Origin of the sequence: Tahibacter aquaticus (assembly GCF_004363655.1) — a bacterium.
GTDB classification, from domain to species: Bacteria; Pseudomonadota; Gammaproteobacteria; order Xanthomonadales; family Rhodanobacteraceae; genus Tahibacter; species Tahibacter aquaticus.
This window is the reverse complement of record NZ_SNZH01000019.1, coordinates 1-57,671: the sequence shown is the minus strand read 5'-3', so window position 1 is coordinate 57,671 and position 57,671 is coordinate 1. Positions and strand designations below refer to the sequence as shown.

The window sequence follows — 57,671 nt, the reverse complement described above, 5'->3', positions numbered from 1 at the left end:
CGCAGATCACCGCCAGCGAGGTCGCCGGCGAGCCGATACTGCAGGTGCTGGACCGGGCGCCGGGCAATGCCGCAGGTATCGGCGGCATCAAGGTGGTCTGCGCCAGCGGCTGGTTTGCGGCGCGGCCGTCGGGCACCGAGGCGATCTACAAGATCTATGCGGAAAGCTTCCGCGGCGAAGCGCATCTGCGCCAGATCCTGGGCGAAGCCCAGGCCGTGGTCGACGCCACGCTGGCAACGGGCTGACAGCACACGCATCCGCCGTCCGGTATACAAGACGGCGGATGCGTGTTTGTTGCATTGTTCTGCGTTTGGGTCGCAGCGTTTCGCCTGTGCAGGCTGCGATGAACGACGCGAACTGCGCCGTCGCGGTGTTCAGCGTGAGGTCCGGCCGAACTTGCGGCGGCGCAATTCGCTGTGCTCATCGCTCCCTGCGGGGTGCTGCCTCGCCTGTCGGGACTACATCAGGGCAGGGCGATCGCGGCCTGGTAGGCCAGCCACGCGTCGAGGCGGCCATGGCCGACCATATGGTTCGGCCGCGTACCCGAGGTGGTTCCACCGCAGGTCTGGCTGAACGGTACGGTGGCACTGACTACCGACTGGCGCAGCAGCTGGGCGACCAGGGCCGGATTGCCCTTCAGCGACGGCTTGGCCGACATCATCAATGCGACCACGCCAGCGACATGCGGCGTAGCCATGCTGGTGCCGCTCATGCTGCCGTAGCCGCTGTTGCGTATCGACGAACGAACGCTCACGCCTGGCGCGCTGACGTCGGGCTTGATCGCCGAATTGCCCGGTACCGGGCCGCGGCTGGAAAAGCTGGCCAGGCTGTCGCTGGTGGTGCCGGTGGCACCGACGACGAAGGCCGAGGCATACGTTGCCGGTGGATCGCCGATGGTCGAGCAGGACGAACCGTCGTTGCCCGCTGCGGCAATCACCATCACGCCACCGGCGACCAGATTGTCCACTGCCGTCTTGATTTCATTGCCGCCGCTGCAGCCTTCGCCGGCGGTACAGCCCCAGGAGTTGCTGGTCACGTCGGGTGCCAGGTCCGGATTCGGGCTGGCGTTGGCGAGGTTGGTCGGCGCGAGCATCCACTGCAGGCATTCGATATAGCGTGCCGGCGTACCTGCGCCCGCCGCCATATTGCGGCAGCCCACCCACTTCGCGCCCGGCGCCACGCCGATCTGGTTGCTGCCGCCGTCGTCGCCGGCAAAGGTGCCGGCGGTATGCGTGCCATGGCCGTTGTCGTCACAGGGCGCGGCAGCGTTGTTGCCGCAGGTATTGCCCGACGAGTTGTGGATGGCGTCGTGCCAGTTGTAGTTGTGATTGGCCGTGGTGCCATTCCAGCCGCGGTACTTGCCTTTCAGCGCCGGATGATTCCATTGGTAGCCCGTATCCATGCCACCGATCACCACGCCCTGGCCGCGGAAACCCGCCGACCAGACCGAAGGAGCGCGGATGCGCGTCACGCCGGGTGTGACCGCCGTGATGGCCTCGGTACTGGTGACTTCCTGCTGCGGCAGTTTCTGCACGAACGTCGCATTGCGTTCGACCCTTGCCACCGCGCCGAGGCGCGAACCGCGCTCGGCCGAGGCGAGTTCGCGCAGGGCAGCGGGGGTCAGCTGCGCCTGGATCACGTTGGCAATCCAGTACGGCTGATAGGCGATGCCTTTTTCGTCCAGCCAGGCACGCACGTCGGCCTGCTGCTCCTCGGCGCGGGCGATCAGGTTGGCCACCAGCACGCGGCGGCGCAGCAGATAGTCGGCGTCTTCGGCCAGTGGCGTGGTCAGCGGCGTGGCCTGGTCTTCCAGCACGATCAGCACGTCTTGCAGCTGGCGGCTGTTGTTGGCCTGCAGTGCCGGATCGATCTGCGCGGCGCCCACACCAGCCGAAGCTGCCAGCAAAGCCAGACACAACAGGCGGCGCGCCGGTAAATGGCCGGCAATCAACGAATTGCGATGCATCGGTATACCCTCCCAGGTACGTTCAAACCAGGTGCCACGATTGGCCCTGGCTACAAACGCCACAGTCCCCGCGACCGCGGCAAAAACCGACGAATGCCATCACATGCCGTCAGGCACATGCCCTGGTAGGCGATTCGAAAAAGCAACTCTGCCATCCTTATACAGATTCCCCTGTCTTGTCGATGGCATGAACGTAGCGCGCAAGCAGGCTGTGATGGACTTGCCGGAATGGCGTGACGGTGGCGGATGGGGCGGTTCGCGGGCGTGCGGCGTTGGCTCAGGGATAAGCGAGTGCAGCGACTGGCTGGCGAGTACCGGGTCGGCAAATCGGTGATATGTGCAGGTGTGGAATCGACATGCCTTCGCCGCAGAGCCCTCGTACGGAAACATTGCAATGTCGGGATTCGCCGGCGGCTGGCCGGGAGGCTTTTTTTCCCGACTATGCAAGCGCGCAGCGCCAGGGAGCTGGCTTACCGAAATTCTCGAAGCAGCGATTTCACCGGGGATATTTTGTCACTGCCAGCACAATGTCACGTACAGGACGGCGGAAACGCAAGTTGCGAGCCGCCGCATAAACGCCGTGTCACAAGCGTTATCGTCGCCATTGCCATTGCCATTGCCTGTGTGCGTTGGCCGTGGCTGTTGCTTCTGCGCGCAGGAAGCGCGCCTATCCGCGGCATCCGGGGGGGCTCTTTGGGTACTTTCTCTCCACAAAGAGAAGTAACGAGCGCGCCGCAGGCGCGCGATACGCTCCTGCTTTCGACGCAATCACGGGAACCGAAACCCATCCCCCACGGCGCAATTCGCTGCGCTCATCGCGCCCTACGAACGACACCATCACAAACCCCTATCCCCCAATAAAGCGCAACCCAACCCCCGCCTCCGTAGCGATATACCGCGGACTAACCGCCTCATCCCCCAATTTACCGCGCAACTTCCCCACCAGAACCCGCAAATAGTGCGTATCGCCCTGATGCGTAGGCCCCCACAATTCGCGCAGCAGCTGCGGCTGCGTCACCACGCGCCCCGCATGCTGCAGCAGCAGGGCCAGCAAGGCGTACTCCTTTCGCGCCAGGGCCACCGGCACGCCGGCCAGGCTGACTTCGCGGCGGGCCAGGTCGATGCGCAGGTTGCCGTCGTCGAACAGGGGCAGGGCAGTTTCGCTGCTTGCGCGCGAACGCAGCAGCACGCGGATGCGCGCCATCAGTTCCTGCAGGCCGAACGGCTTGGTCACGTAGTCGTCGGCGCCAGCGTCCAGCACCTGTACTTTTTCCGCTTCGGCCGAACGCACGCTGAGGATCAGCACGGGTACGCTGGACCAGGCGCGCAGTTGCAGCAGTACTTCGCGTCCGTCGAGATCGGGAAGGCCCAGGTCGAGGATGACCAGGTCGGCGCCGCGGCTGGCCAGGGCGGCCAGGCCAGTGTTGCCGTCGGCGGCCAGTTCGACGGCATAACCCTGGGCGCGCAAGCCAATATCGAGGAATTTGCGGATCTGCGGCTCGTCGTCGATGACCAGGATGCGGGCGGCGGCGTCGCTCATACGGCAGGGGCGTCGGTAGTGGGCAGGGACGAGTCGGTCATGGTAGCGCGAACCATGGCGCCGACGATGGCGGCGGAGGCGCTCTCGCTGGCCGCGCCGGTGGTGATGGCACGGGCGCAGTTGGCATGTACCCACATGGCCTGCATGCGCGGCGGCAATTGCTCGACCAGGAATTCGGCCAGCGCGCGTACCGCGGGCAGCTGGTGGCGGCGCGACAGGTAGACCAGGTGCAGCACGGACTCGCTGGCCTGCCAGTCGGGCAATACCTGTTCCAGCCGGCCTGCCTGGATGGCCGGGCCGCAGACGGCTTCGGGCAGGCCGGCAATGCCGTGGCCGGCCAGGGTTGCCTGCAGCAACACGTTGAACTCGCCGCACAGCAGGCGCGGTTCCACTTCCACGCGCACGCTGCCTTCCTCGCCCTGCTGCGGATGCGGATAGAAAGTCCAGGTTTGCACAGTTTCCATTTCCACCAGGCTGATGGTGTCGTGGCCGGAGAGATCCTGCGGTGCAGCGGGGCGGCCGCGCGCGTCCAGATAGGCGGGCGTGGCGACCATGAGCTTGCGTGTAGGCCCTAGCGGACGGGTGATCAGTTCCGCGTCCATTTCCGGCCGCGGGCGGACGCGCAGGGCCATGTCGATGTTTTCGTTGAACAGGTCGAAACGGCGGTTGGATACCAGCAGCTGCACGCGTACCCGCGGATAGCGCTGCATGAATTCCGGCAGGCAGGCGGCAATCATGTTCTGCGCCACTTCCACCGGCGCGCTGATGCGCACCAGCCCGCGTGGTTCGGCGCGCTGGCTGGCAATGGTTTCTTCGGCGGCGCTGGCTTCGGCGAGCATGGCGCGGCAGTGGGAAAGGAATTGCCGGCCCAGTTCGGTGACGGCGAACTGGCGTGTGGAGCGCTGGATAAGGCGCACGCCGAGTTCGTCTTCGAGCTGGGCCAGGCGCCGGCTCAGGCGCGATTTGGGAATGCCCAGGGCGCGTCCCGCAGGGGCAAAACCGCCGTGCTCGGCGACGGCGGCAAAGAAGGCGAGGTCGTTGAGATCACGCATATGTCGTTCTGTTGGTGGGACGATGCGTCCGATTCTAGATGACTACTGCTCGATTGGTGCTATCCATAGTATCTCTGGCGCCGGCAAATCGCCGTTTGAAGGAGATTTCCATGAAACTGCTGCAGCTCGATTCCAGCCCGCTAGGTGCTTATTCGGTGACCCGCGAACTCGGTGCAGCCGTCGTGGCGCAGTGGCGCCAGGCCGTGCCCGGGTTGGACGTGAAGTACCGCGACCTGGCCAGCGAGGCGCTGCCGCACTGGACGCCGCTACCGCGCGAGGCCGTCGACAGCCTGGCGCCGGACGTGCGCGCCGAGGTCGAGCGTAACGAAGCGCTACTGCAGGAATTCCTCGCCGCCGACGTCGTCGTGGTTGGCGCGCCCATGTACAACTTCGGTATTCCCAGCCAGCTCAAGGCCTGGGTCGATCGCATCGCGGTAGCAGGGCGTACCTTCCGCTACACCGCCGAAGGCCCGCAGGGACTGGCCGGTGGCAAGCGCGTGATCGTGCTGTCGGGCCGCGGCGGTTTCTATGCGGATGGCGCCATGCAGGCGGCGGATTTCCAGGAAGCCTATCTGCGCCAAGTGTTCAGTTTCCTCGGCGTGACCGAGATCGAATTCATCCGCGCCGAAGGTATCGGCATCGGCACCGAGCAGCGTGCGGCGTCGCTGGCGGCGGCACATGCGCGCATCGCGCAGCACGGCGTGGCCAAGGCGGCCTGACAGGTCGGACGCCGCCGCCTCGTGCGGCGGCGCTTTGCGCTTGTGTACAAGTTAGGCCCGTGTCCGCTTGCATGAAGCCAGGCATGCGCGTATCTACGGTGGGCGCATCTGCGCGACGCAACCACCTTGGAGGACACATGAGCTACGTGGACGGATATGTCGTGCCGGTACCGAAAGACAAATTGGGCGAATACCGCAAATTGTCGCGCCGGGCGGGCAAGATCTGGATGGAGCATGGCGCGCTGGCCTATACCGAATGCGCGGCGGACGATGTCAAGCCGGGCAAGTCGACCTCGTTTCCCCAGGCGGTAAAGCTGAAGGAAGGCGAGATCGTGGTGTTTTCCTGGATCGTCTACAAGTCGCGCCGCGACCGCGATCGCATCAACAAGGCCGTCATGGCCGATCCGCGCCTGAAGATGGACCCGAACAGCATGCCCTTCGACGGCAAGCGCATGTTCTATGGCGGCTTCAAGGAAATCGTGAAGTTCTGATCGTGCTGGGCGCCGCCGCGTCTGCGGTGGCGCCGCGGGCGAATGCCGGCGCAGGCGCTGTTCACGGCCGCGGCCTGCGGCATTGCCTCCATCGTGTGTCCCACTTCGCTGTCGTTTCGCGTACCTCGCCCCGCAGGGGTTGGAAACGAAACGAGGCAGGAGTGGTTGCATGGTCAGGATTCTTCTTATCGCTGCGCTTGCGCTGTTGCCGCGCCCGTTGGGGGCGCAGAACGACTACGGTCTCGATCCCGTATTCAATGGCGGCAACTGGTATGTGGACGCGTTTGCCGGCTCGGCCCAGCTGAGCTATCGCGCCAGGAAAATGCTGCGGCTAGATACGGGTGAACTCGTCGTCGCCGGCGTAGTGCCAAAGGCCGGCCGCGACGTGCTGGGACTGGTGCGCTACGACGAAGCGGGCGTACGCCAGGCCTGGAGCAATCCGGGCAGCAACGGAGCGAACGGCAACCAGTACCTGGTGTTCGATCCGTCATCCGTGTTTCCGCGGCCGGTGGAAGACGTCAAGGATATCGTGCGCTTCGGTGACCGGCTGTTCGTGCTGGTCGAAACGCTGCGCTATACGATGACGACGCAGCCGCCGTTTCAGACTTTCTTCGCCGGCCATGCGGTCGACATTTACGTGTTCGGCGCCGACGGCGCCTACCTTGGCAGCACGGCGGTGATGAGCGACAGCAGTACCGCTGCGCGTGAAGTATTCGGCGCTGGCATCGCTGTTTACGGCAACCTGCAGTTTCCGGAAACGGTATCGCTGGTGTTCGGCGGTACCTCGCTGGAGAACGGCCAGGGCCTGCCGGCCTTTGCACGTTATACCGTCGGCGACGACGCAGGCCTGGCGCCGGTGACGAATCTGGTTTATCCGAATCCGGGCAACCGCTGCGGCAGTCCGCGTCGTTGCGATATTGCCGGTATAGCCCTTGGCGGACGCAGCGGCAGTGTGCCGCGCATCTATCTGGGGGGCTCGGCCTTCGCTTTCGACAACTGGGATTTCCTGGCCTTGCGCGTGGACGCCAACGGCGTGCCAGTGGCCAGCTTCGGCGGCGACGGTGCAGCCACTTTCGGTTTCAACATTGCTGGCGATACGCTCAACGACGGCGGCCGTGCCATCGTCGCGAGTGGCGGCATACTGGGCAATAACGACGAAATCTATGTTGCCGGCGATGTGGCTGTGCGTTGCGGCGACGGCGTCGGCATCGCCAAGTTTCGTGCCGACGGCAGCAAGGACACCACCTTCGGCCCCGGCGGCTTTGGCGCCGTGCGCTTCGGCGACAGCTATGTGGCACCAGGCACGGCCTGCTTCAATGGCACGCCGGATCGCTATGCACATGCGCTGGCCCTGTCAGGTACCAAGCTGGCGCTGGTCGGACAGACCAATCGCGCCTCGATATTCATCGGCGGGGAGCTGAATGTCGATGCGTATTTCGGTGTGGTCGACAGGGCTTCCGGCCTGGCCGATTTCGCCGACGATTTTCCTTTCCGGCCTGCCGGCGACAGCCGGCACTCGGGCCTGTGGGATGTTGTCGACGGCAGCAACGGCCGTTTTGCCGCGGCCGGCGACGTGCGCTATCGCGCAACGGCACCCGGCGGTGTGGCCGGAAAAATGCAATTTGCCACACTGCGCTTTGCGCCGCGCCTCGACGCGATTTTCGCCGATGGCTTGGAGTAAGAGCGTCTGACAAATGGCGGACTGGCGGGACGTCAGGCCGTCATCCTGAAGGGGCGGGCGGTAAGCCATTGCGATCGGATCGCAAGCAGTTTGCTGGATGCTGCGAGTCGCGGCAGCGGCTGAGCCGATGGCGAAGCGCCGTACCGGGGTATTGTCGCGGTCGCTGCTCCAACGAACGTTTTGCAGGGGGCACAGTCTCTGGCCTGCCATATAGCAATGATCGGCCTTCCCCCGCTCGGCATTGAGGCGGGCTTTTGCCGGCATCATGCCTGTGTGGATTGTTCGCACAACACAATGTGCCCCCCAGGTCTCGACCCAAATTCGTCGCCGGCACCAGCCGAGCCCGCTTGCTTCGCCGTTGCGTTCGCGCACTGCGCTTTTTTGCATTTTCTCACGATGACTTCGTGCGCCTCGTCGTTCCATCGGGCGCACTTTCCGCGTGCTTTCGGCAGAACATAGGCGCCAATTGGCCTGGCCGTGACTACGCGTCGCCCTCGGTGAGTTTCGCGATTGCCCGAACCGTACGCTGCCGCCTTGGATGACAGTCGTCATGGTGGACTGTTAACAAATGGGAATACGCCGCGGAATGGTGTTTGCACCATCGTCTGGCGTAAACCGTCCGGTTGCGAACGGTTGGAGCAGTATTGTCTGCGCCGCTGAAAAGGCGTGCAGTGAGAAATAATGACAAGCGATGCGGATGCTCGTGAGTGTTCTGTCGTGTTCAGTGCAAAAAACTTCGTTGCGGCAATGCATACCGTCAAATCGATGCGGTCAATCTTCAATAGTACTGGCCAGCCTTGTTGCTAATTGACACAACAAATGTCGCTGGATTCGCCAGGGCCGTTCGCTGTTTGCTGAAAATCTATTCAAAGATACTCAACAGTTAAAAAAATTGGCCGTTTGGACAGGGTTTGAGTCTGTGCGTTCGCGCTAGCATCCCGAGGACATCGCCACCCCGACGATGGTGGCGATGGCGTGATAATCGCTTTGCTCTCGTTGGTTGATTAAAAATAAAGACCACGTGCTTGAATGATTTTTCCTTCTGAAAGGAAAATCGCTGTGCGCAGGTAATGATCGAAAAATTATTGACGATGAAGCGCCCACCATACGGTGTCGTAGTCATGTACTGCGGCAATCACCCAAGCTTGCAAAAAGGACATCAAGACCTGCGTGGACCGCTTCGAATCCCTACGGTTATTTACCCGCATCGTCGAACTTGGCAGCTTCACCCGCGCAGCCGGTGAGCTGGGCATACCGCGCGCTACCGCCACCCACGCGATCAAGGCACTGGAAGCACGCCTTGGGGCACGGCTGCTGGAACGCACGACACGTCAGGTCTGCACTACATTGGACGGCCAGGCCTACTACGACCGCTGCGCGCGCCTGTTGGCGGAACTGGAAGAAGTCGAGTCCTCGCTGGCCAATCTGGCCGAAGATCCGCGCGGCATCGTGCGCGCGGACCTGCCGGGCTTACATGCCACTCATATCGTGTTGCCGCGCCTGGACGAGTTTCATCAGCGCTATCCGAACATCGAGCTGATACTCGGCCAGAGCGGTGCGCGCGCCGCCGATCTGGTGCGTGAAGGCGTGGATTGCCTGGTGCGCAGCGGCAGCGTCAATGATGCGGCGATGTTGCAGCGGCGCCTGGCGCAATCGACTGACGTGCTGTGTGCAAGTCCGGGCTATGTGCGTCGCTGCGGCATGCCGTCGCAACCGGACGAGCTGATTCGGCATGTCGCGGTCGGATACGTTGCGCGTGGTCGCGACGCGGTCAATCCGTTCACCCTGATGGTGGCGGGCGAGCGCCAGGAATACCGTCTGCGCAGCACCGTCTCGGTCGACGATGCAGATGCCTATATCGCCTGCGCCGTACGCGGCCATGGCATCGTGCAGCTGCCGCAGTTCCAGGTTGCGCGCCAGCTGCAGGAAGGCAGCCTGGTACGTGTGCTGCCGGCCTGGGCCTCGCCCAGCCGGCCGATTTCGCTGCTATGCCCCAATTCGCGGCGCCTGCCGTCGCGTGTGCGCGCATTCGGCGAATGGCTGGAAGGTGTCTACGCCCAGGCGTTTGCGTAAGCCGGCACGCAGTAGCCGGTAGGTTGGGGCGCTTCGCGGCCGGCCCCAACCTGCGTTTCTTCTGCGTTTTTACGCCGCCTGGCGTCCGCGGGCGAGCTTGTCGGCGATCAGCGCGAGCAGGCCTTCCTCGGAATACGGTTTACTCAGGATGGTATCGACGCCGGCGGCGCGCGCCAGGTCGCGATGCCGTTCGGTAGTGCGCGAGGTGATCATGATGATGGGAATGCCGCGCGTGCTGTCTTCATTGCGGATGTAGGAGGTCAGTTCCAGGCCGTTCATGCGCGGCATTTCCAGGTCGATGACCATCAGGTCGGGACGCTGGCTGCGCACGCGTTCCACTGCCTCCAGGCCGTCGCGCGCGGTGGCGACGCGGAAACCGGCGTCGCCGATGACCTGCTCCAGCGAACGGCGCACGCTGAGCGAATCGTCGACGATAAGCACCGAGGGAATCTGCTGCGCCGGGCCGCGCACCGGGTTGGCGAACGCCGTGGCTTCGGTCTGGCTGCGTCGTGCCAGCAGTTGGGCCAGGTCGATCACGATGGCGACGGAACCGTCGCCGAGAATGGTGGCGCCGCGCACGCCGGGATTCAGCGCCACATGCGGGCCCAGGCGCTTGATGATGACTGAGCGTGCGTCGCTGATCTGATCGACCAGGATGGCCAGCCCGGCCTGGTTTTCGTCCTCGGTCAGCAACACATGGCGGCTGCTGCCGTTGGTGCCGGTATCGCTGGCATAGCCAAGCAGTTGGGCCAGGGGCAGCGCCGCGCGCGGTGCTTCGTCAGGCAGGTGCAGCAGCATGCGTCCGGCGCTGCCGCGCAGCTGTGCCGGTTCGTATACGGCCATGCGTTGTATACCTGCCAGGTTGATGGCGATGCGGGTGCCGGCGCAATCGGCCAGCAGCACCTGGGCGGCGACCTGGCTCAGCGGCAGGCGCAACTCGAACTCGCAACCGCGGCCGGGCTCGCTGCGCAGGCTGACGCTGCCTTTCAGCTCGGTCGCGCGCCGGCGCACGATGTCCATGCCGATGCCGCGGCCCGAGGTAAGGGTGGCGCGGCTGCGCGTGGAAAAGCCGGGGTGGAAAATCATTTCCGCCAGCTCTTGCGCCGTGTAGCGGTGCTGTGGATCGAGCAGGCCGAGTTCTAGTGCCTTGTGGCGGATGGCGTCCAGATCCAGCCCGGCGCCGTCGTCGCGGCAGCGCACGACGATGCGGTCGGCATCGCGCTGGAAATCCAGGCTGATGCGGCCTTGCGCCGGCTTGCCGGCGGCGCTGCGCAGCCCGGATGCCTCGATGCCGTGGTCGACGGCATTGCGCAGCAGATGCAGCAGTGGCTCGGCCAGACCGTCGAGCAGTTCCTGGTCGAGCAGGGTGTGCTCGCCGGTGATGACCAGTTCGCAGGGTTTGCCGAGCTGGCGCGAGGTCTGGCGCACGACGCGCTGCAGCCGTGGCAGCAGGCCGGCCAGTGGCACGGTGCGGGCGCGCTGCACGCGTTCGCCCAGGTCCAGTTGCACGCGGTCCTGCTGGGCCAGCAGTTCGCGAAGTTCCACGACGTCCTGGTTGAGTTCGTAGGCCGAGGTGCGTGTATCGGCGCTGGCCTCGACCAGGCGCAGGGTGATGGTATGCAGTTCGTTGTAGCGGTCCATTTCCAGTGCGTCGAATTCTTCGCCGAGGTCCAGGCGCAGCGAATTCAGCGCGGCGCCGCGCACTTCGACCAGTTGCTGCAGTTCGGCAATCAGCGCTTCGAGCGCCTGGCCCTGCACGCTGATTTCGCCGTGGCGGCGATTGACGCGATCGACGCGGTTTTCCACCTGGCGTGCGTAGATGACCGCTTCGCCGCTGAGGCGCAGCAGTTCGTCCAGCAGCGGCATCGGCAGGGTGATTGTCGGCACGGCATCGGTTTCGGCCGCCGCCGCTGCCGCGGGTTCGGCATCGATGTCGGCAGAGGCCACGGCCGGCGCCGCCTCCGGCACTGCGGTCTCGCCTTCTTGTTGCAGCGCGTTGGCGCAGTCCATTACGCGCTGCAGCAGCGCCAGGGCACCGTCGGGCTCGGGACCGCGGCCGAGTACGCGGTCGCTCATGGCTTCCAGCACATCGGCTGCATCGACCAGCACGTCGTCGAGATCGCCGCCGGCGCGGTCTGGCCGTATCGCCAGCACGAGCAGGATTTCCTCCAGCGCATGGGCGAGATTGGCTATGCCGCGCACGCCGACCATGTTGCTGTCGCCCTTGAGCGTATGCGCGATGCGGCAGGCGGCATCGAGGTCTTCGGCGCTGCGGCTGTGCAGGTAGCGGTGGATGCGCTGGGTGAATTCGGCACAGCGTCCGGGCAGCTCCTGCAGCATGCCGGTGCGCACGCTGGGCAACACGTCGGCGGCGATATCCAGGGCGATGTCGTCGCTCTCGGCCAGCTGCTTGCGCTGTTGGCGCAAGGCCGGGTCGGTGCCGATGGCGACACGCGTGAGTGTGGCGGCGAGCTGGCCGGCATCTGCCGCGGAAAGGTGTTCCCGCTCGGCCAGCAGGGCAATCAGGTCGTGTGCAGCGGCGGCATCGTGCGGGTCTTGCAAGTGGCCGATCAGCAGTACCGGCCACAGGCTCAGCACCTGGCCGTCGTCGGCGCCGATATGGCCGGCCTGGAGCAGGCGCTGCAGCAAGGCGGCATAGTGTTCGCAGGCACGCAGCAGCGGCGCAAGGCCCAGGGCGTCGAGCGCCGATTGCAGCAGGGCGAACTGTTCGGTGCAGGCCTCGAGTGCTTCGCGCAACTGGGCCGTTGGCGCATCCTGCAGGTCCAGTGCCACGGAAACAGCGGGAAGCAGCTGCGCAGCGACGGCGTCGCCGATGAGGCCCAGTTCCTGCGGCGAGATCCATACAGTGGCAGCGCTTTCGTTGCCGGCTTCGTTGCGCCCGCTGACGAAAATCGCGCTGTCGTCGGCAGGCATGTCGGCTGCCAATGCCGGCTGCTCGTGCTCGGCGCTGGTCATGCCGCTGCCCGCAAAAGCTCCGTCGTCAGGCGGTGTAGTCGCGGCAAAGGCCGGTTCGCCGCCCGCCTCGCTGTCGTTGCCTGCAAACGCGTTGTCATCGGGGGGCGAACGCCGGGCAAAAGCGGAGTCGTCGTATCCGGCGCCGTCGTTGCCGATGGTGTCGCTTGCAAACGCGTTGTCATTGGGGTGCGAACGCCGGGCAAAAGCGGAGTCGTCGTATCTGGCACCGTCGTTGCCAAACGCGATGCTGCTGGCAAAGGCAGCGTGTTCAGGCCGCAATTCCGCGGCAAGAGGTGGCTCGTCGTGCGCGATATGCACGTCCTCCGCCGTAGGGCTGGCACCGGTGGCGTCGCCGCCGATCAGCGCCCTGTTCCCGGCTGGCGTGCTCGTTGCTGCGGGCTGGCCAGCGGCGCGAGTATCGCGACCGGCGTCCTTGTCGGCGCTGCCGATAATGCGGGAATGTTCTGGCCCTGTGTTCGTAGCGAACGCTGCTTCGGCGCCGACGCTGGTATCGGGTTGGCGTTGTGCGGGCTGTGCGAGGGCGCTGGCGACTGGCAGCGGAATGATTGGCGATGGCGTGGCCTGGAGCAGCAGCCCGGCGTCGCTGCGCAGTGCGGTGCGTACCAGTTCGACCAGACGCGGTTCCAGCGCTGGCATCCAGGGCAGGCGGCACAGCCCTTCGATTACGGCGTTGCCGGCATCGTCAGCTGTCGCCCCGACCAGATAGCTGCACAGTTCGTCCGACCAGGCATAGAACGCGCTGCGGTCGTCCTCGCTGGCTGTACCACCGGGCCAGTGCAAAGGCAATTTGTGCAGTATGCGAAAAATATAGGCGAGGCCGCGCAGGCCGCTGCCGGCACTGCGGCGTTCCAGCTCGGCCAGCAGCGTATTGACGGCGATGCCCACTGTTGCCGGCTCACTCGCTGGGGGAGGGCTGTCCAGCACCAGCGGCGCCAGTTCCGACAGCTTTTCGAGGATGGCGCTGATGGTCGCGTCGCTGATCGTCATGGATTCCCCGCGGGTAGGCGGACTTGGGTAGTACCGAGCCGCGACGCCGCTGCAGGCGGTGGCCTGCAGCGGCGCGGGTTCAGGCGGCGGGCAGGGTGAATACGCGTACCGAGTCGAGCAGGCCGTTGGCGTAGCCGTCGAGATTGCGGGTTTCATTGGCCTGGATCGCCAGTTCGTCGGCGGTCTGGCGCGTGGACAGGCGAATCTGCTGTGCGCGTGCCTGCAAGGTGTCCGACGCGCGCGACTGCAGGCTGGTCGTTTCCGCAATCGAGCGTACCGAATTCACCAGCAGATCGGTTTTCTCTTCGGTGGAGCGCATCTGCTCGCCGGCGCGTTCGGCCATCTTGCTGATTTCAACGACCTGGGTGATGGCGCGGTTGATCGCTTCGACCGTGTCGATGGTTTCCGACTGGATGGCGCTGACCAGATTGGAAATCTGCTGGGTGGCGCCGCGTGCGCCTTCGGCCAGCCGCTTCACCTCGTCTGCCACCACCGCGTAGGCGCGGCCGGCTTCACCGGCGGCGACCGCCTGCATGCTGGTATTGAGTGCGAGCATCGAGGTACGTTCGGCGATGTTGCCGATGATGTTCACCGTGGTGGTAATTTCCTGCGAACGTTCGCCCAGCCGCTTGATGCGTTTTTCCGTCTCGCGGATCAGATCGCGCGAGGCGGAGATGCCGCCGACGGTCTCGCGCACCGAATTAAGTGCTTCGCGGGTGCTGAGAATGGCTTCTTCGGCGGCGCGGTCGGCCTGGCTGGCCTGGCCGGCAATGTCCTTCAGCGCGAGCGCCGCGTCGGACAGTTCCTGCGACGCCTGCTCGATTTCGCGCGAGCCTTCCGCCGCCACCAGCATGGCCGATGCGGAACGTTCGCGCACGCGGCCCGAGGCCTGCGCCACCTGGTTGGAAATGTCGTTCACGTTACGCAGCACCTGCGCGGTCTGGCCGGTCATGAAGTTGAGCGCGTCGGAAATGGCGCCGGTCACGTCGGTGGTCACTGGCACCTTCACGGTAAGGTCGCGCGAGCTGAGGCGGCTGACCGCCTGCATGATCTCGATCACCGACTGGTTGAGCTGTTCGTTCTCGCGTGCCGCGGCCGCCAGCGTGGCGACGCGCTCGTCGAGCAGGTTGTCCAGTGCGCTGCCCAGTTCGCCCAGTTCGTCGTTCGGTGGCATGCGCGTACGCGCGTCGAGGTCACCGGCGGACAGCTTGGCGATGGTGCTCTGCAAGGTGTCGATGGGGCCGTTGACCGAGCGTGCCAGCCGGTTGGAGAAGTAAGTGGAAACAAGCAGCGTCAGGGCGAGAATGCCGATACCGGCGAACAGCATGTCGCGCAGCAGCGAATTCACCGGCGCGAATGCTTCCGCCTGGTCGATCTTGGCGACGATGATCCAGTCTCGCTCGAGAACCTTCAGCGGCGCGAATGCGCCTACCACAGGCTCGCCGCGGTAGTCGTTGTAGTTGAAGGCACCGGTTTCGCCGCGACGCGCTGCTTCGCCGGCTCGCGAGACCACGCGAACCAGGCCGATATCGCTGTTCTTGGCTTGCGACACCTTGATCACGGCCTCGGGCGTGCCGATGTGCTTGAGGAACTCGCTGTGCTCGCCAGGCGATTCTGTCAGGCTGCGGGTATTGCTGAGCAAGGTGTCGTCGAGGCTGAGCAGATAGGTTTCGCCGGTATCGCCCAGGCCGGCGTCTTTCCAGCGGCTGTCGAAGGTCATGATGCGGTTCACCTGGCTGAAGGGAACCTGGGTGATCAGTACGGCGCTGAGCCGGTTTTCGTTGAACACGGGCACGCCGATGAACAGCGACGCATCGTCGAAGTTGGGCTGGTACTGCCTGGTCGGCGACAGGACGAAACTTTCGGGTTTGCCACCCTCGCGAATCTGCCGGAACAGTTCGCCCATCTCGGTCTTGGCGAAGGGGCCGTTGCTGAGCGAGGTGCCGAAGTCGATGCGCTTGGCATAGCTGTACAGGATGCGGCCGTTGCTCGCGTCGACCAGCACCACGTCGGGGAAGCCGCTGGCCGTGACGAAGCGCACGACGCGTTCGTGGTATGCCGCATGCGCCTTGCCGTAGGCGGAATCGTCGGCCTGCTTCAGTTTGCTTTTTTCACCCAGCGGATTGGGATTGTCTGCCAGGTACTGGTACTGCAGCGCATAGGCCGTGTCGTCGAGCTGTTCCAGGAACGGCTTGACGTCGATGCTGGCGCCGGCGTTCAGCTTGGCATATTCCTGCAGGTAGTCGCCGTTGTAGAAGCGCTGCATGCGCTCGCGGCTCTGGATTGCCGGAACCTGCGCCGACACGGCGCCGATGCCTGCGCTCAGGTCGGAAACCGCATCGACGGTGGCGCGCAGCGAGGCCAGCAGGAGGGTCTGGTCGCGCAGCTCGTTGAAGTACGAGAGGATGCGGTCGGTCTTGTCCACACGCACGGTCACCACCTGCTGCAGCGCGCGCTCGTGCAGGCTGTCGCGGGCAAGATAGAAGGCCAGGCCGCCGATGAGCAGGCCGACCAGCAGCATGGGCACCACCGACAGCAGCAAGGTGCCGTATTGAATGCGTCCGCGCACGTTGCGGAACGCGTTGCCGAGGTTCATGACGATAGCTCCGTCTGGGAAGGCGAAAAGGGCAGGGGAAGGGGGTTCTCGCCACGGCTCAGCTGCAGCAGCCAGCGGTCGAAATCGAAGTCGTACCAGTGCGTGTTCACGCCTTTCCAGGCGTTGTATATAAATTCAGAAATCTGTGCCGGTGCGGTATGTGTGCCGGCACCGTCCTCGCTCAGCTGCAATATCTCGGGTTCGCCGGTGCCCGGCAGGGCGAACGCGCTGGCGGCCGTGCCGATCAGCAGAAGCTCGGACGAGCGCTGCCGCGTGGTTCGGCCCAGGCCGCAATAGCCCAGCAGGTCGAATACAGGTACCAGCTCGCCGCGCAGGTTGGCCATGCCGAAGAACCATGGCGCGACGTTGGGAACGCTGCAGATCGCCATGCCGCGGCGCAGTTCCGCCGGCCGGTCGGCCGGCAGCAGCAGCGGCAGGCTGCCGCCGCTGGTCTGCAGACGTATGCCGCAGCGCAAGGCGTTTCGCGTCTGCACGAGAGGTGGTTCTGCCGCGCTGCCGCTGGCGGCAGCGAGGATGGGCGTTGGGTTCGACATGGCGGCTCGCAAGGCAACGGGGCGATAGCGGCCGCGGTGGCCGCGCGGCGCACTGAGCAGTGCCGTCAGCCGGTGGCGGCGCGGATCGCGTCGACGATGTCGCTCTTGCTGTACGGCTTGCCGACCAGGCCGCGCGCACCCTGCATCTTGGCCCAGAGGTGGTCGGCCTTCTGGTTCTTGGTCGAAACCATCACGATAGGAATGGTCTTGGTCGCCGGGTCTGCCTGCAGGGCACGGCAGGCTTCGTAGCCATCCATGTCGGGCATCACGATATCCATGAGGATGACGCTGGGCTTCTCGGCCTTGGCCCGGTCGACGGCTTCGCGGCCGGTGCCTGCGGTGATCGCCGCCCAGCCTGCCTCGGCAATGATGGCGCGCAGATTGGCGATTTCGGCGCTGGAGTCGTCAACAATCAGTACGGTGCGAAAGCTCATGAGTGATTCCTTGTGCACGGTGGGAAACGAAGCGGGTGGGCGCTTCAGCTGGACGGCCAGGCGATGGCGGGAATGAAGCCGCGTTGCCGCGCCTGGCGCAGGTCGTTATGGCAAAGCCGCGCCACGATCTTGTTGACCGCGGCGTGGAAGGCGGAGAGGTCGATCGGTTTGATCAGGTACATGTCGCAGCCGGCCAGTGCGCCGCGGGCCCGGTCGAAGGCCGAGGAGCGGCTGGTCAGCATCAGTACCGGCAGGCGCTTGGTGGCCGGATTGCGCCGCACGCGCCGGCAGGCTTCGTAGCCGTCGATGGTGGGCATGACGATGTCGAGCAGCATGAAGTCGTAGCTGTTCCGCTGCAGCAGGTCGGCGGCGCTGTCCCAGTCGGCAGCGCCGTCGAAGCTGATGCCGAGTTTGCGCAGGGCGGCATCGAGCTGGGTGCGTACGATCACGCTGTCATCGAGCACCAGCGCGCGCAGGCGCGCGGCCGCCAGCGGCGGCGCCTGTTCGACAGGGGGTTCTGCAGCGATGGCGGGCGCATCGCGGGCCGGTGCGCGGCGCAGTGCCAGCTCGTTGCCGACGATGTCGTCCAGTGTCGCGATCATGTGCGACCAGAGCGTGCGCCGGGACACCAGATGGCGCGCACCGGGCGGGGGCAGCCCATCGATCAGCGACAGCGCTACCAGCTGAGGATTGTGTTCGCGCAACTGGCGCAGCTGCTGCGCCGACTGCGGGTTCTGCGGCTCCAGCAGCGCGATATCGCACTCCATCGCCGAGGGGGCGGCGATATAGCGGAAACGCAGCGAAGTGACGCGGGAAAGGATGATGCCGACGACGCGTTCGTCGCGGGCCGACAGACCACAGGTGGCAACGCGGTAAGCCTGTTCTTTCATCGCTGCCCCCTGGGGTGCCTGTGTCCCCTGCGGATAGGGACGGAACGGTTTTTCGCTGGCGTATGGTCATCGCCGGCGGTGCTGCGGTAGTGCCTGTCTTGTATCGAGTGAACGCCGATGTGTTGCATGGGGTTGCGTCCTGGCTTACTGCTCGCTGGCAAAGGAATCCGGTATTGCAGCGTTTCTTATGCGCTGCCGAATCGATACGCCGATAGCGGGTCGTGAGGGACAACGCTGTCGTCGCAGTGTTGGGTCGAATTGAATGCGCGCGGGGTGGTGCAGGCAATCCGGATTTTCCCTTATTTATCGACAAAGAAAGAAAACAAGTTATTCGCAGGTTTTCACGGTTTTTCTATATTTGAAAATTAACTGTTACATTTCAATGATCGCCAGTTCCTGTGCGCATGCGTATGCAAATTTCGCGTAAATAGGCCGGAAATACGAAAAGTTGATGCTCGGCCAGACAGGGTTGCGTTGTTGCTGATATAGCAAAACAGGTCGAGTTTGGATAGTCGATGAAAAAACATACAAAACATATTTTTTTTAAATACAGGCATAGCAATGTCTTTGCTCTCAATGTTTCATAAACAGACAACAATTCCCTGGCGTTTGGTGGGTGGTTGGCACGCTGTAACCTGCACGTCTTTCGGCTATGCGCTGCCGAATTGTTCGAAGTGGACGGTAAATGGCATATCTGTGCTGTCTCAGCGACACGGCCAAGAAAATTCAGCAAGGATTTCGCCGCGAGGACCAGGCGCAACGAGAGGCGTAGCCGCGCTATGGTGAAAAATTGCAATGAGGTATCGCGGCGAAAGTCACCGGATGCATCCGATGTGGAGAGATAGGTCCGTCCGACTTATGCCGCAGGCTTGGTGCGATCGGCAGGCAAGGCGCGGGCTGGCAGATTGCGGACGTTGCGCCGGAGTATGGCGACGCTGTTGATGCGGCGGGCCGCGCTGGCGGACCGGATCAGTCGCCGCAGCGCGGCGGCCAGCGCGTATCGGGCTGCCGGGAAAGGTCGGTCAGGAACAGTTCGCCGGAGTACGCGCTATCGCGCTGGGCGAACAGCAGGCGGTCGCCGTTCGGCGAATGCAGTGGCCCGACCTGGAATACGCTGTCGTCGGCCGCGATCTGGCCGAGTGCGTTCCAGCGGCCCTGCTGCAGGGCATAGCGGTACAGGTGAGAGCGTGTACCGCGGTCGGCGACGACGACCAGACTGAGCCCGTCACGGGAAATATCGGCCTCGTATTCGTTCGCCGGCGTGCTGAGGGGCGGGCCGGCGTTGGCCACCTGCCAGCTGCCGTCCGGCTGCGGTGTGGCGATATAGATGTCGCCCTGGCCGTGGCCGCCGTCGCGGTCGGAGCCGAAGTACAGGCGGCCGTCGGCGGTTTCCCGCGGCAGCAGCTCCGACGCGGCGGAATTGACCGGTTCGGGCAGCCGCTGAGGTTCGCCCCAGCTGCCGTCGGTGCCGCGGCTTGCCCGCCAGATATCGAGCTGGTCGCTGCCGTCGCGGTTCTGCCGGGTAGAGACGAAATAGGCGCGCTTGCCGTCGAAGGAAACGAACGGGTCGGCGTCCTGCGCGGGTGCTGCGGCGGCGAACGGCGCCGGCTGTGGTTCGGACCAGCCTTCGCGGCCACAGCGGGAGTGGAGAATGCGCCATTCTCTGAATTGTGCAGAACTTCGCATGAAATAGATTTCGCGCCCGTCCGGTGTGAATGCCGGCGATGACTCGAACAGTGCGCTGGCGATGTGCGGCGGCGCCCAGCGCTGCGGCGCTGCAGCCTGGGCGCTGCAGGTCAGTGCCGACAGCACGCAGAAAAGCCGTGTGGTCCCCATCACGCGGTGCCGCTGCGCCGCCGCGGTGCCTGTTGCCGGTGCAGGAAACGCTGCGCCTTGGCGCTGTTGCCGCAGGTGGCCATGTCGCACCAGCGCCGGCGCCCGCTCTTGGAGGTATCGAGGAATACCCAGCCGCAGTCATGGCCGTCGCAGATGCGCAGGCGTGGCAGCTCCAGCTGCTGCAGCAGTGGCAGGGCGCGTGCGCAGACCACGTGGGCGATCAGGTCCAGCTGGGAGGTCTGTGCCTGCCACTGCAGTGCCAGGCCGTCGCCGTGCCGGGCCAGCCGCGCGGCCTGGGCCGCGGCGGCGTGCAGGTTTTCGATCAGGCGCAGGTCGGCGGCGGCGGGCTCGGCCTCGTGCACCAGGGCATACATCACGGCGCACAGGGCTTCGCGCAGGCGCTTGAGCCGCTCCAGTGCGGCCTTGGCCTTGCGCGGATGGGCCAGCGCCAGCCGTTCCAGCCGGGCAAGGTCATTCGCGGCGAAGTGGCCGGTCTGGTGCGCCCATTGCAGCAGGGCGTCGTAGTCGGCCAGCCAGTCGCGCGGTGCGCTGTCGCGCGCGGTCACGCTGTTGACCAGGTCCAGGGCCAGGTCGCCGGCGACCAGGTCGGCGGCGCGGAACACATGCGGTTCGATACGCATAGCTAACCCTTGAAATCAGGTTTACAGGTTAGGTGGCAAAACTCCCCGGGTCAACAGCGCCGGCACCGGCGCGGCGCCGCGTTTCAGCGTGCGGCGAGATCCGTGTCGGCCTGCCAGCCACCGCCCAGGGCGCGGATCAGCGCGACGCTGGCACGCAGCTGGCGCGTGTCCAGGTCGAGTGCGGCGCGCTGCGCGGTCAGTGCCGAGGTCTGCGACTGCACCACTTCCAGATAGCTGACCGCGCCTTCGCGGTAGCGTGTCATGGCGAAATCGAGCGAGCGCCGTGCCGACGCGACGGCGGACTGCTCGGCCTCCGCCGCCGTTTTGTAATGTTGCAGAAGTGCAAGGTTATCTTCGACCTGCTGGAACGCACCAAGCACGACGCCACGGTAGTTCGCGCCGGCCTCGTCCAGTGCCGCGCGGGCCTGTGTCACCTGGGCGCGGCGCTTGCCGGTGTCGAACAGATCGAGCAGTAGCGAGGGGCCTATGGCCCAGGCGGCGTTGGGCGCGCTGAGCCAGCCGCCGGCCTGGTTGCTCTGATAGCCGAAGCTGGCATTCAGGCCTATGGACGGGAACCACGCGGCGCGTGCCACGCCGACGCTGGCGTTGGCGGCTGCGGTGCGCCGCTGTGCCGCGGCGATGTCCGGCCGGCGCTGCAGCAGGGTGGAGGGCAGGTCCAGCGGAATCGCCGGCAGGCGCACGGGTTGGCTGCCGGCGGCGAGGCTGAAACCCGACGGCGACTCGCCGACCAGTGCTGCGATCGCGTGCTCGGCCACGGCGCGCTGTGCCAGGTTCTGCGCCACCTGCGAGCGGGCCATGTCCAGCTGGGTCTGTGCCCGCGCCACGTCCAGGCCCGAGGCGATGCCGGCATCGCGGCGTTTCTGCGTCAGCGCGACGGCCTTGTCGTAGGCGGTCACGGTATCGGCGAGCAGTGCGCCCTGCTGGTCCAGCCCGCGCAGCACGATGTAGTCGTCGGCCAACTCGGCCTGCAGGCTCAGGCGCGCCGATTCCAGGTCGGCGGCGGCAGCAGCTGTGGCGTGATCGCCGGCGGCGACGCTGTTGCGCACGCGGCCCCACAGGTCGAGTTCGTACGCGGCCTGCAGTCCCAGGTCGTAGGATTCGAAAAAACGCGGCGACGACGAGCCTGTTGGTGGCCGTGTCGCGGACTGGCGTTCGCGCGAGGCGTTGCCGCCCAGGCCCAGGCTGGGAAACAGGCCGGAATGCAGCTGGTCGCCATAGGCGCGCGCCTGTTCGTAGCGCGCCAGCGCGGCGGCGAGGTCGGGGCTGTTGGCCTGCAACTGCTGCTGCAGGCGGTCCAGCTCTGCATCGCCATACAGCGTCCACCAGTGTTCCCGCGGCAGGCGGTCGGCCGGTGCGGCGGCGGTCCAGGGGGCCTGTTCCTTGTATTGCGCCGCGGTCGCCACCTCGGGCAGCTGCAATGGCGGTGCCAGGCTGCAGCCGGCCAGGGCCAGGCTCAAGCCCAGCGCGAGCAGGCACAGACGGGAAAAATCAACCTTTTGCATCGGTAGCCTTTGCCGCGGCGGGCGCAACGGGCGCGGCCGGCTTGGCCGCGGCGGTGTCGACGATATGCACGGCATCGCCCTCGGCGACGCCATCGGGAGGCGTCTCGATGACGCGGTCCTCGGCGCTGAGCCCGGTGGCGATTTCCACTGTCTTGCCCAGGTCGCGCGCGATGGTGATGGGCTTGAACGCGACCTTGTCGCCGCTGACCGTGGCGACGCGCAGGCCGCCCTGGTCGAAGATCAGCGCACTGGCCGGAATGCGCAGCGCGGCGGCGTTCTGTGGCAGGGCGAAGCTGACCGTGGCGTAGCCGCCGGGCATCAGTTCGCCCTTGGGGTTGTCGACGCTGAGCTGGATCAGGGTGGTGCCGGTGGCCGCGTTGACTGCCTGGGAAAAGGCTTCGACCTTGGCTTCGTAGCTGCGGCCCGCGTGTTCGGGCACTTCCATCTTCGCCGTGCTGCCCGGGCCTATGCTGCTGGCATAGCTTTGCGGCACGTTGACGTAGATGCGCAGGCGCGAGGTGTCGGATACCACGAACAGCTCGGCGCCGCCGCCGCTGCCGCTGATCAGCGCGCCGACGTCGGTCTGGCGCGCGGTGATCACGCCGTCGAACGGCGCCACGATGCGGGTGAAGTTCTGGTTGGCCTGCAGCCGCTCGACATTGGCCTTGGACGCATTGACCAGGGCGCGCTTGGCCTTGAGGTCGCCGTTCTTTTCGTCGACTTCCTGCTGCGACACCGAGTCCGAACCGAGCATGGACTGCCAGCGCCGCGCCGTGGTCTCGGCCAGTGCCGCGTTGGCTTCGGCGCTGGCCAGGTCGGCCTTGGCTTGCAGCAGCTGCTGTTCGACGTCGGGCGCTTCGATCTCGGCCAGTAGCTGGCCGGCTTTCACAGGTGTACCAATATCCACTTTCCAGCTTTTCAGATAACCGGACACGCGGGCATGGATGGGCGCGCGCGCATACGCTTCGATGCGGCCGGGCAGCTGCAGCGCGCTGGCGTCGCCCGAACCCGCTGGCGAAACCACGCTGACGCTGGGCGTGGCCTGGGCCTGGGTCCATTCCTTCAGGCGCGCATTGCCCGAGGCGCGCGTGACCAGGCCGACGGTGACGACGAGGGCGGCGGCCACGGCAATGGCCAGGCCGGCAAGCTTGAGGCCGCGGCGCGGCGGCGAGGTATCAGGCGACATGGGGCTCTCCAGGCGCGCGCGACTCGGCTTTCTTGCCATGGCGCGAGTGCACGATGCTGAAAACGACGGGAACGAAAACCAGGGTGGCGATGGTGGCGAAGATCAGGCCGCCGACCACGGCGCGACCCAGCGGTGCGTTCTGCTCGCCGCCTTCGCCCAGGCCCAGCGCCATCGGCGCCATGCCGATGATCATGGCCAGGGCGGTCATCAATACCGGACGGAAGCGCACGAAGCCGGCTTCCAGCGCCGCGGCGACCGGATCGCCGAGCACATCCAGGCGTTCGCGCGCAAAGCTGATCACCAGCACGCTGTTGGCGGTGGCCACGCCCATGCACATGATGGCGCCGGTCAGGGCCGGTACCGACAACGTGGTAAACGTGGCAAACAGCATCCAGACGATGCCGGCCAGCGCCGCGGGCAGGGCGCTGACGATAACGAAGGGATCGCTCCAGGACTGGAAGTTCACCACGATCAGCAGGTAGATCAGCACGATGGCGCCGATCAGGCCGTAAGTGAGGCCCGAGAACGCCGAGTTCATCGTGCGCACCTGGCCGAGCAGATGCACCTGGGTGCCCTTGGGCAGGTCTTTCTCGTGCGCCTTGACGGTGTTCTGAATGTCGGTCGCGAGCGCGCCCAGGTCGCGCCCCTGCGGCGTGGCATAGATCTGCACCATGGACTGGATGTCGTACTGCGACACCACGGCGCTGGCCATGCCGCGCTGGATCTGCGCCACGCCGCCGAGCAATTGCGGCGCGGACGCGCTGGCCGAGGTCAGCGGCACGTTGCGCAATGCGTCGAGGGAATCCATGTCGTACTGCGGCGTCTGCATCACGATGGGGTATTGCACGCCGTTCTGTGGATTGAGCCAGAACGTCGGCGCTACCTGCGAAGAACCGGCCAGGTTGACCACCAGGCTGTTGGTCACGTCGCGTTCGGTCATGCCGACGTACTGGGCGCGGTTGCGGTCGACGTCGACCTTGAACACCGGGCTGTCGGCCGACTGCTGAATGCGGGCATCGGCCACGCCGGGTATGCGCCGGATATCGCGCAGCAGTTTTTCCGCGTAGGCATAGTTGGCTGCGGCATTCGGCCCGCGCACCTGCAGGTCGATCGGCGCGGGCGCGCCGAAATTCAGGATCTGGCTGACGATGTCCGCCGGCAGGAACGAGAAGGTGATGCCGGGGAAACGTCGCGGCAGTTCCTCGCGCAGCTTGCGCACATAGTCTTCGGTCGGCGCGTGGCCTTCGCGCAGGGAGATCTGGATGTCGCCGTCCTGTGTGCCGATGGTGCCGGTGTTGTTATAGGCCATGTTGATGCCGGACACCGGCATGCCGACATTGTCGACCAGGGTGCCCAGTTCGTCGGCGGGAATGATCTCGCGGATGGCCTTCTGGATCTCGGCAAAGCGGTTCGCGGTTTCCTCTACGCGCGTGCCGACCTGGGCGCGGGCATGCATGAGAATCTGGCCCGCATCCACCGAGGGAAAGAAATTGCGGCCGAGGAAAGGCAGCAGCAGGAACGAGGCAAGCACCACGGCCATGAAGCCGAGCACGAAGCCGCGCCGGTGTAGCAGGGCCAGGGTGAGCAGGTCGCGATAGCCTTCGCGGAAGCGCTCGAAGCGGCCTTCGAAACGGCGCTGGAAACGCACCAGGGCGTTGCCGGAGCGTCCCGCCTCGGTCTCGTTGCCGTGCATGTCGGTATGCGGTGCGTGTGGCTTGAGCAGGTACTTGGCCATGGTCGGTACCAGCGTGCGCGACAGCACGAACGACCAGGCCATGGCAAACATCACCGACAAGGCCATCGGCACGAACAGGAAGCGCGCCACGCCTTCGAGGAAGAACATCGGCACGAACACGATGCAGATGCACAGCAGGGAAACGAAGGCCGGCGTGACGATCTGCTGCGCGCCGTCATAAATCGAGGCTTCCACTTCCTTGCCTTGTTCCAGATGCCAGTTGATGTTCTCGATGGTCACAGTGGCATCGTCGACGAGAATGCCTACGGCCAGGGCCAGGCCGCCCAGGGTCATGATGTTGAGGGTTTCGCCGAAGGCTGCCAGCGTGGCGATGGCGCCGAGTACCGACAGCGGAATCGACACGGCGATGATCACGGTCGAGCGCCAGCTCCCGAGGAACAGCAGGATCATCAGGCTGGTCAGCGCTGCAGCGATCATGCCTTCCTTGGCCACGCCGCCGATGGCATTGCGCACGAACAGCGACTGGTCGCCGATGGGCTTGATTTCGAGGTTTTCCGGCAGGCCGGGCTTGATCGCCTCGGCCATGGCCTTGATGCCGTCGATGATCGCCAGCGTCGAGGCCGAGCCGTTCTTGAACACGGTCAGCAGCACCGAGCGATTGCCGTCGACGTGGACCACATTGGTCTGCGGCGGGTTGCCGTCGCGCACGTTGGCCACGTCGCGGATGGTGACCAGCGCACCGGCGACGGTCTTGATCGGCATGGCGGCGATGGCGTCCAGGTCGGATGGCGCGTTGTTGAGCTGGATGGTGTATTCGAACGCGCCGATCTTCTGCGTGCCGACCGGCGTGATCAGGTTCTGCGCCGCCAGCGCAGTGGCCACGTCCTGGCCGGAAAGGCCGCGGGCCTGCAGCGCGGCGGGATCGAGGTCGATCTGCACCTGGCGCGATTTGCCGCCGAAGGGGAAGGGCACGGCGGCGCCCGGTACCGTGACCAGGCGCGTGCGCACCACGTTGGTGCCCAGGTCGCCCAGGGTCTGTTCGCTCATGCCCTTGCCCGACAGCGCCAGCTGCAGGATGGGTACCGTCGAGGCGTTGTAGTTGAGGATCAGTGGCGGATTCACGCCGGGCGGCATCTGTCGCAGCAGGGTCTGCGAGATGGCCGTCACCTGCGCGTTGGCCATGTTGATATCGACCGTCGGCTGGAAAAAGATCTTGATGATGCCGAAGCCGGTATACGAATTCGCCTCGATATGTTCGATGTCGTTGACGGTCGTGGTCAGCGCGCGCTGGAACGGCGTGGTGATGCGTCCGGACATCGCGTCGGGCGGCAGGCCCGTGTACTGCCAGACCACGCTGATCACGGGAATCTTGATTTCCGGAAAAATATCCGTAGGCGAACGCAAGGCCGCCAAGGGGCCTACGATCAACAGCAGCAGCGCCAGCACCACGAAGGTGTAGGGACGCTGCAAGGCGACGCGGACAATGCCAAGCATGCAGAGGGCCGGTAAGTAATGGTGCGCTGCACTAGTATGCGTCGGCATGCCGGATACCAAGCTCCGGCCTCAGTGAAGATTTATTTAAGGAACTTGCGCTGCGCTGCAGCGATTCGTACCGCGCGGCGACAGGTGCGTGCAGGCCGATGAAGCGTGGTTGGCAACGCTTGTCAGGGCAGGATCGTGCAAGTCGGAGTGGAGTGGTTTCGACGTTTGTCTAGGGTCGGGCGAAGGCCCGAATGTGTCGACGTCGCCTGACTGCGATTGGGATGCCTACGTCGTAGGGGGAGTGGCGGCGCGAAAATCGTGTTTCGAGGCGCGTTGCAGGGCGGTCCCCTCACCCTCGACCCTCTCCCCGACGCAGTCCGCGGAGCGTGAGGTTTTCATTTTCATCGGCTAAGGCAGTCCCCGGCGATACGGTCTCTTTTTCCCAAGGTTTGCTTTTCCGGGATATTCAATTTTTCGTTTCTAACGAAATACAAAATGCTTGCTCCGGGTTTTTGGGCCCCTCTCCCCCCAGCTCGCTGGGGGCAGGTGAGGCGGCAGGCATTCCCGCAAACGGCATAGACAGGTCATTGGCGCAGATCGGGTGTGCGTGAGTTCAGCAAAAACCGCAATGTCAGGCACGGCGGCATCATCCAGACCCAAAAACCATCACCCATTCGCCGCCGACTCATTCCCGCCTACCACTTCCAGCTGCCCGCCCGCCGCGCGCAAGCCGGCCTTGGGCCTGCCGACGTAAAAGCCCTGCGCATAATCAACGCCGCAATTGCGCAGGGCGCGCAGGATTTCCGGACGGTCGACGTATTCGGCCACGGTGATCTTGCCGATGGAGTGGGCGATGCTGGTGATCGCCGTGATCACGGCCAGGTCTACCGGGTCGGTCAGCAGGCCCTGGGTGAAAGAGCCGTCGATCTTGAGCATGTCGACGTCGAGGTGTTTCAGATGGGTGAACGAGGAGAAGCCGACACCGAAATCGTCCAGCGCGAAGCGGCAGCCGAAGGCGCGCAGTTCGGTGATCAGGTTGCGCGCGGCATCGAGGTTGTTGAGTGCGCCGGTTTCGGTGATTTCGAAGGCGACGGCGCGTGGATCGATGTTGTATTCGACCAGGCGGTCGGTGATGAAACGGGGCAGGTCGGCCTGGCCTATGGATTGCGCCGACAGGTTGATGGACACGCCGACCGGCGGTTCCTGGCTGGAGTTTTCGCGCAGCGCCTTGAAGGCATTTCGAATGACCCAGCGGTCGATGTCGCCGATCAGGCTGAAGCGCTCTGCCGCGGGCAGGAAGGCCGAGGGCGCGACCAGGCTGCCATCTGCATCGCGCAGGCGGATCAGCGCTTCGTAGAACACGCGCTGCTGCTGATGCCGGCGCAGGTGGCGCGCCCACAGCGCACCGTGCTGCTCGGGCAGGGCGTCGTAGTCGATCTGGCGCATCGGCAGTATCGGCTGGAAACACAGCACGAACTGGTCCAGGCGCAAGGCTTCTTCCAGGCGTGCGCTCCAGCCCAGCTCCACGTCCATCATGGCGCGCTGGTCGGCGTCTTCGGCGAAGAGGTGAACCTGGTTGCGGCCGTGGCGCTTGGCCAGGTGCAGGGCGATGTCGGCGTTGGCCATGGCCTCGGTGCGCGAGGGCGTGTGCTGGTCGAGCACGGCGACGCCGATGCTGACGCCGACGCGATAGCTCTTGCCGCCGTAGGCAAACGGCGAGCCGACAATGGCGCGGCGGAAATCGTCGGCGATGGCATGCGCCCGTTCCAGGTTCACATTGCGCAAAATCACCGCGTATTCGTCGCCGCCCATGCGGGCGAGATGGTCGGAGCCGCGCAGGCGCGACGACAGGCGCCGGCTCATGTCCACCAGCAGCTGGTCGCCGGCGGTATGGCCGGCGGTGTCGTTGATGTATTTGAAGCGGTCGAGGTCGAGGAACAGCAGGATGGAGATCTGCTCAGTGCGCTTGAGACGCGCGACTTCCTGTTCCAGCTGGGTCTCGAACCAGCCGCGGTTCTTCAGCTTGGTCAGCGCATCGTGGCTGGCCTGCCAGCGCAACTCCTCTTCCAGCATGCGGCGCGAGGAAATATCGCGGAAGGCCACGACAGAGCCTTCGCGGCGGCCGTCCAGGTTCAGCGGATAGACCGTGCATTCCACCGGCATGGGCCGGTTGCCGCGGGTCCAGAACACCGACTGCCAGCCTGGCACCTGGCTGCCCTGGGCATAGGCCTGCGACAGGAAACAGCTGGCCGGCGTGGTCGGCGTGCCGTCTTCGAAGGCATAGTGGAAAAGTTCATGCGCGCTGCGGCCGATGAATTCCTCGGTGCGGTCGTAGCCAAGCATGTCCAGTGCGGCCGGATTGACGAACTGCATCAGGCCGCGTGCATCGACGCCGTAGACGCCGTCGCCGACCGAAGAGAGGATGCTTTGCAGCCGGCGCCGTTCCGCGTCCACCGACTGGCGGTTCTGCACGGCGCGGGCGAGCGAGCCCAGGCGGGCGAGGAACAATTCCCGCGCCTCGCTCTTGAACAGGCATTCCAGCGCGCCGGCAGCGAGCGACTCGTTGATCACGCGGTCGGAATAGGTGCCGGTGATGATGGCGGTGAGCACGCCGGTCGTGCGCGCATCGTCCTTGAGCCGGCGTACCAGTACCGGGCCTGGATCGCCCGGCATGAAGTAGTCGACGATCGCAATATCGAAATTGCCGGCCTGGGCCTTGGCCCAGCCGTCTTCGACATCGTTGGCGGTCTCGACCACGTAGCCCTGTTTCATCAGCAGGCGGCGGAAGGCGGTGCGCACCGTAGCGGAGTCATCCACGAACAGGATGCGCAGATGCGACTGGCCGCCGATATCCAGATCCTGCGGTTGTGCCGCGGGGGCGAGCAGTTTGCTCAGTGCGTCGGCGCATTCGCTGTAGTCGCTCCACAGCAGCATGGCGCTGCTTGGGCGCTTCATCATCCAGTTCACGGCGCCGGCATCGCTGCTGTCGGCCAGCAGCAAAACCGCGAGATGTTCGAATTCCTCGCGCCGCAGCAGGGCAAACAGCTCGTCGGCGAGACTATCGGCGAGTTCCGGCCAGCCCAGTACGATGGCGCGCAAGGCGCTCACGGTTTCGCCCTGGCGGCGGAGTATCTCCAGCGCCTGGGCGTAGTCGTTGCTTTCGGTAACGTCGAAGCCCCGCGGCGCCAATAGCGTGCGGACCGCCCGCCGGCGCGTGGCCGAGGCTTCCAGCAGCAATACCCGATCCATCCCCCGTCCCCTGTACCGCTATACCCCGGCCCCTTTCCCCCCAGGGTTTGCGCAGCGTAAGGCCCAGCGGCCGCGGCTGCAAATTGGCCGTATGGAGCCGGCGGGCTATGATCCCGGTTTTTACGATCCAACCGGGGAGCAACAGGCCATGACGCAGCCGCAGGAAGACAATCTGATCTGGATCGACCTGGAAATGACCGGGCTGGATCCGGACAACGATTCCATCCTGGAAATTGCCACCCTGGTGACCGACAAGGAACTGAACGTGCTGGCGGAAGGCCCCGAATTCGCCATCCGTCATCCGCTGGCCCGGCTGGAGGCGATGGACGACTGGAACCGCAACCAGCATCGCAAATCCGGCCTGTGGCAGCGCGTGATCGAATCGGAAATCGAGCTGGGCGTGGCCGAGGCGCTGACCATGGACTTCCTGCTGCGCTGGCTGCCCGCCGGGAAGTCACCGATGTGCGGCAATTCAATCTGCCAGGACCGGCGTTTTCTCTACCGGCTGATGCCGCGCCTGGAACGTTTTTTCCATTATCGCAATCTGGATGTTTCCACCCTGAAGGAGCTGGCGCGGCGCTGGGCGCCGGAAATCGCCAAGGGTCACGTCAAGGACTCGGCCCACACGGCGTTGTCGGATGCGCGCGATTCGGTGGACGAGCTGAAATACTACCGCCAGTTCATGGGCCGGCTGGCCGGGGCGGGCGGCAACGCGTAGGCGCGGATTTTCTTTTGCGTCTTTTTCGCGAGGCGGCTCAAAATAGAATTTTTCACAGGCGGAGCGCCGCGGCCGGCGCTCCGCTGGCGCTTCAGTGCTCGGCAGTGAAGCCGAGCAGCTGAGTTGCCTCTTCCAGAAATGCCTTTTCCCGCGGCTGCAGGCGTCCGTCCGCGGCGGCCAGTCGGTACAGGGCGTCGTGCAGCTTGTGGGCTTCGCCGCCGCCGCGGGGATAGACCGCCAGGAAACGCTCGATCTCGCTGCGCAGCTCGATCTCGCGCTTGCGCCCGCGCGTGAAGGCCCGCTGGGCGAGGTCGCGGCCACGCGCGGACAGTTGTAAATCTTCCATGAACTGATTGACGAACTCGGCTTCGTGCGAGGTGACGATGCTGTCCACGCCAGCCAGATAGCCGAGCAGGCCGAAGAACACCTCGACCGAAATGACCTGCTCGGGTTCGAGCTTGCCACCGCCCAGCAGTTCGCCGATCGAACTGCCCAGATCGCGCAGCAAAGCGCCGAAGCGGCTGCCCTGTGCCGGGTTTTCGCCATGTGCCATGGTTGTGTCTCCGTAGTGGGGATGGGCGATCTATGGCGCATGCTGCGCCAGTCGCGCCGGACTGAAAAGAGGGCCGTGCCGACGCCCCTGCACAGATACGCAATTCGGCAATCGATCGCCTCGCGCGTGGCCAGCCACACGCTGCGGAACGGATTGCCCGCACGGCTGCGGTCGCTGGCTTCCCTCGCGGCGATATGCTACGAATGCACTGTCATGGCTTCGTTCTGTCGCCTTGGCATGGGGGAACGCAGGTGCAGGGTGGAGCCGGGATTCCATGCCGCATCTGTATTCATCAGTCCCTGTTCGGATGCCGGTTTCTAGGGGGAAACGCATCGTGAATGTGGCATCTGCAACACCGTCTCCATCCGGCAAGCGGGCAGCGGGCCTGCGTCATGCCGCCGGCACCTGCAGCATCCGGTGCCGCTCCTGGCTGCCAGGCCGAAGTCCTTTTGGCCTCGCCCGTGTTTTGCATTCGCGACATCGAGGTAGCCGCTCCGGCTTTGCCTGACCGGCGTTGCCCGGCGTGTCCTCTTGCGCGCCGTCCTGCGGCGGCGTGCCGGTAATCCAGTAAACCTGAAACAGCAGTTGCGTTGGGGCACCGCGCAGCGGCGCCATCGGTCTTCGGCCGGTGGCGATGCCGTTGGCGGCAATCAGATCAGCCGTAGAAATGTGGGGATTTCGAATGATCAAGAAGCTTTCATTGAGCGCCGGCCTGGCGCTGACGCTGACCGCGTTGGCGGCATCTGCCGGTAGCGGCGTGGAGTCGGTAACGTCGGCAGCGCTGACGGCTACGGGCAAACCGGCGCTGACGGAACAGGTGCCGGTTACCGAGGCTTATCCGGGCATAGTCCCGAATGCCACGACGAACTACACCTTCGCCACCGGAACTACCGGGTCGCTGGCCGATATGAGCACGGGCACGACCCAGCTGCTCGCGGCCAACCTCGACGACACCGCCTCGCCACTGACCGACATCGGTTTCGACTTCTTTTTCCAGGGTGCACGCTTCACCCAGTTCTCGATCAACGAGAACGGCGTGCTGCGCCTGGGTGCTGCCGCGCAGGCCGGTTCGCCGTACCAGCCGCTGGCGCAGACGAATATCCCGCTGATCACGGCCTACGGCGCCGACCAGCGCACGCATCTGGGCGACGGCAAGGTACATTTCCGCGTTACCGGCACGGCGCCTTCGCGCACGCTGACGGTGGAATGGCTGAACAACCAGTCGAACTTCAATAGCGGCGGCACCGCCGACCTGACCTACCAGGTGCAGCTGCACGAAACCACCGGCTCGATCGGTTTCGTCTACGGCAGCATGACCATGAGTACGGCTGGCGCGACCAGCACCGATTCGCAGGATCCGCAGATTGGTTTTTCCTCGACCAACACGGCCGGCAATGTCGGTTCGGTCGATGCGCCGCTGACGGGCACGCCGGCACCGAGCTACAACGGCGCCTCGGCCACGCCGGTCAACAACCTGTACAACGCCGCCGGCCCGATCACCGTGCTGACCTCGGCCGCGAACGGTGCGCGCCGCACCTTCGATTTCACGCCGCCGGTGCCGACCGCGCCGACCGCGCTGAACTTCAGCGGCGTCACCGCGCTCAGCACCACGCTGAACTGGACCGACTCGCCGGATGAGCTGAGCTACGTTGTATACAACTCCACTGACGGGGTGAACTTCACTTTCGCCGGCACGGCCGCGCAGAACGCTGTCACCGCGACCTTCAACGGCCTGACCCCGTCGACGAACTACACCTGGCGCGTGTTCGCCGTCAGCGAAGGCGCCCTGAGCACGGCCTTGTCCGGCACGCAGGCGACGCCGGCTCCGGGCAATGTGAGCTCGGTCGCCGGTGGCGGCAACTGGAGCAATCCGGCCACCTGGGGCGGCGGTGCCGTTCCCAACGCTGCCGACAACGTGACCATCGTCGCGGGCAGCCCGGTCGTCATCGATACGGCAGCCGTGGCGCTGAGCCTGACGGTCAATTCTTCGGCCACGCTGCAGTGGGATCCGACGGCAGCACGCACCCTGGTCGTGGGCACTTCCGTGCTCAACAACGGCATCTTCGAGGCGCCGGCGACGGGTACGGTCACCACGCATGTGCTGACGGTCGGCACCAGCCTGACCAACAACAACACGCTGGATTTCAGCACCAACGGCAATACCGCCGGTGCCGGCATCGTGTTCACCGGTGCGGCCAACAGTACCTTCGGCGGCAGCGGCGCGACCACCGATGTGCGTGCGGTCACGGTCAACAAGGGTACGAACAGCACGCCGACCCTGGAACTGAACCCGGCCAGCTTCACCGTGCAGGGCGTGGCCACCGATTCGGCCGGCTTCCTGACCCTGAGCAACGGCACCTTCAAGCTGTCGGGCTCGTTCACGGCGACCAATCGCGTATTCACCACCGCGGGCTACAGCATCGGTGCGACGACCGGTTTCTGGCTCAACAATCCCAACTTCGTCGTTGCCGGCCAGAACGGTTCGGCTACGGTCGCCGGCCGCCTGCGCGTGACAACCGGCATCTACAACGTCGGCACGGCCACCGGCAATTCGATCGGCTTCAGTGCGGGCTCCAACATCAACATCGAAGGCGGCAGCGTCAACGCGGCCGGACGCTTCGGTGTCGGCGCGTCGGCCACCGCATTCACCTACACCCAGAGCAACGGCACCATCACCGTCTGCACGTTCGGTAACACCTCGACCACGCTGGGCTGCTTCGACCTGGGCACTTCCGCCGCGGCGACCGTCGCCATCAGCGGTGGCACCATCGTCTCGCAGCTGGCCAGCACGGCGGCTTCGGGCCCGCGCGACTACCGCCACCAGGCCGGTACCGGCGCCGCCAGCATCACCGGCGGCACGCTGCAGATGGGCAATGCGAGTTCCGGTGCTGCCAAGATCTTCACCATCGCCGGCGCAACACCGAATCTCGTGGTGACCAACACGTCGGCCAACCACACGGTGAATTTTGCTGCGCCGTCGGGCATCAACAATGTCTCGCGCAATATCACCATCAACGCCGGCGCGATCCTGAACACCGGTAACCAGGTGTTCCTGTTCAACGGCAGCAATATCACCAACAACGGCACGCTGACCTCGACCGGTGCCAGTGCGCGCTTCATCACCTTCCTGGTCGGTACCCCCATCACCTACCAGGGCAGCGGAACGGTGACGGCGCCGATGAACAGCCTGGAATTGCAGAACGATCTTGCCTTCACCTTCGATCCGGCGGTGAGCAATGTCGTCACCAACCGCGTGATCATCTTCAGCGGCAGCTTCGTCAATGCCAACAAGCTGACCCTGGGCAGCGGCGGTACTTCCACCGGCATCGTGCAGATCGGCAACACCACCACGCCGACCGGCGGCGGCACCTTCGACGTGGCGCCGGTGTTCAATCTCGGCAGTGGCGGTCAGACCATTTCCTACCTGCGTACCGTGAATTCCAAGACCACCGGTCCGGAAATCAATCCGGCGCGAGCGCTGACCAACCTCAGCTACGACGACGACAATGTGGCCCACTCGCTGACTCTGGCCGGTGGAGACCTGACCGTCGCGGCCACGCTGGCGCTGACCAATGGTCCTGTCGTGACGGGTAGCGATACGATCCTTGTCGGCGGCACCGGCTCGGTCACGCGCACTACCGGCTATGTCGACGGCTATCTGGGCAAGACCTATACGGCTGCCGGCAGCAAGACCTTCGAAGTCGGCACTTCGACGGGCTATTCGCCGGTGACTGCGAACGCCACGGTGGGCACGTTCCCGCTGGCGGTCGAAGCGACCGCGCTGACCGGCAAGCTGCCGAACTTCGCACCGGCGGACAAGACCATCGATCGCTACTGGCGCGTGCTCGCACCCGCCGGCACCACTGCCGACCTGGGCTTCACCTATGTCGACGGTGACGTGCCCGGCACGGTCACCGAAGCGAACCTGCATGTATACAACGGTACGCCCAGCCCGCCGACGGTCTATACCGACCTGGTCGGAACCATCGCGCCCGCGACCAACCTGGGCAGTGTCAGCGGCGTGACCGGCTACGAATACTTCGGCCTGGCCGAAGCCGGCGGCGGCACGTCGGCCGATCTGGCCATCAGCAAGACCGACGGCGTCACCACGGTCGATACGGGCGGCAGCCTGACCTATACGATCACCGTGACCAATCCGGGCAGCATCGCCGTGAACGCCGCCAACGTGGTCGAGTCGCCGGGACCGGACCTGACCTGCGGCGCATGGACCTGCTCGGCCTCGGCCGGCAGCAGCTGCGGTGCGGCCTCCGGCGTGGGCGTGATCAATGACGCGCCCAGCGTGTTGCCTGGCGGCACGGTGGCCTATTCGCAGAGCTGCACCGTGGCTACGGTCAGCGTGGCGACCAATGTCAGCAACAGTGTGGTGGTGAACCTGCCCTCCGGCCTGATCGATGCGACGCCGTCCAATAACGTGGCGACCGACATCGACGATCTGGTGCGTCTGAGCAATCTGTCGATCACCAAGACCGACGGCACCGGCACGGTCAACGCCGGCAGCAGCGTGATCTACACCATCACGGTGAACAATGCCGGACCGAACGCGGCCTCGACGACGACGACGGATACCTTCCCGACCGAACTCACGGGCTGCACCTGGACCTGCGCTGCAACCGGCGGCAGCTGCGCCGCCAGCGGCGCCGGCAGCTTCGCCGATTCGGGTTCGCTGTCGAGCGGCGGCAGCCTGGTCTATACCGCGACCTGTACTGTGTCGCCGGCCGCCAGCGGCACCCTTGCCAATACCGCCAGCGTGGCGGTGGGTGCGGGCGAGCGCGATACCGATCCGTCCAACAACAGCGCCACCGATACCGACACCGTGATCCAGCTGCCGGATGTGGCGGTGACGATCACCGACAACCGCCAGTTCGTGCGCGTCGGCGATTCGCTCAACTACGTGATCCGCGTCAGCAACCCGGCCGGATCGGCCACGGTGACCGCAGCGGTCAGTGACGTGTTGCCGAGCGAGCTGTCGGGCGGTGCCTGGACCTGCAGCGGCACCGGTGGCGCGACCTGTGCCTCCGGCACCGGCAACACGCTGAGCGACAACGCCGTGCTGCCGGGCGGCAGCGAAGCGGCCTATGTCTACTCGGCCACGGTACAGCCGGGCAGCCCCGACGGCATCATCACCAACACGGCGACGGTGACGGCGGCGGGCGATCCGAACCCGGCCAACAACAGCGCAACGGATACGCCGCAAGACATCATCGTCATCTTCAAGAACGGCTTCGAGACGGCACCGATCACCCTGGTTCCGGATGGCGTGGGCAACGAAAATGGCTTTGTCGGCGGCTTGCTGCGCGTCGATTCGGCCTTGCTCGGCAGCCTGGACCTGGCTCCGGTCGCGGTCGCCACTGGCTATAGCGATACCGGTGCCGAGCTGTTCACGCTGGAACTGGCCCGCTTCAACCAGCAGGTGATGCTGCGCAGCGTGCTGCGCGATGCCAACGGCCTGGCCGAACGCAGTGCCTGGATCGCCATCGATCCGGCCCGCCACGGCATCGAGTTTGCCTGGCAGGCTGCCTCGGGCGATGCGCAGGACGGCTACCTGCACCTGGCCGGCGGCAACACCTCGCAGACCAGCGGCAACCGCGCCGAGCGCGGCAAGCTGGCCACGCTGGCGGTCACGGCGCAGCAGAATCTGCCCTGGCTGAGCCTGGTGACCAACGCCAACTGATCAGTAGCGCAGCAGTTTTGAGCCCGGGCTGGTCCCGGGCTCTTTTTTTTGGGCGAAGGGCAGGGCGGCAGGCGGCCTTGGCCCATGGTCGTAATACCCTGGCGCGGCGTCGGGGCTGGCTTACAATGCGCGCCTTTCGTCAGCAGACCGCCAGCGACCGTGAGCACGATCAAGCAGGAAGACTTCATCCAGAGCATCGCCGATGCCCTGCAGTACATCTCGTACTACCACCCGGTCGACTACATCAAGAATCTTGCTGCCGCCTACGAGCGCGAAGAGTCGCCGGCGGCGCGCGATGCGATGGCGCAGATCCTGATCAATTCGCGCCTCTGCGCCGAAGGCCACCGGCCTATCTGCCAGGACACCGGCATCGTCACCGTATTCCTGACCATCGGCATGGACGTGCGCTGGCAAGCCAGCCTCGGTGTCGAGGAGATGGTCAACGAAGGCGTGCGCCGCGCCTACAACCATCCGGACAACAAATTGCGCGCCTCGGTGTTGGCCGATCCGGCCGGCAAGCGCAGCAACACCCGCGACAACACGCCGGCCGTGGTGAATATGCGCGTCGTGCCGGGTGCCCAGGTCGACGTCATCGTCGCGGCCAAGGGCGGGGGCTCCGAGGCCAAGTCCAAGTTCGCCATGCTCAACCCGTCCGATTCCATCGTCGACTGGGTGCTCAAGACCGTGCCCACCATGGGCGCCGGCTGGTGCCCGCCGGGCATGCTCGGCATCGGCATCGGCGGTACCGCGGAAAAGGCCATGCTGCTGGCCAAGGAAGCGCTGATGGAGCCGATCGACATCCAGGACCTGATCGCCCGCGGCGCCACGAATCGCGCCGAAGAGCTGCGCCTGGAGCTGTACGAGAAGGTCAACGCACTGGGCATCGGCGCACAGGGCCTGGGCGGCCTGACCACGGTGCTGGACGTGAAGGTGCTGGACTATCCCACCCACGCCGCCAACCTGCCGGTAGCGATGATTCCCAACTGCGCGGCCACGCGACATGCGCATTTCGTGCTCGACGGCTCTGGCCCGGTGGCACTGGAACCACCGTCGCTGGACGATTGGCCCACGCTCACCTACGACGCGTCCAAAGGCCGTCGCGTCAACCTGGATACCATCACGCGCGAGGAAGTCGTCAGCTGGAAGCCGGGCGAGACCATCCTGCTCAACGGCAAACTGCTGACCGGCCGCGATGCGGCACATAAGCGCATGGTGGAAATGTTGAACAAGGGAGAAAAGCTTCCGGTCGACTTCGCCAACCGCTTCATCTACTACGTCGGCCCGGTCGATCCGGTGCGCGACGAAGTGGTCGGTCCGGCTGGCCCGACCACGGCCACGCGCATGGACAAGTTCACCCGGCAGATGCTGGAGCAGACCGGCCTGCTGGGCATGGTCGGCAAGTCCGAGCGCGGTCCCTCGGCGATCGCGGCGATCCGCGACAACAAGGCCGTCTATCTGATGGCGGTCGGCGGTGCGGCCTATCTCGTGTCCAAGGCAATCAAGGCCGCGCGCGTGCTCGCCTTCGAAGACCTGGGCATGGAGGCGATCTACGAGTTCGAGGTCAAGGACATGCCGGTCACCGTGGCGGTGGACAGCAGCGGCAGTTCGGTACACGAGACCGGGCCCAGGGAATGGCAGGCGCGTATCGGCAAGATTCCGGTGGTGGTGGCTTGAGCGGTTCGCTGCGCTGAGCGCCGAGCAGGGGCCATTGCAGGATTGTCGGAACTACGCCTGCCTGCGCAAGGGGAAGGCGTAAAGCGCTGTTGCGCCGATCAGGACCCCGTGGTTGCTTCGATCCCCGCCAGCCACGCATCGATACGCGCCACCACTGGCAACGGCTCGCGCATCCATTCGAAATGTCCGGCACGCCCGCCACTGAACTCGCGGTCGGCAATCTCGCCGCGCTGCAATTGCAGCAAAGGCAGCTTTGCCAGCAAATAGTCCAGCGAGGCGGCGGGTACATACCAGTCGCTGCACAGGCGCAGCGCCAGCGCCGGCGTGACCACTTTGCGCAGGCGTGCTTCCGCGGCGAAATCGAGCGCCGCCGGGCGGTACTCGCCGCTGGCGGCGCTGTCGGCCCAGTCGCGGATCACGCCGCGGGCTTCGCGTCCGGCGAAGCCGACTTTGTCGCCGGGGAAGTAACCGCATACCGCCGACACCAGGCGGAACCCGGCGATTGCCGCCAGCAACACGCCCTGATGCCAGCCCGGAAACGTGCGCCACCAGGGATGGCCGCTGCCGACGATCGCATAGCCGGCGAAGTCCTGCGGTCGCTGCGCCAATGCCAGAGCGGCGAGCTGTCCGCCCAGGCTGTGGCCGGCGACGATCCATTGCGTATCGGCAGCGGCTTCGGCCAGTTGCTCGCGGCTGGCGGCTACGTCGGCGAGCAATTGCGCATAACCCCAGTCGCAGGCCCGTGCAGCGCGCCAGTTGCTTGAATCCTGTCCGCGCCATTCGTGCAGGGCCACGCTCCAGCCGCGCCCGGCCAGCGCAGCGGCAAAGTGACGGTACTTGCGGGCGGGCACGCCCATGGCCGGTAGCCAGAGCAGGCCCAGCTTTCGCCCGGGCTCGCCGCGCAGCAACAGCAGTTGGGCGGCGTGGCCGTCGGCAGCGGCAACGCACAAGGATTCGGGCGCCGGCTCGGGCGCAGCAGAGGGCAAGGGCATGTGCCGATGGTATCCCACGGGCGCTGCCGGCTTCGACCTGGTCGGCTGCCGTTCAGACACTGTCGATTTTGTTAAAAAGCTTGAGTAGACTGCTCGCGCTGTGTTTGCACGGTCTGAACGTTTGACCCGATGCCACCGATCGGCTGATCCGCGTCATCGCTTTGTCTTGAGCCCTGCAACCAGTAAGGCGATGGCCTGGCCATCTATGTTTCGAGCTTGGGAGAGCGTTTCATGTCGGATCGTGAGGTTGGTACCGTCAAGTGGTTCAACGATGCCAAGGGGTTTGGCTTTATTGCCCGTGAGAATGGCCAGGACGTCTTCGTCCACTTCCGCGCCATTGTCGGCAATGGTTTCAAGAGCCTGCAGGAAGGCCAGAAGGTCAGCTTCAAGGTAGTGCAGGGCCAGAAGGGCCTGCAGGCCGACGAAGTCAGCGCCGTCTGAAGAAACTGCCGTTGCGTGGGGGAGTCCGAAACGCCACGAAGCGATTCGTGGCGTTTTTCATTAATGCGCCAGTGCGGTCGGCGCCATACAGGGTTGAGCCATGAGCCAGACCATCCTGATCGAGCCGCGCATCCACGATATCGGCGGTGGCCTGATCGTACGCCGCGCCTTGCCGCATCTGCGTGCCCGCGCGGTGGGTCCGTTCGTCTTTCTCGACGAGTTCGGCCCGCTGGACGTGGCGCCGGGCGGCGGCACCGATGTACGGCCGCATCCGCATATCGGCCTGGCCACTGTCACCTATCTGATGGCCGGCGAGATGGTGCATCGCGACAGCCTTGGCACGGTGCAGGCGATCCGTCCCGGCGACATCAATCTCATGAGTGCGGGACGCGGCATTGTCCATTCCGAGCGCGGCAGTGCGCAGGCCAAGGCCGAGGGCCAGTACCTGCACGGCCTGCAGACCTGGCTGGCCTTGCCGCAGGACCAGGCCGAGTCCGCACCCTGGTTCCGCCATTACCCCGGCAGCAGCCTGCCGCGGGTGCAGCATGACGGCGCCAGCCTGCACGTATTGATGGGGCGCGCCTTCGGCGTGGAGTCGCCGGTGCAGGCGCCGTCGCCGACCTTGTACGTGTGGATGGACGTCAGCGCCGGCAGCCGCGTGTCGCTGCAGGCCGACTACGCCGAGCGCGCACTGTATGTCGTCAGCGGCGGCATCGAGGTGGATGGCCAGGCCGTGCCGGCGAACGAACTGGCGGTACTGGCGGCGCAAGCCGACAGCTTCACTGCGGTTGTCGACAGCCGTGTCGTGCTGCTCGGCGGCGATGCGCTGGATGGTCCGCGTCACCTGTGGTGGAACTTCGTGGCCAGCAGCCGCGAGCGCATCGAGCAGGCCAAGCAGGATTGGGCCGCGCAGCGTTTTCCATCTGTACCGGATGAGACAGAATTCATTCCGCTGCCCGAGCACTGAAATCCTTGCTGCAAACCGCGGCACGCATGACGGGCAATGAGCCGCGCGAATTGCGGCGCACGATCGTTCGGCGCAATTCGCTGCGCTCATCGCGCCCTGCTCGACACGCGCTGCTTTCGTCGGGTGCGATGAGCAAGGCGAATTGCACCGCCACCGCACGACAGGCACGAAAAAAGCGGCCCTGTTCGGGCCGCCCGGTTTTCACTCATTCAACCAGTGCAACAGCGCGATGGGGCTCGGGCCTCAGGCCACCTCCAGAGCCGCCTGCGGCTTGTTCACCGTACGCCGTTCGCGTCGCGATGCGCTCCAGTCGGCCAGGTCGATCTTGTCGCGCAGCCGCGTGCAGGCGCCGATCAGGCGATTGACCGCATCGTCGTCGAGGCCGGCGTGCAGGGTCAGGCGCAGCAGCGCGCGGTTCTTCGCCGTGGCCGGTGCGCAGAAGATCGCGCCGAAGATGTTTTCCGCCTCGAACGCATCGCGCACCTTCATCACGGCAGCTTCTGTGCCGACTTCCAGCGCGATGATCTGCTCGGTGCCTTCGCGTACCGGATAGCCCAGTTCCAGCAGCGCTTCGCGCACGCGCCGGGTGACGTGCTGCAGGCGTGCACGGCGCCAGCCTTCGCGCTGGATCACGCGATGCGAAGCGTCGATGCCAGCCAGCTCCGGCGGCAGCAGGGTGGAGGAGAAGATCGCTGGCATCGACTCGAAGGCGAAGTACGGCTTGAAGCGGCGGCTGCAGCTGATCAGGCCCGCCCGCGCGCAATACGCCTTGGCCAGGCTGGCGGTGACGAAATGCACGCGGTCGTTCAGGCCGAGGCTGGCGACCAGCCCTTCGCCATGCACGCCGTGTGTGCCCAGCGAGTGCGATTCGTCGACGATGAAGATGCAGCCGTGGCGCTGTGCGATAGTGGCGAATTCCGCCAGCGGGCAGATGCTGCCGTTTGTGCTGTAGATAGAGTCGACCAGTATCAGGCCGGGGCCGTGGCGCAGGATCTGCCGCTCCAGATACTCCGGATCGTTGTGGAAAACCGGCACCGACTGCGCGCCGGCAGCCTTGATGCCTTCCCACAGCGATGCATGCGCCAGCATGTCGATATAGACCGGCGTGCGCTCTCCGGCCAGGCATTGCACCAGGCCGATGTTCGCCACATAGCCCGACTGGCAGAGGATGGTTTCTTCGCTGCCCAGGGCCAGGGCGAGTTCGCGTTCGACCACGTGCAGCGGATCGTCGTCATGCTGCAGAAACAGGCCGGACATCATTGCGCCGTTGCCGGCGCAGGCGAGTGCCTCGCGCTGCGCGGCGACAATTTCCGGATGCCGCGTAATGGCCAGATAGTCATTGCTCTGCAACATCAGCGCATTGGCGCCGGGCTTGGCGCCGCGCAGGATATGGCGGCCGTTCCAGCTCGTGGCGACGCGCTCGTTATGGAATCGCTCCACGCGCTGGCGGGCGAACTCCGGCAGCTCCGGCGAACGCACCGGCAGCATCTGGAAGGAAGGGGTGACAACAGACGGGAAGGAAATAGACATGACTGCAAACCTCTCACGGGAGTTTATGGACCAAGCCATCCCTGGCTGGCTGCGGTTACGGCGCCGCAGCGGGACGACCGGTCCGGCCTTGGGCCGGTCGGAATCGAGAGGGTTTGCGATGATGCGCGACTATCCCGCGCGCGGCGGGATGTCGATATTGTCCTGTTCGCGCAACCAGTTGCGGTACGACTTCACATGGGCCAGCTGCAGCGGTTCAAGGTGATCGATAAGGCTGAAGTAGTAGCAGTTATCGCCTTGTATCGCGGTGGCCGGAAACAGGTTTGCGCCAGGGTCGGCAATTTGCGGGCTGTAGAAGCCACCGCTGGACCAGAACCAGGGCAAGGCACTGCCGGAGCGCAAGGCACGCAGCAGGTTGTCCGGGGCACCGCGATCTTCGGCCACATCGTGTTGCTCGCGCAGATCATCGTCGGTCTGTACAAGCAAGAAGCGGCCCACTCCCCAGGCGTCGAGCATGAGCACGCCAGTGGGATTGCACACCACATACGATTCGATCGGCTGGAAGGTAGCCACGACCGAATCGAATACGGCACGGAAGGCTGGATCGCGCAGGAACGAGAATCGCCCCATCGCCAACGCTTCGGCGACGAAGGCGCCGGCGCGCTCGAAATAGCGCTGCTGCAATTCGCGGATGGCGACTTGCAATTTGGCCATGGCCTGCGGATCGCTCTTGCGAATGAAGCGATCGATCACGCCGGAATTGAAGGCTTCGATCGCGACCGAGTCTTCCGCGCGGCCGGTGAGCAGGATCTTGCCGATCAGCGGATTGTTGAGCCGCTTGCAGAAGGTGACGCCGTCCATTTCCGGCATGAAGTAGTCGACGACGAGAACGGAGACTTCGGAAAACCGCTCCGGGTCATACACAATGCGGTGGATCGAGTCCACATCAAGGGCGACCAATTCCTGGGTTTGCGAAGGTCGGTCCTTCCAGCGGTGGAAGGATGCATTCGCATCTATTTGTTTTTACAAGATTAAATTGACAGAAAAAAGCCTGTGCAGGAATTGTGTAGAACATTTTCACCGCACAGCCCACAGATTGAAGGCAGAGAGGCGGACGGCAGTTACTTGCCCCTATCGGGGCTGTTTCAAGGGGCAGTGGCCTGAGGTCAGCCTTGATCGCGTTCGTACTAGAGGTAATGACGGTTGACGTTCAGCCAGTCGGTGACTCGTGACGTGGCGGTAGTTGCCGTTAGGGGCTACCTTCATCACGCGACCACCCTCGATGCTTGGCTTTGGCAGCAAGGCTTTGGTAAACGTCTTGCTTGGACTCAAGTGCAGTCAGAAGGCGTTTCGCAACCTCGTCGCAAATAGGCTTCCGATCAGCTCTTATTAAAACCCTTGACGTAATGTCATTCTCATCCTTTTGCTCTTCGTATGAGAACGTTAGCCAACCCCAAGCGGCAAAGAGTTCGAGTACAGCAATATGCGGAAGATATAGATCTCCGTCACAGTAGTCGACTTGGTCAGTTACAAGTACATCAAATGCAAGCTCTTCTCCATAGAAGACGACAGAATGTCCGGCCTTGATCGCAGCTTTCGCCATAGCATCGTAGTCCGCAGCGTAGAATGCTAGAAAGTTAAGTAGCTCGTCTCGATGAAGCTGAGCACTCCAACTTCCAAAAGTGTAGTAGAGCTCCTCTCGGTAGATCTCTATTTCCGTCGTCTGAAGTCCTTTGCTCTGACTTGTCCGTGAGTCGAATTCGTCGTGATGGTCGAAGCACAGAAAGGCTAGATTTTTTGATGCGTTGTTGTTCCGATCACCGTCGAGGTGGGCAATTTGCCCCTTTTTGACGGAGGAGTCTTTGGATAGTCCGTAGCAAATGCAGCATCGGCGACGAGATTGGACAAGCACCTCGGCCTGAGTCGAGCCTGGAACCTTTGTGCGCGACGACATATCCGTAGTCCTTTTAGGGCTTAGGTTCAGCCTCCAGTAGGCCAATGCTTACCTGCGCGCATACCAAAGCTATGCGATCCACTGCGGTCTAACGCCATAGCTCTCTCTGGAGAACTGCATCTTGGCAATCTTCACATTCATGTTGATCGATTGGATCTTATTGACAATCTCAGTGACCCGATCAGACGACATTCGAGCACCTAATATCAACTCTTTAATCGCATCCGTCGGGATATCGACAAGTCGTTTAGATTCTCGCGTAATGAGTCGCACCTCCTGCTCATACGCCCAGCAAGTTGGCTTTGTAAGAACTGCCGCCATAGCCAGGTCATCACCCTCCAGAAAATCGGCGTTTGGAGGAATGTCTTCGTAGCGAACGTCGTGCAGAATTCGCATACGCATTTCCTTATCGCCACCGAAGAATGGATGTGCAGGATCATATCCAACAGAAAATCCGGTATGGCCGTTGGCGTAGTGTGACCAGAGCAGCGGATTTGTAAGCGCACGACAGAAGCATGTCACGCCAGCACTTGCGAACTGTGCATGCATTTCTGGTCTTGACGCGAGGGTACTAAAGGCATGGAACTCAAATGGATCATTCAGACTTTCAATAGATGCTGACCATACGCGGCTCGCCAAAAAAGTATCAAAGTCGCGTGGTTGACTATCTGGACGGTACTGATAAATACGATAGTAAGAGCGAGTCACAAGAATGTCCTTTTAAAAGGATAATCATAAAACGCAACCGGCTTGGTGGTTTCCTATGCAGATTCTTGAATCGCAGATAGAGCCAAACTGAACAGTCGCTTTTCGAACACTGGCGAACTTGAATGTGAGCGTGCACCAAAAATTGCCGCCATCCGTTAGGCTCTGCGAACTAATCGCTCCAGCAGTTGAAGCGTAGCGTGAGAGCGCGGTTCGCTAGTAGGGCGACTATCCGACACGTCCGTCGACAGCACAAGTTTTCGTGATTCCTTTGCATTCCGCCGTAGTCGCGATTGATCTGCGTGATTCGGGTTGGGCAACGAGTCCATTTCTTGGCCACACGGCACGGGGGGGGTAAGGGCCTAGGTCAGGAAGAATTTGGTGGCTAGCCCTAGAACACGACGACCCCAGGCAGAAGAAGGCGATGTGCGCTGGACGCAGAAGCACGCAACGGTTACTACGGCAATAGCTGGCCAGACAGCGGTGAGAGGATTGCTCGACCACGCTCCGGTATGCCTCGCTGCGGTGAAGGCGCCGATCCTCTCAGCTATATGGTCTGCGAAACGCACCTGCGGAGGCGGCTGCGAGCCGCGTAGCGTGAACCGCAAGATGCCGACCGCTTCGGGATGGTTGTAGCCGACAGAACTCAGACGGCTGTTGTCGGATACGACAAAGGGGGAAGGGTGAGCCCCCCCCTGCCGCTAGACGAAAGCGTTCATCTCCTCTGTTGTCTGAAGGCGTACTGGCCGCCTGACGCCCGTGAACAGTCTTCACAAAACTGAAGAACCGGCGTGCCTGTCCAAAACCGGCGTGGCGTTTTCGGGGGGGCGTAGCAACACGCAGCGTCGTCATTGGCTGCCAAGCTGACAATGACGACGCATGAAACACCTCGGTATACATTGATTTTTTGGCACGATTTCGGAATGATGGAGGCATGACGACCAGCGTCGCGGAACAGCTCGCGGCCCTCCGTGCGGAAGTCGGAACCCTCCGCCGCGAGAACGCGCGTCTGCTGGTCGCGCTCATGGAAGCGCATCAGGAGACAGCCCAGGCGCGCCACGAACGCGATATGAGCCGGGGCAAGGCGGAACGCTTGAAACGAAACCTACAGGCGTTTCAGGACGGTTCGAGGGGAAACCCTCAACGTGGACAGGCCCACGCGAAAAACCTGCATCGGGTGCTTTCCCCTTCCGGCCAGGAGGGGAGCTAGCACCGTCGTATGAAAACCAATCAGGTCAACAACCTGCGTAGAAAGGAGGTGCCAACAGGCACAAACGCGGGTGCATCGGTCGATGCGCCCAAGCTCAATAGCCCCTGCCTGCCTCGATCTGATCGAGGTGGGGTTGCTGGCTGGCTCCCGGAGCCACCAGTGACGGCGTGAACACTTACCGGAACTCCGGCAATGCGTGTGAGCTTGAAATACGACCTGCGACACCTGGCCTACCGCAACAAAGACGGGAGCTTTGGCACCCAGGCAGAGAGATTAAAGACTCTGACCAAGATGGCCGACGACCTGAAGGGGTTGGGCTATCAGAATATGACTGCCGACAGCCTCAAGCCGAAGCACGTCGAGGCGTTGGTGAAGTCCTGGCGTGGACAAGACCTGTCAGTCGGCACGGTGAAGAACCGCATGGCGGCCCTTCGGTGGTGGGCCGAAAAGGTCGGCAAGCCGGGCATCATTGCCAGCGACAACGCCTTTTACGGCATTGCTGACCGCAAGTACGTCACCAACAAGACCAAGGCTGTTGAGTTGGGCGGCGATGGCCTGGAGCGGGTCACTGATCCCTGGACGCGGTATGCCCTGCGCTTGCAGGCCGCCTTTGGCCTGCGCCGCGAAGAAGCCCTGAAGTTTCGCCCCAAGGTCGCGTTGGTCGCCATTGAAGTCGGCCAGGTCGTACAGCTCAAGGCGTCCTGGTGCAAGGGCGGAAGGCCGCGCGAGGTTCCGATACGCACGGCGGAACAGGTGGCCTTGCTCCAGGAGGTCGCTGGCTTCGCCAAAGGCGGCTCGCTGATTCCGTCCAACAAGCTCTATGTTGAACAGCTCAACACCTTCAAGCACCAGACGGCGAAGGCTGGCCTCTCGAAAACCCACGGCCTACGGCATCAGTATGCGCAGCGTCGCTACCTGGAGGAAACGGGCTTTCCTTGCCCTGCTGCCGGCGGCCCGACCTCACGTCAGCTCGGTATTGACGACAAGGCCCGCGACCGCGATGCCAGGTTGAAGATTTCTCGCGAGCTGGGCCACGAGCGAGAGCAGATAACGGCGGTCTATCTCGGTCGATAGGCTGGTATTGAAGCTCTCGTCTACTGAACCGGGCTAATCCGGGTCCATGCACATGTACTGCAACGCCATATTTCAGCGGCAGCAACCGTGGCGATTGAATGCACTGTTTGCTTTCCACAAGACGTGCATTCGAACCCCTTTTTCTTTGCTCCGGCGGACGGTCTATCGAACGCAGTCCACCAGACAGTGCCACACGCATTGTTGCCGCAGTGATATGCCCCCTTATCCTGTGTGGCAGTAGATTTGCCACATGCAGGGCAACGAAAACCTTTGGCCATTGTTGCATCCTCCAGGCTTGCGGTTGGAAGTACTCATTCAGCAGCGGTGCGTCTGCTAGTAGACTACGTCAACCTGTCTCGAACCGCTAGCATCCGAAGTGTATCTCTGCACCTTTGTTCTTGTTGAGCTTCTAATTTTGGACCTACTTCAAGCCGCTTCTTGGTGGCGAGAGCGACGGCGAGGCTCGTGAACGCGAGGCCAGGTTGCGGATTTTCTGCTAGCTCGGCCACGAGCGCGAGCAGATTACGGCGGTGTATCTTGGGCGATAGTGGTCATGAGAGAGTACACCGCTAGCTCTGCGCGCCTTCTGTGAGGCGTAGAATGCAAAAGTTTGTTCCGCCAAAGCCCAACGTAAATCGCGGAATGCATATCAGCCCGACCGGTCTGGAGGAGTGAATTGTGATTCGCAGGGCATTGAAGATTGCGAGCGCGGGACTTGGTTGGGGCGGGCTGGTCGTTGGTCTCGGCATCTTTTGCCTAGAGCTCTGGGGAATCGCCAAGCCGCTATGCATGAAAGACCCAAGCTGGTTAAGTGCCTGCGCGGCCTGGGCGCAAGCCTTGCTGTCCGCAGGCACGTTGGTGGCAGTGTTTTTAGTACTCGCCATACAGCGAGGGCACGCACTAGCTGACCTACGCAGAGTGGAGGTCACAGCCGCTCGGGCATTCGCGAGGCGAATACTCCCACCCCTCGAAGAATGGGGCGCGCGGGTCGGGATCGGCGGACGTTTTCTAGCCTACGGAAACAGTCGGGAGATCGCGGGCAAATACTTGAGCGGCGATGCGCGTATTGAATTTTCTGCGCAGCAGGAGCTGGTGACGTTTTTAGAGCGGGCGCACTTGCTAGGAGGATCAGAGGCGACGTTTGCCGAAGCAATCGAATTAGGCCGAGACTTTGATCGCGACACCTTGCTCCTGGGGAAGAAGGCATTGCTCGTCCTTGACATATGGTCAGATACCGACGATGAGAAGATACAAGAATTGGCAAAAAGTGCAGAAGAGTTGTGGGCAAAAATCACCCTAGTTGCGCATCGTGCCCGCGAGGTCGCCGACCGCGGTGCATGAAAACCACTTCGAATCCATCATCTCTCGCTCCTTACTGCTGCGCTTTTCCTTGAGCCTAATTGCAAGAGTAATCTTCCCACATAAGTGTGCCGCGCGGGCCGTTGTCGCGCTGGCGGCAGCTATATGCTGCCCAATCTATGCCTTCCCGAAACCGAGCGCGAGCAGATTACGGCGGTGTATCTACGCCGCTAAAGTTCCAGGTCGTCTATTTCCTTTCCCTTAGCGCGTTCTTGCTCACGCGCCTTCTGGCTTTCGGCTTCACGGGCGCGCCGTTCTTCAAGCTGATGCTCAGCGTCTAGGTTTGCTTTTGCCTCTCGCCATTCGGCTCCTCGGGCACTCACTAAAGAAATGAGTTCGGCGCGTTGCTTTTGTAGCTTATCGACTTTCGCCCAAAGCTCAGGCGTGAAGCCCTTTTTTTCTAGCTCGTCTTCTTTCGCTACGAGCTGGTCTTCCACGCTCTTCTTCTGCTCCACGGCATCTAGTAAGCGTCGCTTACAGCGGACCTCTTCTTCTTGCAGCGTGGTCATGATCCATCCTTGAGGCGTTTTGCAAAAGCACTCTCGGCATCCAATACCAGGCGGCCATCCGACACGTTTTCGCGAGCGGTTTGGACGATGAGTTGCAAAAGCTCGATATGTTTTAGCAAGCCTTCTCGTCTTGGGTCTTGAGACGGCAACGTCGCAAGTTCATTTTGCAGTACTTTTGCTTTTTGCTCTGCCTCGCGGGCACGCTGTGCTGATTGAACCATGCTTTCGTGCATTTTCTCCGAGTTGGCCTCGGATTCTTCAATGAGTTCGTAAGTCGCGGTCATCCCCTGACCCTTTCGCTTGTTGCCTCCTTTTATGTAAGCAGACCCCGGCTTGGTTGCAAGGGGTATTTTCACCCCCCTGTTAGCCGTGCCAGTTGCAGCTACAACCTCCGGTTGTTGTGAAGCCTCTGGCACATCGCTTGGCGGCATAGGCGACTGGTTGAGCTGCACCGACACCGGCGCACGCACCGCAGCAGCAGCCCAGACTGCTACATCCTGGTAAGGGATTTTGTACGCCAAGACCGGGCGTTGTCCTTGTAGGAATACGATTTGCCGCTGCTGATCGCCCCAAGTCGGTATTCGCATGACTTCGTCGGGCGTGATAAGCGGCACGCCGACATATTGCAGACTCTGGGTTTCAACGCCCCAAACGTCAGCCCAGAACAAAATTTTGCTGGTCTTGAAGGTTCTGGATGAAGTTCGAATGGTTTTCTGACCGACCATCTTCGAGACATATTCGGCAGTTTCGTAGTCGGCAACGCCGAAGAAGGAGCGCGCTCCGCAGTTGGCCAGTAGCGAGGTGGCCTTGTCGCCGTAAGTCTCACGGATTTGGCCGAGGTCTTGCGCGAAGAGCCAAAGCCGACAGCCGTAGCCAGCGAGGTAGGCCATGCCGTCTACGATGGGCTGCATATAGCCCAGGCTCGGGAACTCATCGAACAGGAAGGTCAGCGGTGGTCGGTCGTTCCGTGTTGGCAACTGCCTGGTCATCGTCGATAGGGCTAGTCCGAGTACGACGCGCAGCACCCCCTTGTAGGTGCTCAGATGTTCCGGGGGAATAATGATGTAGAGGGTCGCCACCTGGTCACGCAGCTCTTCAAGGCCAAAACTACTAACTTTTGTTGCTGTCGACAGATGTTCGCTATCCCATATAGTGGTCTGCGCCTGTGCCGTCGAGACAACGCCGCTACGCTCGCGGTCAGCCTTCTGTAGCAGTATGTTGGCCGCGCGCACGACGAAGGCGGATTTCGAAGCCGTCATCTTGTCTCGGACGAATTCAAGAAATGCTTTCTGATTGAGCGTCAGCAACTGGCGGACGCGCTGCATGTTCCGCTCGCCTTCCTCAGTTTCGCTGACGTAGCCGATGAGGCCTGCCAATAGGTTCTTGGCGGCTTCCTTCCAGTGATTGCCCTCTTCTTCATCTTTCCCTGGCACGATGAGCATGTCGGCGATGAGCATGGCGTCATCGAATGCGGCGGGCGTGCCTCGTCGTACGAAGTCCAGCGGGTTGAAGCCACTGGTGTCGTTCTCGAAGGGCGCGAATCGGAAGACCTTACCGAAGTGGCCGCGTCTCTCTCCGGACAGCTTGTAGTTCTCTCCCTTGATGTCGTTTACGACCATGCTGCCCGGGTAGGTCAGCAGGTTGGGAATGATGTGGCAGGTTCCCTTGCCCGTTCTAGTCGGGGCAATGGTTATCAGGTGCTGGTCACCGTCGTAGTACATCGCGCTGCCATTGGCTGCGCCTAAGAAGAGCGGACCAGGCTTGATGCCGGGGAAGGCATTGCGATTCCAGTCGGCAGTTCCATGGGCGACCGTAGAGTAAAAATCTACCGCGTCTAGCAGGGCCTGAATGGCACGTCGATCACGCCAAACTGACACGGCATACGCGACGAAGATGGCGAGAACAATAATGATGACGACTTGAAGCGTCATCCAAAGGGTATCTAAGTTCATCGCGGTGCTCCCGCGACAGGGGGCAGCGGAAGGGCCGGCGGCTGTCGGCGTCGAAACAGCGCGATGGCAAGCAGGAAAGGCAGGATTTCGCCGACGAAGAACGAGGCGAGCACAGAGGTGCCCACGTCGGGAAAGCGGATTCCTGGGGCGATGCCAGAGTAGTACGTAGCGTCGTACCTCTGAAACCCTACATTTTCACGAGCTACCCGCTCTTCCAGCACGATGAGCAACTTGCCCTTCTCGCTGGATTCGGCCCAGTTCCAAGCTAGGACATTGAAGGCTATGAGCAGGGTCAAGGTGCCCAGGGCGGCCCCCACTTTGCTTCCCTGTAGAGAGCTTGAGGTTGATCGACCGGGGCCATGCCGGAACCGTCGCCATAGCCAAGGCAAGACGACGGGTGCGAACGGCAAGACAAAGCCAACGAAGATCGCCCAACCATAAGTAAGCCAAGGATTTTGGTAAACTATTTTACTTGGCCATAGCTGCGTGTACGGTGCCGTGCCGTCTGCCTCCATCTTGTGTTGGTAGAGCGTGATGGGCCCGGCAACTTCAAAGGGCGAAGTTTTTATGTCCCAAGCAAGAATGTTGAGTACAACAAACAGAACAACGCAGGTGGCAAGGGCCCTTTTTTTCCTGCTGTCCAAAGCGCGCCAAATACCTCGCATGAGGTGCTTCCTTCGGTGCCACAGCCACGGCAGAAGGTAAGCCACAATGAAGGGCAATACGAAACCGGTGAACAGGGCAACAGCCCAGGAGTACCAGATGCTTCGATAATAGAAGCTATCGGGCTTTAGGTCGGTGTACTGAGTGACACCATCCTGCTGGTGCTGATACAGCGGGATCACTCCTGCATGCTGCTGAGGTGCAGTCCGTATGTCCCAGGCCGCAATGTTCAGCAAGACCAACAGGGCAAGCATTACCCAGGTTCTCCAGCGTTTCCACATTGCCATTCCCCGAAGCTCGCCGGTGTAGTACCCGAGCATTGGGAAGGCAGGTGTCACGAGCGCGCCGAACCTCTCACTCCACGTTAGGCGAGCAGAGTTGACGAGTTTTGCTGCGGAGGCGTCTCGCGTGTTTCGAGGCTATTCGCGCCGGATCAGCTCCAGCCACGCGCCACGCTTGCTGGCCGGAAGACGGCGGTAGTGCACGAGCAGCGCGCGCTCGTCGGGGTTGCGCGCAATAGCTGTCACCGACCGCCCTAATGGAGCCACCCAAGATCGGGCTAATGGAGCCAGTAGAAGTGCCCTAAAAAGGGCTCTCGAACAGGGTCAGGATGCGGGGGATTTCGGGGCTTTGGCAAGAGGGGGTTTCGGGGCGGATTTGGCATCACGCGGAGCCCGGTAGGAATCGCCGTCGAGCACGATGCGGTAGGCGCCGTGACGTAGGCGGTCGATGGTGGCCTCGGCGAGGATGCGGTTGGCGGGAAAGGCGTCGTGCCATTCGTCGAAGTCGAGGTTGCTGGTGACGATGGTGGAGTTGCGCTCGTAGCGTTCGGCGATGAGTTCGTGGAGATCTTCGTCGTGGGGTGTGCGCAGGGGTTTGAGACCAAAATCATCAATGATGAGGAGGTCGAGCTTGGCCAGCTGCTGCAATCGCCGTTCGTAGGTTCCGATGGCGCGCGCCTTGTGCAGGGTGCCGGTGAGCTGGGTCTGTGTGGTGAAGAGCACATCGTGGCCGTGGCGAGCGGCGGCGTGGCCGAGTGCCTGGGCGAGATGACTTTTGCCGGTGCCGCAGGGGCCGACGATGAGAACCGGCGCTCGTTCGGTGAGATAGCGACCGGTGGCCAGGTCGTGGATCTGAGCGCGATTGAGCGAGGGGATTCGGTCGAAGTCGAAGCCATCGAGGGTTTTCTCGGCGCGGAAGCTTGCGCGGCGTAGACGCAAGGCGAGTTTCTTCTGGTCACGCCGTGCGATCTCGTCGTGGATGAGCAAGGCAAGGAAGTCGGTATAGGCGAGGTGTTCGCTGACGGCCTGGCGGTTACGGGCTTCGAGGGAGTCGAGGATGCCGGACAGGCGCAGTTGCTTGAGAGCGGGGTTGAGCTGTGGGATCGGGTTCATGGTGTCAATTCCTTCAATAAGTTTGTGTATATAGGTGAACAGATTGCAATAAATCTTTGTTGGTTATTGTCAGTGCCGCCGACCGGTATCGTTCTGGCGGCAGAACCGGCCGCCGTGAACATAGGTCTCTGCCATGGCGTCGAAGGCGTCGGCTTGCGCCGCCTGATCGAGTCCATTGGCAAGGATGGTCTTGACGGTGCGATAGCGTGGCGAGTCGAAGCTCATGGCGCGCTGACAAGCCACTTCCAGACGTGCCGGGCCGTGGGCTTTGGCCAGACGGATCACGCCTTGCGCCGCTCGCAGGTTGTCCATGACCCGATCAGCGAACAGGCGCGTGATGAGCTTCAAACACGACGGTCCGATCCGTTGGGCTTCCTGCAGGCAGTACTGCGGATCGGCGAGCGACCACGCCAACGCCTCGGGCGGCAGATGATCGCGGACCGTGCTGCGCGCGCCGGGGCGCGAGTGGCGCGGGTGCGTGGCGACAAGCTCGTGCTCGCGGTAGCAGGTGACCAAGCTCGCCGTGGCCTTGAGCCACAGGCGCTGCCCCATGAGCCGGAACGGCACCGAGTACAGCACCTTCTCGAACTGCACATGCGCGTCACGATGGACACTGACCTGAGCCCATACCGCCAGCTCCGGCGGTACGTCGGGCAACGGTTTGAGCAGCGCCTGTTCGGTCTGCGCAAAGACGCGCAGTGGCTGCTCCCGTGTCGTACCGTGGCAGCGTGTGCCAGCATCGGAGAACACCCATTCCAGCAGCTGGCGATTGGCATCGGGCACGTCGCGGAATGTACGTAATGGAACAAATGAACGTTTTATGTACTTGACGCCGGACTCGACAATGCCCTTCTTCTGCGGGTCTGCCGGTGGGCACGCACTGATGCGAAAACCATAGCCTTCCGCACACTGGGCATACGCACGCTGCACGACCGGATCGGTGACCGATGCCCGCGTGATGGCGCACTTGGGATTGTCGATGATGATGCGCTCGGGCACGCCGCCGAAGTGCTCGAAGGCGCGGCGGTGGCAGGCCAGCCATGTGGCCACCGTCTGGTCGCGCACCACCTCGGCGTACTGGTGGCGCGAGAACGCCAATGTCATGACGAAGATCCACGTCTTCATCACCTCACCGGTGTGCACGTCCACGATCGTCGGCCCAGCGCCGAAGTCCACCTGTGCCGCCTCCGCCGGCAAGAACGTCAACCGCATCGTCGTCACCAGCGGTCGCTGCGCGGCCATGTGCTGAACAAAACGGCGGACCGCGGAATAGCTGCCGGTGTAGCCGTGGTTGCGCCTGAGCGTGGCGTGGATCGTCGTGCCCTGCACGCCCGCGTCGACCCACGTGACGATCTGCTCTCGCCAGGGTTCCAGCGTTGATACGGCGGTCGGCGTGCGCGGCGCGTCGCTGAACACAGCAGCCAGGGCCGCATCATCGGGCAGAGGCTGCTGGGCATCCAGCCACCCCTGCGAGGTAGCCTGCTGCCGAACCTCGGCGACCTTGCGTCGCCCCATCAGACGGGATCGCGCGACATCGCGATCGGAGTCGCCCTGGCGCAATCGCACCAGGACCTGTCGGTACTCATACATCTCGAATCTCCGGTTGCTCATCGCTCCCCCCAGGCAAAAGGCCCGGAGGGTAGCGGTGAATGGGAGTTCGAGAGCCCGTTCAGGGCATCAGCTGGCGCCTTTAGCCCGATCCTCGGCTGGCTCCATTGCGGCGATCATCGGCTGGCTCCAATAGCCCGATCATTCGCTGGCTCCATTACCCCGGTCAGCACCTGGCTCCATTACGGCGATCCTGGAATGGCTCCATGGGGGCGGTCGGTGACAATAGCCGCAGGGTCAACGCCAGGGGCGTCTTTCGACCCGTCCATGTTCGCGATGGCTGGTGCGCCGCATATCAGTTCATCGAGTGATCGGCCGACTGCTTGGCGCAGGGTATCGAGCAGCCTGAAGCCGGGCGTCTCGCGCCCGTTCTCCCAGGCCGATACCGATGATTTTGTGACGCCGAGTTCGAAGCCGAGCTGCTCCTGCGTCATGCCGGCTGCGATGCGCGCCTCCCTCAGCCGATCCCCAAACCGTTTCATACCGCACCTTGCGCGACGTACCTGTCCGCAAGGTATGGAAGTTCCACACTACTGTCGTACGGCACAGCTTGACACTTGGGTATGGCATAGCAAGACTTGGCCAGGGCGGAAAGGCCGAACCGGACGGCCTGTCCAATGGAGCGGGAGGGCGAACCTGGCCGCGCCCCGCTCCGTCTGCCGCCACAGACCGCCGGCGCGGGTGCGTCACCGGGCGGCTGTCCCTCATCCGACGAATGAGAAAGGCATATGAAGATTTCCAACGTCCTCGGCGTTTTGCTCCTGGCGGCGACGGTGGCCGGCTGTTCGAAAGACGCAGACCAAGCCGCGAGTACTGCTGCCGCCAGCAACAAGCCGGCAGCATCGACCGCCAAGGAAAGCGCAGACACACCACAGTCAACGGTGGCTCAGTTCTACGAATACCGCTCGAAGGGCGACTACGCCGCCGCGTACGACATGACAAGCGAGGGTTATCGCGGGTACTACGACAGACAGGCCTGGATAGCTGCCATGAGGGACTTCGAGGAGGCAGCGGGTGGATTCAAGCGCGCGGACGTAAAGTCATGGAGTCCCACCGACAAGATCGCAGTCGAGTACGGGAACCTCACAGCAAATGAGCGCGTTGTAGTTTCCGATACTGGGCCATATCGCATCACAGGCCTTGCCATCACGGCCCAGGACGCGGCTAGCGACGATGGACAAGGCGGGCAGGGCGAAAGCCGTGGGGAGCGTATAACCGATCCCGCTACTGAGATGACGTTCAACGGCGTGGTCGAGAGCATCTCGAACAATCGCCCGAAAGACCTTTTGAATCGGATGGAGTACGAGAAACGCTTCGGGAACCGCACACCGTGGCACCTCCTTGCCGGCCCGCGAGAGATGACGCTGCTTCACTTTGCCGCCTTACAAGGCGCAGCCGATAGCGCGGCCGAACTGATCAGGCTTGGAACGCCGGTCGATGTGCTGGCAGAGCATGATTCAACTCCGTTGTTCCTCGCTGCCTGCGCCGGTCGCATGGAAACGGTCAAGCTGCTCGCAAGCCACGGCGCGAATGTGGGCCGCCTGAACGATCAAGGGTTCAAGCCACAGGATTGCGCAAAGGCCCAGGGAAAGCTCGAAGTGGCCTCGTGGTTGGAGGCGCAGTCAGGCGGCATTGCAAAATCACCCTTCGAACCCCTGCGGCGACTGGAAGCGGCTGCTGGGACAAAGTACGACGAGCTGTGCTTGGCAGTGTCGAAGACTATCCGTTCAGCACCCAATGACCAGCAGACAATATCTCAGGCGAAAATGCTGATCGACGGCGGCTTCTTCTCGCAAGGCGATAGCTGCTTCGTGATCGAAGAAGGGCCGCCGGATTCAGCTGTGCATCAGATGAACGCGGCGATTCGCGGCGAGCGAGGTCGAGGCAAGGTCATGGGTAGCATCCTTGCTATCGCTGCCGCTGTCGGCAGTACAGAGATTGTGCGCCATGCCGTCGAGCATGGCTTTGACCCAAGCGGTGGCTTCTACTCGTACACGACACTGAACGGCCAGCATGGAAGCGGGCCGGCGATATTGCTTGCCACGCAGAATGGTCATGCTGATGTCGTGCAACTGCTTATCGACAAGGGTGCCGATGTGAACGCAATAGATAGCGGCTCAATGCGGCACCTGCTCGACTACGCCGAAGATCCGGAAATCCGACGAATGCTGGCCGTAGCGGCGCGTACCCAGTTGGAGAAGTCGCGCTGACCGATTGTCTTGGAGGCCGTCACTGGCGGCGCAAGCTGACAGTGACGGCCAGCGCGCGGCTATGCCACGCGCTGCTTTCTCGGGATAAAAGAGCGTGCCAGTCCCGTGATGGCCGAGGTCATCACGGCGACTTTTCTTCCTGGTCATCACGCAGCACGGTCGCCAGGTCATCACGCGATCACTTTCGCGCAGTCGCCTGTGAAAATCCCCCGCAGCCATGCGGTGCGCGCTACGTGCGCCGGGAGTTCACTACCTACACAGTGGGATTGAAGCCGCAGATCGTTGCTGCTAGAAATATTGTCGAAACAAAGTTCACTTTTCCCGCGCCATCCCGGCGTGGGGCATCCCACAGATGCCCCGCGACGCGGGGCTGGAGGCGAAACATGCTCGACAATCCCGCAGGGCTTTTGTGGCACCGCGTGGTTTTCCCGGAAGAGTTCGAGACCGACTACGAGGAACGGATACTGGCAGAGGCCCGGAGCATCGCTCAGCGGCGATTGAGCGGACGGCTCCATGTACGAGATCCGCGTGCCGCACGCGAGCTACTCATGCTGCGACTGCTCGGCAACCCGGAGGAGCTATTCGCGTGTGTATTCCTGGACAGTCGACACCGGGTCATCGCGTGCGAAATCCTGTTTCGCGGATCGATTGATGGCTGCGCCGTACATCCGCGTGTCATTGCACGATATGCGCTACTGCATAACGCCGCAGCAGTCATTGTGGCGCACAACCATCCGAGCGGTGTATGTGAGCCATCCGAGTCGGATAGGCGTATCACGCATCAGATTAGAGAAACGCTGAGCCTCTTTGACGTGAGGTTGTGAACCGCCCCGGCTTCCCCGGAGACTCCATCTCTTGAGAGGATGGAGCAATGAGCAAGTCAGCAAATTTTCCGAAGGAAGTGCGCGAGCGTGC

The 57,671-nt window shown here is 63.4% G+C and carries 42 protein-coding genes (1 of these 42 running past the window's edge); 15 read left to right on the top strand and 27 right to left on the bottom strand.

The annotated features are described in order from the left end of the window. Positions 1-245: the final stretch of a phosphoglucomutase (alpha-D-glucose-1,6-bisphosphate-dependent) gene (gene pgm, locus DFR29_RS24370; RefSeq protein ID WP_133821256.1), read on the top strand. It extends 1,408 nt beyond the left edge of the window; 245 of the gene's 1,653 nt are visible here — the last part of the coding sequence; its start codon lies off the left edge, out of view; the stop codon is at positions 243-245. 218 nt (positions 246-463) lie between these two features. On the opposite strand, the gene DFR29_RS24365 is transcribed toward pgm, so the two are convergent. The 3 genes from DFR29_RS24365 to DFR29_RS24355 all read right to left on the bottom strand — a co-directional run bounded on the left by DFR29_RS24365 (position 464) and on the right by DFR29_RS24355 (position 4,558). Beyond that, positions 464-1,966, bottom strand: coding sequence for a S8 family serine peptidase (locus DFR29_RS24365; protein ID WP_133821255.1), 1,503 nt, complete (start codon positions 1,964-1,966; stop codon positions 464-466). An 847-nt stretch (positions 1,967-2,813) separates the two neighbouring features. Continuing rightward, positions 2,814-3,506, bottom strand: coding sequence for a response regulator (locus tag DFR29_RS24360; RefSeq protein ID WP_133821254.1), 693 nt, complete (start codon positions 3,504-3,506; stop codon positions 2,814-2,816). Then, complete coding sequence (locus tag DFR29_RS24355) at positions 3,503-4,558, bottom strand: LysR substrate-binding domain-containing protein (protein WP_133821253.1); 1,056 nt, start codon at positions 4,556-4,558, stop codon at positions 3,503-3,505. The genes DFR29_RS24360 and DFR29_RS24355 overlap by 4 nt, the downstream gene beginning before the upstream one ends. A gap of 110 nt (positions 4,559-4,668) precedes the next feature. Here DFR29_RS24355 and DFR29_RS24350 point away from each other — a divergent pair, with 110 nt between their 5' ends. The 4 genes from DFR29_RS24350 (at position 4,669) to DFR29_RS24335 (ending at position 9,522) form a co-directional block, all read left to right on the top strand. Continuing rightward, positions 4,669-5,277, top strand: coding sequence for an FMN-dependent NADH-azoreductase (locus DFR29_RS24350; RefSeq protein ID WP_133821252.1), 609 nt, complete (start codon positions 4,669-4,671; stop codon positions 5,275-5,277). Positions 5,278-5,414: 137 nt separating this feature from the next. Further along, complete coding sequence (locus DFR29_RS24345; RefSeq protein ID WP_133821251.1) at positions 5,415-5,768, top strand: DUF1428 domain-containing protein; 354 nt, start codon at positions 5,415-5,417, stop codon at positions 5,766-5,768. A 169-nt stretch (positions 5,769-5,937) separates the two neighbouring features. After that, positions 5,938-7,449, top strand: a complete 1,512-nt coding sequence (locus DFR29_RS24340; protein ID WP_133821250.1) for an NHL repeat-containing protein — start codon at positions 5,938-5,940, stop codon at positions 7,447-7,449. 1,170 nt (positions 7,450-8,619) lie between these two features. Beyond that, positions 8,620-9,522: a LysR family transcriptional regulator gene (locus DFR29_RS24335; RefSeq protein ID WP_133821249.1), complete on the top strand. Its 903-nt coding sequence runs from the start codon at positions 8,620-8,622 to the stop codon at positions 9,520-9,522. A 69-nt stretch (positions 9,523-9,591) separates the two neighbouring features. Here the strand turns inward: DFR29_RS24335 and DFR29_RS24330 are convergent, their stop codons facing one another. From DFR29_RS24330 to DFR29_RS24280, 11 genes are all read right to left on the bottom strand, one after another. After that, complete coding sequence (locus DFR29_RS24330) at positions 9,592-13,506, bottom strand: response regulator (RefSeq protein WP_166654313.1); 3,915 nt, start codon at positions 13,504-13,506, stop codon at positions 9,592-9,594. Positions 13,507-13,585: 79 nt separating this feature from the next. Then, positions 13,586-16,102, bottom strand: coding sequence for a methyl-accepting chemotaxis protein (locus DFR29_RS24325; protein WP_133821247.1), 2,517 nt, complete (start codon positions 16,100-16,102; stop codon positions 13,586-13,588). Further along, a complete protein-coding gene (locus tag DFR29_RS24320; RefSeq protein ID WP_133821246.1) occupies positions 16,099-16,656 on the bottom strand; it encodes a chemotaxis protein CheW in 558 nt (185 codons plus the stop codon). Before DFR29_RS24320 ends, DFR29_RS24325 begins: the two co-directional genes overlap by 4 nt. A 65-nt stretch (positions 16,657-16,721) precedes the next feature. After that, positions 16,722-17,090 (bottom strand): response regulator, encoded by a 369-nt coding sequence (locus tag DFR29_RS24315; protein WP_133821245.1) that lies wholly within the window; start codon positions 17,088-17,090, stop codon positions 16,722-16,724. A gap of 44 nt (positions 17,091-17,134) precedes the next feature. Then, positions 17,135-17,980: a response regulator gene (locus DFR29_RS24310; RefSeq protein ID WP_133821244.1), complete on the bottom strand. Its 846-nt coding sequence runs from the start codon at positions 17,978-17,980 to the stop codon at positions 17,135-17,137. A 969-nt stretch (positions 17,981-18,949) separates the two neighbouring features. After that, positions 18,950-19,819: a TolB family protein gene (locus tag DFR29_RS24305; protein ID WP_208113706.1), complete on the bottom strand. Its 870-nt coding sequence runs from the start codon at positions 19,817-19,819 to the stop codon at positions 18,950-18,952. Continuing rightward, positions 19,816-20,457: a CGNR zinc finger domain-containing protein gene (locus DFR29_RS24300; RefSeq protein ID WP_133821242.1), complete on the bottom strand. Its 642-nt coding sequence runs from the start codon at positions 20,455-20,457 to the stop codon at positions 19,816-19,818. The genes DFR29_RS24305 and DFR29_RS24300 overlap by 4 nt, the downstream gene beginning before the upstream one ends. Before the next feature lie 83 nt (positions 20,458-20,540). After that, complete coding sequence (locus tag DFR29_RS24295) at positions 20,541-21,980, bottom strand: efflux transporter outer membrane subunit (protein ID WP_133821241.1); 1,440 nt, start codon at positions 21,978-21,980, stop codon at positions 20,541-20,543. Continuing rightward, positions 21,967-23,166, bottom strand: a complete 1,200-nt coding sequence (locus tag DFR29_RS24290; protein WP_133821240.1) for an efflux RND transporter periplasmic adaptor subunit — start codon at positions 23,164-23,166, stop codon at positions 21,967-21,969. The genes DFR29_RS24295 and DFR29_RS24290 overlap by 14 nt, the downstream gene beginning before the upstream one ends. After that, positions 23,156-26,356 carry an efflux RND transporter permease subunit gene (locus DFR29_RS24285; protein WP_133821239.1) on the bottom strand — a complete coding sequence of 1,067 codons (3,201 nt, stop codon included), beginning with the start codon at positions 26,354-26,356 and terminating at the stop codon, positions 23,156-23,158. The genes DFR29_RS24290 and DFR29_RS24285 overlap by 11 nt, the downstream gene beginning before the upstream one ends. 654 nt (positions 26,357-27,010) lie before the next feature. Next, on the bottom strand, positions 27,011-29,593 hold the full coding sequence (locus tag DFR29_RS24280) for a GGDEF/EAL domain-containing response regulator (RefSeq protein WP_133821238.1): 2,583 nt from the start codon (positions 29,591-29,593) through the stop codon (positions 27,011-27,013). A gap of 148 nt (positions 29,594-29,741) precedes the next feature. On the opposite strand from DFR29_RS24280, the gene orn reads away from it, so the two are divergent. After that, entirely contained in the window at positions 29,742-30,311 is a 570-nt protein-coding gene (gene orn / locus DFR29_RS24275) for an oligoribonuclease (RefSeq protein ID WP_133821315.1), read from the top strand. 91 nt (positions 30,312-30,402) lie between these two features. On the opposite strand, the gene DFR29_RS24270 is transcribed toward orn, so the two are convergent. Both DFR29_RS24270 and DFR29_RS29415 read right to left on the bottom strand, forming a co-directional pair. Continuing rightward, positions 30,403-30,864, bottom strand: a complete 462-nt coding sequence (locus DFR29_RS24270; protein WP_133821237.1) for a TerB family tellurite resistance protein — start codon at positions 30,862-30,864, stop codon at positions 30,403-30,405. A gap of 390 nt (positions 30,865-31,254) precedes the next feature. Beyond that, entirely contained in the window at positions 31,255-31,554 is a 300-nt protein-coding gene (locus DFR29_RS29415; RefSeq protein ID WP_166654312.1) for a hypothetical protein, read from the bottom strand. On the opposite strand from DFR29_RS29415, the gene DFR29_RS24265 reads away from it, so the two are divergent. Continuing rightward, positions 31,547-36,556, top strand: coding sequence for a beta strand repeat-containing protein (locus DFR29_RS24265; protein ID WP_166654311.1), 5,010 nt, complete (start codon positions 31,547-31,549; stop codon positions 36,554-36,556). The two genes, DFR29_RS29415 and DFR29_RS24265, sit on opposite strands and share 8 nt — an antisense overlap. A 159-nt stretch (positions 36,557-36,715) precedes the next feature. Further along, positions 36,716-38,230 (top strand): fumarate hydratase, encoded by a 1,515-nt coding sequence (locus DFR29_RS24260; protein ID WP_133821235.1) that lies wholly within the window; start codon positions 36,716-36,718, stop codon positions 38,228-38,230. 98 nt (positions 38,231-38,328) lie between these two features. On the opposite strand, the gene DFR29_RS24255 is transcribed toward DFR29_RS24260, so the two are convergent. Next, positions 38,329-39,222, bottom strand: coding sequence for an alpha/beta hydrolase family protein (locus DFR29_RS24255; RefSeq protein WP_133821234.1), 894 nt, complete (start codon positions 39,220-39,222; stop codon positions 38,329-38,331). A gap of 231 nt (positions 39,223-39,453) precedes the next feature. Between DFR29_RS24255 and DFR29_RS24250 the strand changes: the two genes are divergently transcribed. After that, positions 39,454-39,663: a cold-shock protein gene (locus DFR29_RS24250; protein WP_133821233.1), complete on the top strand. Its 210-nt coding sequence runs from the start codon at positions 39,454-39,456 to the stop codon at positions 39,661-39,663. 100 nt (positions 39,664-39,763) lie between these two features. Further along, positions 39,764-40,630: a pirin family protein gene (locus tag DFR29_RS24245; protein WP_133821232.1), complete on the top strand. Its 867-nt coding sequence runs from the start codon at positions 39,764-39,766 to the stop codon at positions 40,628-40,630. Between the two features lie 243 nt (positions 40,631-40,873). Here the strand turns inward: DFR29_RS24245 and cqsA are convergent, their stop codons facing one another. From cqsA to DFR29_RS24225, 4 genes are all read right to left on the bottom strand, one after another. Then, complete coding sequence (gene cqsA / locus DFR29_RS24240; protein WP_208113705.1) at positions 40,874-42,160, bottom strand: alpha-hydroxyketone-type quorum-sensing autoinducer synthase; 1,287 nt, start codon at positions 42,158-42,160, stop codon at positions 40,874-40,876. 129 nt (positions 42,161-42,289) lie between these two features. Beyond that, positions 42,290-43,078, bottom strand: coding sequence for a response regulator (locus tag DFR29_RS24235; protein WP_133821231.1), 789 nt, complete (start codon positions 43,076-43,078; stop codon positions 42,290-42,292). A 289-nt stretch (positions 43,079-43,367) separates the two neighbouring features. Continuing rightward, the gene (locus DFR29_RS24230; RefSeq protein WP_133821230.1) at positions 43,368-44,072 is read right to left on the bottom strand and encodes a hypothetical protein; all 705 of its coding nucleotides are present in this window, start codon (positions 44,070-44,072) and stop codon (positions 43,368-43,370) included. 69 nt (positions 44,073-44,141) lie between these two features. After that, on the bottom strand, positions 44,142-44,780 hold the full coding sequence (locus DFR29_RS24225; RefSeq protein WP_133821229.1) for a DUF2971 domain-containing protein: 639 nt from the start codon (positions 44,778-44,780) through the stop codon (positions 44,142-44,144). Positions 44,781-45,711: 931 nt separating this feature from the next. Between DFR29_RS24225 and DFR29_RS24220 the strand changes: the two genes are divergently transcribed. The 3 genes from DFR29_RS24220 to DFR29_RS24210 all read left to right on the top strand — a co-directional run bounded on the left by DFR29_RS24220 (position 45,712) and on the right by DFR29_RS24210 (position 48,402). After that, a complete protein-coding gene (locus DFR29_RS24220) occupies positions 45,712-45,987 on the top strand; it encodes a hypothetical protein (RefSeq protein WP_133821228.1) in 276 nt (91 codons plus the stop codon). A 192-nt stretch (positions 45,988-46,179) separates the two neighbouring features. After that, complete coding sequence (locus DFR29_RS24215) at positions 46,180-47,061, top strand: phage integrase N-terminal domain-containing protein (RefSeq protein ID WP_133821227.1); 882 nt, start codon at positions 46,180-46,182, stop codon at positions 47,059-47,061. A gap of 789 nt (positions 47,062-47,850) precedes the next feature. Further along, the gene (locus DFR29_RS24210) at positions 47,851-48,402 is read left to right on the top strand and encodes a hypothetical protein (RefSeq protein ID WP_133821226.1); all 552 of its coding nucleotides are present in this window, start codon (positions 47,851-47,853) and stop codon (positions 48,400-48,402) included. A gap of 188 nt (positions 48,403-48,590) precedes the next feature. Here DFR29_RS24210 and DFR29_RS24205 read toward each other — a convergent pair whose 3' ends face one another. From DFR29_RS24205 to DFR29_RS24180, 6 genes are all read right to left on the bottom strand, one after another. After that, positions 48,591-48,929, bottom strand: a complete 339-nt coding sequence (locus DFR29_RS24205) for a hypothetical protein (RefSeq protein ID WP_133821225.1) — start codon at positions 48,927-48,929, stop codon at positions 48,591-48,593. Next, on the bottom strand, positions 48,926-50,881 hold the full coding sequence (locus DFR29_RS24200; RefSeq protein ID WP_133821224.1) for a type IV secretory system conjugative DNA transfer family protein: 1,956 nt from the start codon (positions 50,879-50,881) through the stop codon (positions 48,926-48,928). Before DFR29_RS24200 ends, DFR29_RS24205 begins: the two co-directional genes overlap by 4 nt. After that, positions 50,878-51,798 (bottom strand): hypothetical protein, encoded by a 921-nt coding sequence (locus DFR29_RS24195; protein ID WP_133821223.1) that lies wholly within the window; start codon positions 51,796-51,798, stop codon positions 50,878-50,880. The genes DFR29_RS24200 and DFR29_RS24195 overlap by 4 nt, the downstream gene beginning before the upstream one ends. Positions 51,799-52,149: 351 nt before the next feature. Next, the gene (gene istB / locus DFR29_RS24190; protein WP_133821222.1) at positions 52,150-52,938 is read right to left on the bottom strand and encodes an IS21-like element helper ATPase IstB; all 789 of its coding nucleotides are present in this window, start codon (positions 52,936-52,938) and stop codon (positions 52,150-52,152) included. A gap of 69 nt (positions 52,939-53,007) precedes the next feature. Beyond that, positions 53,008-54,528: an IS21 family transposase gene (gene istA / locus DFR29_RS24185; protein ID WP_133821221.1), complete on the bottom strand. Its 1,521-nt coding sequence runs from the start codon at positions 54,526-54,528 to the stop codon at positions 53,008-53,010. A 200-nt stretch (positions 54,529-54,728) separates the two neighbouring features. Beyond that, positions 54,729-55,028: a helix-turn-helix transcriptional regulator gene (locus DFR29_RS24180; RefSeq protein WP_133821220.1), complete on the bottom strand. Its 300-nt coding sequence runs from the start codon at positions 55,026-55,028 to the stop codon at positions 54,729-54,731. Between the two features lie 246 nt (positions 55,029-55,274). On the opposite strand from DFR29_RS24180, the gene DFR29_RS24175 reads away from it, so the two are divergent. Both DFR29_RS24175 and DFR29_RS24170 read left to right on the top strand, forming a co-directional pair. Then, positions 55,275-56,756: an ankyrin repeat domain-containing protein gene (locus DFR29_RS24175; protein ID WP_133821219.1), complete on the top strand. Its 1,482-nt coding sequence runs from the start codon at positions 55,275-55,277 to the stop codon at positions 56,754-56,756. A gap of 383 nt (positions 56,757-57,139) precedes the next feature. Continuing rightward, positions 57,140-57,580, top strand: coding sequence for a JAB domain-containing protein (locus DFR29_RS24170; RefSeq protein ID WP_133821218.1), 441 nt, complete (start codon positions 57,140-57,142; stop codon positions 57,578-57,580). Positions 57,581-57,671: the final 91 nt, after the last annotated feature.

Excerpts from the sequence above, each read along its gene's own strand:
- DFR29_RS24365 (WP_133821255.1), bottom strand. The coding sequence starts at position 1,966 with ATGCATCGCAATTCGTTGATTGCCGGCCATTTACCGGCGCGCCGCCTG.
- DFR29_RS24345 (WP_133821251.1), top strand. The coding sequence starts at position 5,415 with ATGAGCTACGTGGACGGATATGTCGTGCCGGTACCGAAAGACAAATTG.
- DFR29_RS24170 (WP_133821218.1), top strand. The coding sequence starts at position 57,140 with ATGCTCGACAATCCCGCAGGGCTTTTGTGGCACCGCGTGGTTTTCCCG.
- DFR29_RS24295 (WP_133821241.1), bottom strand. The coding sequence starts at position 21,980 with ATGCAAAAGGTTGATTTTTCCCGTCTGTGCCTGCTCGCGCTGGGCTTG.
- DFR29_RS24310 (WP_133821244.1), bottom strand. The coding sequence starts at position 17,980 with ATGAAAGAACAGGCTTACCGCGTTGCCACCTGTGGTCTGTCGGCCCGC.
- DFR29_RS24360 (WP_133821254.1), bottom strand. The coding sequence starts at position 3,506 with ATGAGCGACGCCGCCGCCCGCATCCTGGTCATCGACGACGAGCCGCAG.
- DFR29_RS24175 (WP_133821219.1), top strand. The coding sequence starts at position 55,275 with ATGAAGATTTCCAACGTCCTCGGCGTTTTGCTCCTGGCGGCGACGGTG.
- DFR29_RS24245 (WP_133821232.1), top strand. The coding sequence starts at position 39,764 with ATGAGCCAGACCATCCTGATCGAGCCGCGCATCCACGATATCGGCGGT.
- DFR29_RS24355 (WP_133821253.1), bottom strand. The coding sequence starts at position 4,558 with ATGCGTGATCTCAACGACCTCGCCTTCTTTGCCGCCGTCGCCGAGCAC.
- DFR29_RS24230 (WP_133821230.1), bottom strand. The coding sequence starts at position 44,072 with ATGTCGTCGCGCACAAAGGTTCCAGGCTCGACTCAGGCCGAGGTGCTT.
- DFR29_RS24315 (WP_133821245.1), bottom strand. The coding sequence starts at position 17,090 with ATGAGCTTTCGCACCGTACTGATTGTTGACGACTCCAGCGCCGAAATC.
- DFR29_RS24285 (WP_133821239.1), bottom strand. The coding sequence starts at position 26,356 with ATGCTTGGCATTGTCCGCGTCGCCTTGCAGCGTCCCTACACCTTCGTG.
- DFR29_RS24270 (WP_133821237.1), bottom strand. The coding sequence starts at position 30,864 with ATGGCACATGGCGAAAACCCGGCACAGGGCAGCCGCTTCGGCGCTTTG.
- orn (WP_133821315.1), top strand. The coding sequence starts at position 29,742 with ATGACGCAGCCGCAGGAAGACAATCTGATCTGGATCGACCTGGAAATG.
- DFR29_RS24340 (WP_133821250.1), top strand. The coding sequence starts at position 5,938 with ATGGTCAGGATTCTTCTTATCGCTGCGCTTGCGCTGTTGCCGCGCCCG.
- DFR29_RS24250 (WP_133821233.1), top strand. The coding sequence starts at position 39,454 with ATGTCGGATCGTGAGGTTGGTACCGTCAAGTGGTTCAACGATGCCAAG.
- istB (WP_133821222.1), bottom strand. The coding sequence starts at position 52,938 with ATGAACCCGATCCCACAGCTCAACCCCGCTCTCAAGCAACTGCGCCTG.
- DFR29_RS24350 (WP_133821252.1), top strand. The coding sequence starts at position 4,669 with ATGAAACTGCTGCAGCTCGATTCCAGCCCGCTAGGTGCTTATTCGGTG.
- DFR29_RS24200 (WP_133821224.1), bottom strand. The coding sequence starts at position 50,881 with ATGAACTTAGATACCCTTTGGATGACGCTTCAAGTCGTCATCATTATT.
- DFR29_RS24325 (WP_133821247.1), bottom strand. The coding sequence starts at position 16,102 with ATGAACCTCGGCAACGCGTTCCGCAACGTGCGCGGACGCATTCAATAC.
- DFR29_RS24255 (WP_133821234.1), bottom strand. The coding sequence starts at position 39,222 with ATGCCCTTGCCCTCTGCTGCGCCCGAGCCGGCGCCCGAATCCTTGTGC.
- DFR29_RS24330 (WP_166654313.1), bottom strand. The coding sequence starts at position 13,506 with ATGACGATCAGCGACGCGACCATCAGCGCCATCCTCGAAAAGCTGTCG.
- istA (WP_133821221.1), bottom strand. The coding sequence starts at position 54,528 with ATGTATGAGTACCGACAGGTCCTGGTGCGATTGCGCCAGGGCGACTCC.
- DFR29_RS24290 (WP_133821240.1), bottom strand. The coding sequence starts at position 23,166 with ATGTCGCCTGATACCTCGCCGCCGCGCCGCGGCCTCAAGCTTGCCGGC.
- DFR29_RS24220 (WP_133821228.1), top strand. The coding sequence starts at position 45,712 with ATGACGACCAGCGTCGCGGAACAGCTCGCGGCCCTCCGTGCGGAAGTC.
- DFR29_RS24320 (WP_133821246.1), bottom strand. The coding sequence starts at position 16,656 with ATGTCGAACCCAACGCCCATCCTCGCTGCCGCCAGCGGCAGCGCGGCA.
- DFR29_RS24300 (WP_133821242.1), bottom strand. The coding sequence starts at position 20,457 with ATGCGTATCGAACCGCATGTGTTCCGCGCCGCCGACCTGGTCGCCGGC.
- DFR29_RS24210 (WP_133821226.1), top strand. The coding sequence starts at position 47,851 with ATGAAAGACCCAAGCTGGTTAAGTGCCTGCGCGGCCTGGGCGCAAGCC.
- cqsA (WP_208113705.1), bottom strand. The coding sequence starts at position 42,160 with ATGTCTATTTCCTTCCCGTCTGTTGTCACCCCTTCCTTCCAGATGCTG.
- DFR29_RS24265 (WP_166654311.1), top strand. The coding sequence starts at position 31,547 with ATGATCAAGAAGCTTTCATTGAGCGCCGGCCTGGCGCTGACGCTGACC.
- DFR29_RS24180 (WP_133821220.1), bottom strand. The coding sequence starts at position 55,028 with ATGAAACGGTTTGGGGATCGGCTGAGGGAGGCGCGCATCGCAGCCGGC.
- DFR29_RS24195 (WP_133821223.1), bottom strand. The coding sequence starts at position 51,798 with ATGCTTGCCCTGTTGGTCTTGCTGAACATTGCGGCCTGGGACATACGG.
- DFR29_RS24205 (WP_133821225.1), bottom strand. The coding sequence starts at position 48,929 with ATGACCACGCTGCAAGAAGAAGAGGTCCGCTGTAAGCGACGCTTACTA.
- DFR29_RS24280 (WP_133821238.1), bottom strand. The coding sequence starts at position 29,593 with ATGGATCGGGTATTGCTGCTGGAAGCCTCGGCCACGCGCCGGCGGGCG.
- DFR29_RS24215 (WP_133821227.1), top strand. The coding sequence starts at position 46,180 with ATGCGTGTGAGCTTGAAATACGACCTGCGACACCTGGCCTACCGCAAC.